Genomic DNA, 57,671 nt, shown 5'->3' on the forward strand with positions numbered 1-57,671 from the left:
CGCGGCGACTTCCGCACATACGGCGGCACAATCGAGGAATTGAACTTCACACCGGATCCTGATCGATCGCGAACCTTGGGGACCTTCACTGGAATCGGCCCGGCTGCCGTCAACACTTCTCGCTCCGGCAGATAGCCGTTGCGTACCACCGCGCGTTGTCCATGCAAGGTCTTGACGTTCTCGAATCGCTCCAGCAGCGCCGACAGCTCCGCTTCGATTGCCTGCTGAATCACTTGCCGCGCTCCGTGTCGCACCAATTCGTCCAGGCCCAGACCGACTTCCGATAGACCGACAACTGYTTTTTCCGTAAACTTGCTCATGGTGGATGGTTTGTTGTTTGCTGGTTTCCGACTTCGACAATCAGATTCTCAGCTGAAACCTCCACCGCCTTCAATCTCCCGCCTCAACTCCCCCGTACACCAGTTCCGACTTTAGCTCCAATCAGGTACCGGCATCGATGAGGCAGCTTCGGTCGCTTTCAGGACATCCGTCGTCAGGCACGTTCTGACATGACCATCGTCAGTAGCCAGATGTCTCGGTGTTCACGGGACCCTGCCTCGAGCGACACGGGCTTCCTGTGTCGCGCGATACTGATATTTTCCGGATACGGCGCGACAACGAGTGATCTCAGCAAAACGCTGAGGTCGGGTTCCTCAAGCCCCAAGACTGTCGAAGAACGTGTTTGAACACCGGGGACTAACTGCTCGTCAAGGTCATCAAAATGTCCGCATACGATGCGCTGTTGAGTCCGAGCGATTCATCGCTGTGCAGATCTCTGGCACCCGTGTCAATGGTTGACGAATGGATAACCAAAAGCATCCATGGCAAGGGCCGGGCAGGTGCTGCCGGACCAAATACACGAAAGCTCGCTCCCCGTGGTAAGGCCTCTCTGGCGATTCGATCACGGCCACGTCGAACCCGCCGCCATCATCCGAGCCCTGATGCCAAAGCGGGCAGTCTGCGGCGTATAGAGGAATGGTGAGCCATGTGCATGCGGCCAGGTTCTCGACGTCAACGTGAAGTTTCAATCTCCAGCCGGTCAGGGATATGCTGGCTCGGCACGTCGATCAGGACGTGGCGGCTTGTGACGAGAAATAGCCGCTCCCCGCGCCCGAAAAAGAAGCCGCTCGCGTTCGTCAGCAGCCGTTGATGATCATACGTCCGCAGACGGCTTCGGGCCAGCATCCGAATCACACGTTGGCCGCACTGGAGAAGAGGGGACGGTAACGATGCGGGCGACACGGGGGGACTCGACAGACGGGATCACTGATCGACGAACTCGAGCAGAACATCGTGCTCCGGCCCGGGGTCCGATGAGAGGAACTCGCCGACCGAGAGATCGGATACGGCTACCGCAGACGCCGCATTGGGCACATGACGAACGACTGGCACGCCGCGCTCGCTGCGGCACAGTCACCACTTGTCGCCGTTGGAACTGCAATAGCGTTCAAGCGAGTATTGTTTCATGCCAGTTACCTGCCCCAGCCAATTGTTGTGCGACGGGAATCCGTGCAAGCGGACGCTTCGTCAAGGTGCGATCGCCTGAATGGCAGAACAGGAGCACAGCGCGAGCCTGATGAGTCGGGCTAGCTCCTATTCGCTATGAGGAGGTCGATCGTTTGCCGGGATGAGTTCAATGCGCGTGATACGGCGTGCTCCTGACTCGTGGAATGGAGTTGCTTCGAGCCGAGCCAAGGTGTCCTGGAATTGTGCGCCTTTTCTTCCTCAGATCTCGCGGTAATGCGCGCGTCCACCATGAAGCGTCCAGAGGCCAGACGCTCGACCTGAATCGCTATTTCATAGCCACGATACTCATGCTTTTCCATATGGACCTCTGCGAAACGTTAGTCAGGCGAACTGGCTGATACAGAGATATCTCGGCGGATGGCCTCGGCAAACCTTTGCGCCGAATGTCGTTCGTTCAGCCATATCGTGCATCGAGCCACGCGACTGCCCATTCCTTCGCGAACCGGATGGCGTCGTCACGCGCGTCGAAAGCGGCCAGGTCGCCGCTCATATATACGTTGGATTCCTCACCGTCGGCGAGACAACTGATCCTCGCGTGGGCCATATATTCGCCGTCGGCCCGTCGGGGTGTGGGGTCGATACGAAAGGTCGTCGAATTAAAGCGCATGGAAACTCCTGCGCGAACGCTCTTGCGTTCATTGCGTTCCGGTATTCGCGGTAATGGTCCTGTTTTGTGGACGCGCGCCGCGTTCGCTTGCTTCGCTACTGTCGAAGCCTTTCCTGTTTCCGGTCCCAGATGGTGCGCTCAGGTCCGCCGCCGTCGATCAACAGTTCAGCGTAGACGGCAGACGCCCGTCGTGCATCGCCGGCGTTCGGGAACGGGCGCGTACCCGGCACACGGAAAACGCGGCTCCGGGGGCGGCTCGCCCCAGTGTCCGGCTCGCAGATGCGGACCGACGCGTCGAAGCCTTCGTCATAGTTATGGCCGAATCCCGTTTGGGTAGCGCGATGCGGATAAACGAGCAGATGAATTTCAAGGCCCCGATACAAGCGGGAAGTTGCCGTCATTGTGTACTCCTGTGACTGCGGCATGCAGCCGGTATTGATACGTGCCGTGCTATGTGCACGTCGATTCGATATTCAGACACGCTGGGTGACGGCTTTCGCGTCAAGGGACGCACGCATCATTAGAGAGGGAAGCCCAAAATGGAGAGCGTATGGGGGCAAATGCCGCGGTCAGGCAGATCACAGCAGCGTAGACATAATCCCATGGTACGCGCTCTGCTGCCGATGTATAGCTAAACCGTTTCCCGTCCGGTGGGCCGGGCTACTTCGCCCACAAAGCGATGGTCACGACGGGGGCTGCGAAGGCGCGTGCGGGGACAACTACGCGACCATTGAAGACTTCTGCGACAGAATGCCCTCGCAGATGAGCCTGGTTTCAAAAAAGCCGCCGGACTCCGCAGTGGCGATGCCCAAACCATAAAGGTCGATTTCCGCGAGTATCAGCGCGCGTACATGGACCAAGTCGCGAAACTCGTCGTCTGCTGAGTCTGCCGACTGCTGCTGCATAACGGCGAAGCCCGCGATCGTCGATCGCTGTATTCTCCCGTCGTCAATTCGACGCAAACATTTGTCTTACCGCGCTCAACGACGGCGGATTGACAGGCAGCAATCGAACGTCTTGAGCGATGCACAAACAAAATGCAGGGCCGTTCCTGAATTCACGTGTATAGTGAACTACCCCTTGTTGAGGAACGAGCATGTCAGCAGATCCGCTTTCTCTTTATAAGGGGTTCGAACTTCATCCCCTTGTTTTCGCGCGCACGTTCAGTCACTTCGACGGGCATTCGCGCTATGTCGAAGGTTATGACGTTGCGGTGCGTATTTGCCGTCCAGATACGGCGGGCGCCGGCGGCGTGTGCCGTGTCTTCAGGCTGGAACGGCCAGACGCGTTTTCGGACTTCGGCATGGCCCGACGCGCTGCTTGCAAGCAAGGCGAGGACATCGTCGACGGAAAGGTTGACGGTGCGTCGGTCGCCGACATGTAACCGATCATCCTCCAATCGCATCGGATGATGCGCACGCGAATGCGGCCTTTTTTCCTCAATCCACCTCAAGGAACGATCTGACCACTGTTATACCCAAACCCAATGAGCCCGTCGATGTTGCGCTCAGGCGTTTTCGCCGTTCCATCCAGAACACCGGATTGATCGCAGAACTGCGCGCACGCACGGCGTATGAGAAGCCAACCACCGAACGCAAGCGGAAGAAGGCGGCCGCGGTGGCGCGATTGCGCAAACAGATCCGACGCTCGCTTCCGCCAAAGAAGTTGTACTGATACGCGTCGTCAATCACCGGACGTCAGCTGACGCGTGCATTCGAGGGCCGGCCTGATCGATGCGATGGATCGTTTCCTGATCGTGTGTCCGATCAGGATCGGATCGGGTCATTGCACAGACGGCTTGCATCTGCGACAAACTGGTGGTAGTGTGGGTACGAAGTTCAAGAAGTTCGATTGCTGTTCATCAATAGTTCCGTTCCCATAGCGGTATTCGTTGTCCTCTCCCTCCTTGATGCTTCCTGCTCCGAACTGGAGCAATCCTCTGTTTACCTTCTTTGTCTCAAGGATTTTTCATGGATACCGGTACCGTCAAATGGTTTAACGACGCAAAAGGCTTTGGCTTCATCACCCCCGATAACGGCGGCGATGACCTCTTCGCACACTTCTCCGAGATTCGCGGCGACGGATTCAAGACGCTCGCGGAGGGGCAGAAGGTCAACTTCGAGACGAAGCGCGGTCCCAAAGGCCTGCAGGCGGCAAACATCACGCCCGTTTAAGGCATGATATCGCGGGGCCGTGCCGCGCGGCCCCGGTCTGTTTTTCCTCGCGGAGCGTCGCCTCCCAAACATTGGCATTTGCCAATCGCATCATTTCCATCCCGCGCAACGCCATGATGGCGGCTGCCAGCGCATCGTCACGCGCTTTTCAAACGTGACGAACGTCAGCTCACAACAGAGAAATAAAATGAAAAAAACACGAAGTCAGCAGTACGGAGAGTACATCGTGCATCCGACTGCCCATCGCTTGTCCGATGGCCTTTTTTCAGCCGATCTGATGCTCGAGGCAGCCGGCGAGCAAGTTTCCCCCAATCGGTACGAGTTTTTTTCGCTCGACTATTTTGTCAGCGAAGCGGACGCGGTCCGTTACGCCCGTCGCTGGGCATGCAACTGGATCGACACGCGCGGGTAATGGTCGTCGGTGTCCGCCGGCGGGATGCCGAGGCGGCGACTCGATCATGCCGACTTGAGCGCCGCACTACTATCTGATTCATCCGACTAGTTCTAAACGACTAAATGAGCTAAGTACAACCCGAATCCAGGTGTAAGGTGTGGGTGGGCGCGTACGGCGTCCCTGTAGCTTCGCTCCCCGGGTGGCCCGGGGCTTTTTTGCCGTCAGCACTTCCAGCGCCTGGCCCAATTTCAGTTAGCCATGCGCTTCATCCAGTGCATCGATGCATGGCGAGTTTCACCTGTGCGCCATATTGCTTGTTGCTTTGCGCTGCATTGTCGGAAGCGCAAAAGGGCGTGTACGGACGGCGGCAGGCGTGCTGCTACAACGCGTCGTGCTCTTCAGGAGCGAATGGAGCTGACTGTTGCTGCGGACAAACGATCTGATTGCGCGGAATAAGCGTCGAGCCGGGAGACCACCGTGGCGGATTTCTCCGAGGAGTACCGGGGCTACGTTATCTATGTGCAGGTGTTCAATACTCCCGATGGTATGGCGGATATCTGGTGTCGCATCTGCAATTCATCAGACGCCCCACTCTCGTTTCTGACGGGGGGTATGACCAGACTCGGCGGCGGTCCATTCGAACCCGCGACCGCGTACGATGTCGGAATGTATTACGGCATGGGCGTGATCGATGGGTATCTTGGCAAGGACGTCTCCTGACAACGCTCTTGTCGCAATCCGCTGTAACAGTACGGTGTGGCAGCTCTCCTCATCGCTTCGGTTGGCATATAAGCCGGACGGCCAATATCGCTTTCAAAGCCTGGTGAGCAGCTCAAGCTGATGCTGGGTTTCTCGTCCAGCGATCAGTGAGTACATGCACAACTGGCTGCGCTCCTCACCTGAAAATTCATGTATCCGCGAGAAGGCGTCCCACGCTGTTCCGTCCAGCGATTGGGCAATGCTGCGCCTTCGGGCAAATGTCCGCAGCATTGGACTCGCGCCTCGCCGGATCAGTTGGCGATCGCTATCGAGGACGTAGCATTCGTGACCAGCCCGCAAGACCAGGTAGCACGGAGTCGCCCGCACTTTTTCGGTTTCGTGCGCAGGCTGGGCTTCTGCTTGAACTGTCACGAGTCTTTGCGAGGTCATGCCTCCCACAATGCGCAAGACAGCCGGCGGGCGGCTCCACACCAGTCGCAGTGTTTTTCGAGTCATTTCATTGCCAGATTCGTGGGAAATGTGATGGCATGCTCGCGCACGTCGAACCAAGCCAGAACAACGGTGATATGGACGTCGTGCGCGCTACCGTTATCGCCGTTCCCGCATGAGCGACAAGTCCGGTATCGGCGTGGCGTGCCAGGTCGACGTGGAAAGTTGCCGGCTGAAAGTGCACCTGTTTCTCCTCGCCGGTCACCGCGGAGATGACTTGCGGTTCGGACAACCAGCCTGGAACTGTGTTGGATCTTTTGTCGGATTTCGCGAGGCGCTGTTTGATGATGTTGTCGGACAGTTTGTGGGCGCGCGTGACGCGCTATCGGTCAAGGGATTAGTGCGGATTCGGGCAATTGCGAGGCGCAGCCGTTCACGTCTCATCCTGCACCGACGCAATTGCGCCGCCAGGAATGCAAGCGCGTCATATTGTGGGGAACTTGTCGTGCCCGTTGCAACGCTCTCATCGATAAACAGCCGGCAGGTGTTCAGTTCTCGCTCCCGGAACGCAATCTCCGTCTCCAGGCCGCGATGCTGCGAGATCAGGTCATCAAGTTCAGCCATAGCTCATTATCGGGTCAGTAGCTGCAATGTTTTCGAACGGACCGTGATGAGATTCAACGGACAGGTAATGACAGACGGCCTTTCGACGCGGAGCAGACAGACGCGGCTGCGCGCTTCAAACCTCTCCCATCAGTCCTTGATGCGAACGGCGACATCAAAGCCTACGTTGTAGTCGCGAGCGAGTCCAGCCATCTGTGATCACGTGCAGCTAAGCAAGAGGTTGAACTTCCCGTCCTCCTGTACAAGCAGAATGCCATCTGCCATGAGTACCTTTCTGTCGCGCGCAATCGCGGCGGGATTTCGTGAGGGGAGCGGCAACCGGTCAATCGTTGCCACGCAGACATCGTCACGATGTGCGGACCGATCTCCACGGGACGTTCACGTCAAAAATTGAAGCGGCTCCCAAGGCGAGCACGGGCATGGCGCGACGAACTCATACTACGCGCAATCGTTGTTTTGTGTGGCGAAGCTTTCTGTTCGCGCTGACAACGTCGGCGGTGCTACGAGTTGGAAAGCAGTGCCCTTCTGAGTTCGTCCCAGCCGAAGAATCTCATCGAATGAGGGTTGTCCCGCAGAGCAAGAAAGAGGCGACCATAAAGCGCGGGCAGCGGCCCGCCCGCATGATGCTAGCGCCGATGTAAAAACTGCACCACCAGTTGACAGCATGAAACGCGGTCACGTTCCCAAGCCGGACGTCACATAGTCTCCCGGAAGCTGTCCTCCACCTTGCCTAACCTTGGCCGGCTGCTTCGGGTCGACTACGGCCGGCCGCTTCGGGTCGACTACGGCCGGCCGCCTCGGGACGTCGCCGGTGGCCGAGGATTACAAGGTCGAGCACAATTCCGGTCTAATGAGCGAGCGTCTCAAGCAGGCACAACAGAGGGCCGGGCGCGGCGCCTTTCTGGCAGTACGCATCGAAGCCCGACGCAACGCCGGATAGACGCGCGGTGGGTTCGTCCAGGGCAGTAAAAGCTACAATGATCGTGTGCTGCGTGAGAAATTCCCGTCGCAGGTGTTGCGCAACCGCGTATCCGTCCATGCCAGGCATGTTTATGTCTAGCAACGCGATCTCGGGCACCCACGCGCTGACAGTTTGCAGCGCCGCCAGACCATCGAGCACAAATCGCACCTCGTATCCCGCCACCGCGAGTGAGGCGGAGACGGCTTCGGCACCGGGGCGATAATCATCCACGACCAGAACCCGACGCTGGCTGTTGCTCGGGGGGGAGGTTACGCACTGTCCAGCGCGCGGTCTTGAGGTGCGGTGGCATTAAAAGCGGGTTGGTTGATGCATTGTTCTCAGCAGGGGCCGAAAGTGACGCTTCAGCTGGCCGCGTCGGGATTGTGACACGTAAGTAAGCAGTAGTAGCAAGCCGCGTACCCACGGGAGGTCAAATGATCCCGGCGGACTTCATTGAAGCCGATTTGCAGGGGTTGATAGACGACTGGGCCAAATACGCCCTTGCATCAGCCATGAGGACGCTCACCTCTCCGAGAGCCAGTTGCGTGATTCAGCCGCCCAAATCCTGGCAGGCATTGCGGCCGACATGCGCGGCATGCAAAGTGCGGCGCAGCAGGAAGCCAGGTCGCGTCGTAGTCGAGGCAGCTCGCAATCCGGGTTCGATCAGGTGGCCTATCTGCACGCGGAAGAGCGTCTTGCCCACGGATTCGGGATCAACGATGTGGCGGCGGAGTTCCGTGCCCTGCGCGCCACGGTGCTGCGCCCGTGGCAGAAGACTTCGCCCGGCGGTGCCGAGGCTTTTCAGGAAATGGATCCGGTTCAATGAGGCTATTGATCAGATGCTCTGCGAAGCGGTACGCCGGTATGCGCAGCAGACGAGGCGCATCGGGGATCTTTTTGCCGGCGTGCTTGCACACGACCTGCGCTCACCCCTTGGCGCGATCCTGAACTCAGCGCAACTTCTGTTGCATGACGAAGGATTGTCTTCAACCAGCCTGAGAGCCGCGGCGAACGTACAACGCGGCTCGATGCGCATGAAAGAGATGATTGACGACCTTCTCATTTTCACACGCGGCCGACTGGGTGACGTGTTGCCGGTCAGTTTCGCTTCACAGGATATGAAGCACACCTGCAGCGATGCGGTGGATAAGGTGCGCGCCTCCTACCCAAACGCGGTCATTCGGCTGCGTCTGGCGGGCGACCTGCGAGGCACGTGGGATGGAACCCGTATCGGGCAACTGGTCGTCAACCTGCCGGTGAACGGCGTTCGCTATGGTTCAGGTGAGGTGGCCCTCGAATCTGTCGGTCACGATGGACAGGTGACGATGGTTGTCTCAAGCGAAGGCAACCCGATACCGGAAAGAGCTCTGCCTACGCTGTTTGATCCCATGACAAGGGCGAGCCTTCCGAATCGGGAGGGGACTGCGGCGGGCATGGGCCTTGGCCTCTACATCTGCCGCTGCATTACCACGGCGCATCACGGAACAATAGGCGTTGAATCGACAGAACACGGGACGAGCGTCACCGTCCGCATCCCGAGTTCGCCGTCGATTTCCGATTGATCTGTTTGTCGCTAGTGAGATGATCATCGATCTTGACCGCATCGATTGACCAGTCGAATGCTATACGATCGGGAGGGAAGCGAACATGCGAATCCTGAACAGCTCGATACTTTTTGTGATAGGTGCGAGCCTTATTAACGCCTACGCGGAAGTCGATCAGCGCTGCGTTTCTGTCCAGACGAGCACGTGTAATTCCACATTGACGCGATGTCAATGCACTTCTTCCGGTCAGACGAACGAACCTGATAACGTGGCGGAGCGACAGAGAAGATGCACGCAAGACTGCCAGGAGGCGTATCAGAAATGCCTGGCTGACGCGACCCGGTCCTGTTACCGATAGGCGAGCGAAAGTCTCGCTGTTTGGCGGCAAGCGGCCCAAAAGGCGCCGCTCACACGCATGCGCTGTATGCGGAATGAACGTCTGCTTCGCGCAAACGGCGAATATGAGTCCGGGTCGACTGTGCATGCCTTGTTTTGTCGCGTGCTGTCGACCACCGATACTACGCCTCTCGTATCAGGCGCATGAGCTGGAGGCGCGAACGTCCGCGAATATCCTAGTTCACTCGGTAACTGGCGATCCAGCTATACAACTGCTCGACGTCGATGCTGTGTGGACGCTGGTCATTGCGCATGAGGAAGTAGCCGCGACCAGAGCGCACGCTCAATGAGGACAGGCGCGCCAGTCTTCCACTGCGAATTTCCGCGTCAAGAAGATGGCGAGTGCCCAACGTCACACCCCGTCCACGCGTGGCTGCGTCCACGAGCACGATGTAGTTGTTGCCATACTCGGTCGCCTTCACGCGGCTCGGGTCAATGCCCAGCGACTTGAACCAGATTGACCAGTTGATCCAGTTGGGCTGGACGCGTTCGTACTCGAGAAGCACCTGCGATAGCAATGCTTCGGGACCGTCACTGGCCAGCGGGTGACTTTCGATATAAGCCGGACTCGCCACAGGGAATATCTCTTCCTCGAACAACAACTGCGCCGTCCAGTGGATTCGCTGACCAGGGTCATACGCCACGACAAGGTCGACGCTGTCATTAAACAGATCAGACGGCTGATCGGACGTGATTGTGCGAATACTCGCCGCGAAGCTCGGATTACGGGCGCGGAAGTCCCTCATCACCTCACTCAGCCAGAAATGCGAGATCGCCGTGTTTGCGGCCACCGTCACCATACTCGCGTTCCGCTTGTCGCTGATCTCGTCCACGGCATCAGCGAGGTAATTGAACGCCGCGCTGACTTTGTTATGAAGCTGCGTTCCGCGCGACGACAGTTGTACCCGTCGACCGACCCGTTCGAAGAGTGCAAACCCAAGTCCTTCCTCAAGCTGGCGGATCTGCTTGCTGACTGCTGCCTGTGAAACGTGAAGCTCTTCGGCAGCCCGCGTGAAATTCAACGTCCGGGCCGCTGCCTCGAAAAACATCAGGCTCGTCAGCGGCGGAAGGCGATGGCGCAGACTCTTCATAACGCGGAGTTATCAACTGATATGAGATTTCATCTGTGTACAGGGAAATTGGCAACCCGTAAAGTCGTTTTCATGCGGCGTATTCGATGATTCCGAACGCGAGCTGCAGCCATCGGCTTCATAACTAGAGGTTGGTATTTTCCCCATCCGGACGTTCTTATGACTACGCTTAACTGGCATCGCGAGCGCCTCGATCTTTCCGATCTTCAGTCGCTCGATCGCTCCTCGCACGGCTCCGACATCGACCTCGTGTCGGTGCGAACGTATCGCCTTGGCAGAGTCCGGGCCGAAATGCGAAAGCGCGATATCGCGGCCCTGATCATCAGCGACCCGGTGAACATCCGGTACGCCACGGGCGCGCGCAACATGCAGATTTTTTGCGCCCGTAACACGCCTTCGCGCTACCTCATCGTCACCGAAAGCCGGACGATCCTGTTCGAGTTCACGGGTTGCGAGCACCTGGCCAACGGCCTTGAGACCATCGACGAGGTCCGTCCATCGTCAACCGCCAGTTTCGTCGCCGCGGGCCCGGCCATCGTGGCACGGGAAAAGGCATGGGCCGCCGACATGGCGGCCACGCTGACTGAACTCGTCGGACCGAAGCCCACGGTCGGTATCGAGCGCGTGAACGCCGGAGCGGCGATTGCGCTGGCGGGAGATGGCGTGCGTCTGGTGGACGCGCAGGAGCCGATCGAAATGGCGCGTGCGATCAAGTCGGCCGAGGAACTGAAGTGCGTCATCGCTTCACTGCGGGCGACAGAAGTTGCCGTCAGGAAGCTACGGGACGCAATTCGGCCCGGCATGTCGGAGAACGAGCTGTGGTCCGTGCTGCATCAATCAGTGATTGCTCAAGACGGAGACTACGTTGAGACGCGCTTGTTGAGCGCCGGGCGCCGTACCAACCCCTGGTTCCAGGAAACATCCAGTCATGTGATCGAACCGAACCAGCTGATCGCACTGGACACCGATGTCGTGGGCTGTCACGGCTACTACTCTGACTTTTCTCGCACCTTCCACGCCGGGCCGGATAAGCCGAGCGAGAACCAACGCACGATCTACAAGCTCGCTCACGAGCAGGTTCATCACAACATTGGGATCATTCGCCCAGGCATGACGTTCAGGGAATACAGCGACAAGGCCTGGAATATCCCGGACAAGTACCACGCTAATCGCTATTACCTGTCGGCACACGGCTGCGGTATGACGGGCGAATATCCGTACCTCTACCATCACGCGGACTTTCCCGCATCTGGCTACGACGGTGAGATCCAGCCGGGAATGACGCTGTGCGTCGAGAGCTACATCGGCGAGCACGCTGGACAGGAAGGCGTGAAGCTCGAGCAGCAATTGCTCGTGACGGAGACGGGAACGCGCCTGCTCTCACTTTTTCCGTTCGAAGAAACCTTGCTGCGATAAGCAAGGCGCCGCTGCATGTGCTGGACCGTTTCAACCCTCAAATGGAAGCGTAGAAAATGACCAAGTTGCTGGGATTGTTCAAGTGGCTACTGCCCGTAGTCTTTCTGCTAACCGGTGCCACAGCGCGTGCAGACGACAAGTCGATCACGATCGGCGTGAACAACTGGGCGGAGAATATCGCCGTCGCAAACATGTGGAAGGTCCTTCTCGACGAGAAAGGTTTCAAGGTCCAGTTACAGAACGCAGACAAGGCGCTTATTTACAACAGCGTCGCGCAGGGGAAAATCGACCTGACCTTCGAAGTCTGGCTTCCGGCAGGCGACAAGCCTGCGTTCGACAAGGTCAAAGACAGAGTGGTGCAGATTGGGCCGTGGTTCAAGGAGGCGAATCTGGGCCTCGTCGTTCCTGACTATGTTGCCGTCGACAGCATCGACCAGTTGAATGCGAACAAGAGCCTCTTTGCTTCCAGTGGCCGCCCGAAGATCGTCGGCATCGATTCCGGCAGCAGCCTCATGCAGTTGACGGAGAAGGCGAAGACGACCTATCAACTCGACTATGACGTTCAGTCATCGTCCGAGTCTGCGATGGTCCTGTCGCTTGAACGAGCGATCCAGCGCAAAGAGCCTATCGTCGTTACGCTCTGGAAACCTCACTGGATCTGGTCCAGATACAAGCTCAAGTATCTGAAGGACCCGAAAGGGGCCTACGGTTCGACAGACTCGATCTATGGAATCGAGACCCAGGCATTCAAGAAGCAGCATCCCGACGTCGAGCGGTGGTTGCAGCAATGGAAGATGGATGACAACTCGTTGGGCGGGCTGATGTCGGAAATCATCAAGCAAGGTGTGTCAAACCCTGAGAAAGGCGCGAAGGCCTGGATCGATGCGAACCGTCCGTTGGTTCAACAGTGGACGAAGTAAGCCCGCGTAACACGCGACGATGAATCCCGACGCCTTGCTCCTCAGTTTGCGTCAACCCCAGCTTTCACTCTTTATACCGACATGAACGCTTCCATCACGACTCCATCCATTTCCAGGCAACGAGCGCCGGACGACATCGAACAGACGACCGCCAGCTGGGACACGTGGCATTGCGACAGCAACACGTTCCAGCATCGCTATGTACCGGGCGCGACGTTTTACGTCGTTAATGGCCGGGCACGGCTGACCTTCGCACATGGCGTGCAACTCGACATCGAAGCCGGGGACTTCGTCTCGATCGGCGACGGTGCGGAGGCGGTGTGGGAGATCTTCGCGCCCATCGAAACGCGTTACACCTATCACGACGATCGCGGTCCAGCGAAAGAGGCGTGATCATGAGCGAGGCTGTGGAGTTCGACTATGTAATCGGCGGAGCGGGTTCGGCCGGCTGCGTGCTCGCGCGCCGGCTCGCTGATGCTGGTAATAAGGTACTGCTGATCGAAGCGGGTCCACGTGACAATTCGTGGGTGATCCGTATGCCTGCCGGCCTCAGATCGATTTTCAAGCCGAACTCGCGATACAACTACTGGTTCGAGACCGCGCCGCAGCGGAACCTGAACAACCGCCGCATCCAGCAGCCGCGCGGTCGCGTTCTCGGCGGCTCATCCTCCATCAACGGCATGACATGGCTTCGCGGACATCCGCTCGACTATGAGCGCTGGGAGCAGGAAGGAGCAACGGACTGGGGCTGGACGGATTGCCTGCCGTACTTCCGGAAGATCGAGCGGAGTGACGTCGTCAGCGCTTATCGTGGTACCGACGGGTTCATTCATGCCCAGCGTCAGGAGCATCTCTGTCCGCTCAACCAGGCCTTTCTCGACGCGGGTGTCGAAGCTGGCTTTCCGCTCACCGACGACGTCAACGGATCCCGGCAGGAAGGTGTGTCGCGCTTCGAGATGAGCGTCGATCATGGTATTCGCAACAGCGCCTCGTACGGCTACCTTCACTCGCGTCAGGACGACGGTAATCTGACGATCTGGACGCAGAGCACGATCAATCAGATCAACCTCATCGGCAACAGGGCGACCGGGTTCAAGGTGGTGCATGGCGACTCTGTCGTGAATGTCACTGCACGTAAGGAGACTCTGCTTTGCGCGGGTGTCTTCGGCTCCCCGCAACTGCTGATGTTGTCAGGAATCGGGCCGGTCGATCATCTCAAGGAAAAAGGCATTCTCCCGAGAGTGGAGCTGCCCGGAGTTGGAGAAAATCTGCAGGACCATCTTGAATGTCACATCCAGATCGAAACCAGGGAACCTGTCTCGCTCAACCGGGAGCTACAGCTTCACAGAATGCTGTGGGCGGGCGTGCAGTGGTTCGGTTTCAAGTCGGGCGTGGCGTCCGTCAACCAGTGCCATGTCGGCGCCTTTCTAAAGAGCGCCCCCCACATTCCTCATCCGGATATCCAGTTTCACTTCTTCCCGGTGTTCTTCAACAAGGACTGGATACCCACGCGGCAAACAAATGGATATCGCATCGGCGTAGGTCCGATGCGTCCGACCAGTCGTGGGCGTGTCCGACTGAAGTCGATGCACGCCGAAGACCCGCTTTCGATCGATCCGAACTACATGGACACCGAGGAAGACTGGCGCGTGATGCGCGAGTCGGTACGGCTCGGTTTGCTGTTTTCACGACAACCTGCCTTCCGCCGCTTTCATTACCGTGAAGACATGCCAGGCGTCGATGTAAGCGCGATCGCGGCCGTCGACGAGTTCATCAGGCGCGACGCGTCAAGCGCCTATCATCCCTGTGGAACCTGCAAGATGGGCGCGAAGCACGATTCGTCCGCAGTCGTAGGTCCAGATCTCAAGGTCAGAGGGGTAGAGCGACTGCGTGTCATCGATGCATCAGTCATGCCGTCTGTGCCAAGCGCGAACATCAATGCTGCGACCATCATGCTGGCCGAGCGGGCTAGTGATCTTGTGCTCGGGCGACCCACCATGCGCGCCGCCCCCCTGCAGTTCGTTGCCTGACCCGGATTTACCGAACGATGTCGGGACGGACATCTGCAGGTGTGGAGGTTCATGTACCCGCATGCCTTCGAATGACCGTTCCAGTTTTGTGAGCAGCCGGAGGCGGCTCGCTCGATCAAAGGGCACCTAGGGTCGACAAGCGCCTGTCGCGTCGCCCGAGCGCCCACAGGCGTGCATGGAAAACGCTGCCGTTGCGATAACCCCTGTTATCGCAATAGCTGCGTTCCCGGTCGTAACCGGCCTGAGGCAATTCGCGCTAAGGACCTTTGCTGGCCTCTCGGCTTTAACCGACACATATTCGGCCGCCAAATCAACGATATGGTGTGCGATCCGGCGTTTGCGATGCGAAGTCACAAATTCAATTCGGACTGAGGCGAATTGACGACTTTATTTCGTTCGGACTGTCAACAAAATTCGATAACGGGTTTGCGCAACGTGTCCAGAGCGCGTGGCGTGCCGTCCAACCGACGGCGCCGGCCTTATCGATGCGATGCGAGGAACCGCGCGCGCATCGGCTTGAGCACGACGATCGCGAGAAGCGCGGTGCAAATGTCGAATGCGATCGCCGTGCCGAACACGGGCACCCAGCTTTGCGCATTCTGATGCATCAGCGCGGCGAGCGGCCCGCCGAAGATCGAGCCGATGCCTTGCGAGATGTACAGCCAGCCGTAGTTTTCGGTGGCGTGGCGCGTGCCGAAGGTATCGGTCAACGTTGACGGGAACAGCGAGAAGATTTCGCCCCAACCGAAGAACACGACGCCCGACAGCAGCACGAAAAGCACAGCGTTCTCGCGCGTGAGCAGCCACAAGGCCATCGCGATGCCTTCGAGTGCGAACGCAACGAACATCGTATTCTCGCGGCCGAGCCGATCCGACACCCAGCCGAAAAGCGGCCTTGTGAGTCCGTTGGTGAAGCGGTCGATGGTCAACGCGAGCGGCAATGCGGCCATGCCGAACACGAGCACTTTGGTCACGCCGAAGTCCGCGGCGAAGGTCGCCATTTGCGACGTAACCATGAGACCCGACGTTGACATCATCGTCATCATCGCAAACATCAGCCAGAAGAGCGGCGTCTTGAGAACCTGTGAAGGACGCAGATCCGGCCCATTCACGTGCGCCGACGACGCGGCAATGGCAGACGACGCATCGCGCGGCGTACGCAGTCCCTGCGACGCAACCAGGCCGACTGCCGCGAACGCGATGCCGTAGATCCACAGCGTCGCGTCGATCCCGCGCGCCGCAAGCGACGACGAGACCGGAAACGTCGTCACGATCGCGCCCATTCCGTAACCGGCCGCGACTGCGCCTGCCGCAAAGCCTCGCTTGTCGGGAAACCAGCGCACCATCAGGCCCACCACGCCGACATAGACGATGCCTGTTCCCAATCCGCCGACGACACCGTACGTGAAATAAAGCATCGACGTGCTCGTCGCCTGCGACGCGAGCACCCAGCTGAGCCCCGACATCACCGTGCCGAGTGAGATCAGCAGACGCGGACCGAAGCGGTCGATCAGCTTGCCCTGAAACGGCGAGAAGAAGGTCTGCAGGATGATGAGCAGCGAGAAGGTCACCTGCAATTCGGGCAGCTGCACGCCGAGCTTCGCGGAAAGCGGCTTCGTCAACAGCGTCCAGACATACTGCGGGCTCGATATCGTCATCATGCAAATGAGACCGAGGCCGAGCTGCAGCCAGCGGCTATGCGTCGCGATGCCGACTGTGCCGGCCGTCGCGTTGTCATGCAGGGTCTGTGTGCGTGTGGTCATGTGTGTGCTCAGTGCGATGTGGTGAAAAGTGAATGGACGAGCGCTTTCATCCGGCTGCGATGTATCGCAGCCGGATGGCTTGTTTCAACGAGTCCAGAGGCAGCGATTCCGCGTCAGCGCACGGGGTTCAACGCGAGATCCATGCCAGTGATCGGTAACAACCCTGGGACGGCTTGCGGAGCAAGGCGTACAGCGAACCGGTCAGACCGCCTGCCACGCTGGTGCCGATGTCGTCGGATGGTGCGGCAAGGCCTCGCTGGTGCGCGAGCCATGCGCTTCGGCCCAAATGCAGTGCGCGCTCCAACGTCGCGTGGCGAGGCATGTCGCGCAAAACGACTCGGCCTGCTGCGTGTCACGGCAGTTCTGTTGTCGTCGATTGTTGCCGTCCGGACAACACGGTGAACGCATCCGCGGCGCTACTCGCGCTCGATGGCCAAACCTAGAATTCGTGTCGACGAGGGGCAAAAGCGATTGCACAAGCAATCGCACAAGCAATGTCTCCTATGACGATCATGCTCAGTCATTTCGAACTGTCGTCGACTTCGCAACTTTCTAACCGAAGGTAATGTCATGTCGCAAAAGATCTTGATTGTGGGTGCCGGCTTTGCCGGAGTGTGGGGCGCACTGGGCGCAGCACGCATGCTCGACGCAGCTGGCGTAACGAGCAGTGACGTTGAAGTCACGTTGATCTCGCCGAAGCCGGAGTTGCAAATCCGCCCGCGAATGTACGAAAGCGAGCCGCAGAAGATGGCTGCACCGCTGCTGCCTCTGCTCGATGCTATTGGCGTGAAATTTGTCGAGGGCAGCGTCGACGAGATTTCCGTAAAAGAGAAGACGGTGAGTGTCGTGTCGGCCAGCGGACAAAAACGTTCCCTCGCGTACGACCGGCTGCTGCTGACCAGCGGCAGCAAGCTGAACAGGCCGCCGATTCCTGGTCTCGCGGAGTACGCTTTTTCCGTCGATCGTATCGAGGACGCGGTAGCGCTCGACCACCACTTCGCGGAATTGGCGAAGCTGCCGGATTCACCCGCGCGCAATACCGTCGCGGTTGTCGGCTGCGGCTTTACGGGTGTCGAGGTCGCGACCGAATTGCCGAAGCGGCTGCGTGCATCGTTCGGTGACGCGGCGGTTCGCGTTGTCGTGATCGGCTCGCAGGACACGATTGGTCCTGATCTTGGGCCGAATCCGCGTCCGTTTATCGCTGAGGCGTTTCAATCGCTGGGCGTCGAAACGGTGCTCGGCTCGGGCGTGGTGTCGGTCGATGCGGACGGCGTTCGCACCGCATCGGGCACGCGCATCGAAGCGAAAACGGTGATCTGGGCAGGCGGCATGCGCGCAAGCTCGTTGGCCGCGCAAGTTTCGTCGCATGTCGATCCCCTCGGACGTGCCGAAGTGGCACCGGATCTGCGCGTGCCGGAAGCACCCGATGTATTCGTCGCGGGCGATGTTGCGCGGGCGCGGACCGACGATGACGGGCACTACGCGCTGATGTCGTGTCAGCACGCCATCGTGATGGGGCAATTCGGCGGACATAATGTTGCCGCGGATTTGATCGGTGTTCCGACTCTGGAATATCGACAGCCGTTCTACGCGACTTGCGTCGATCTTGGCGAGTGGGGCGCGATCTATTCGGAAGGTTGGGATCGACAGATCAAACTGACGCACGCCGAAGGCAAGGCGCGCAAACAGATGATCAACACGAAGTGGATCTATCCGCCGGCGCCGAATCGTGCAGAAGCCTTGGCAGCAGGTAATCCGCAAGCATCCTTCGGCTAGAAGAACTCCAGCAGTTTAACTGCGGGCGAAAGGCTTCGATTGAGGTCTTTACGCCCGCATAAACGCGTTTCCGTCGAATACCCTGATACTGCAATCGAGCTTGTCAATAGAATCACGTCCGCATTTTCCCAGTTCGACGATCATTCCAATTTCTCTGCCGTGAGCGGGCAAATCCAATTTGCCAGTCCGCTTCTTTACTTTTGCGTAAAGACTAATCTATAAAGGAGGCACTGTTGATTCCAGATCACATATGAAAGTCACGCTCGACGAACTGCAGACCTTTGCGACAGTAGTCGACACCGGCTCCATCACAGCCGCAGCCGAGCAGCTGAACCAGACCGTGTCGGGTGCGAGCCGGGCGCTGGGCAGACTCGAGGAAAAGCTGCAAACGACGCTGCTGCGCCGGACCACGCGGCGCCTCGAATTGACGGAAGAAGGAAAAGCCTTTCTTCAACATACGCGTGAGATCATCGGCGCGGTAGAAAACGCCGAAGAACAACTCGCCGCGCGCCGGGAGCGGCCTTCCGGACGTTTGCGCGTCGATGCCGCCACGCCTTTCATGCTTCACGTGATCGTGCCTCTCGTGGCGGGCTATCGGGCGCGTTATCCGCAAGTCGAGCTGGAGCTGAACAGCAATGAAGGCATTATCGATTTGCTCGAACGGCGCACCGACGTCGCGATCCGGATCGGCAAACTCAAAGATTCGACCTTGCACAGCCGTCCCGTCGGCAGCAGCCGGATACGGGTACTGGCCACGCCCGAGTATCTGAAAGCACATGGTCATCCGAAACGCGTGGACGACCTGGCGAAGCACTCGCTGCTCGGGTTCACGCTGCCCGAGTCGCTCAATGTATGGCCGTTGACCGGACCGGACAACGAGTCTTATCGAATCGAACCGACTATCGCGTCGTCCAGCGGCGAAACGTTGCGGCAGCTTGCGTTGGAGAGTGCGGGCATCGTTTGCCTGTCCGACTTCATGACGGGCCGCGATCGTCGAGAGGGCAGGCTCATTCAGCTTTTCCCGCGACAGACACAGGACGTTCGTCAACCGATCAATGCCGTCTACTATCGCAATACGGCGATATCGGCGCGGATCGCTTCCTTCGTCGATTATCTGGTCGATGCCGTCAAGGCGACGGAGTTCGCACGCTCGCCTGCGCATTGAAGAACGGGCACGCGTGAGGAAGCACGAGCATCATTCATAATCGCTCTGTTGCGATCTTGTCGAATCACCTCGCGCAATGATGAAGACCACGCCATTCATATTCGTCGAGTCCGATCCATCCGGAACTGACCCGTTGCAAGAAGAGCTCGCGCTGCTGGACCTGGCGGCGCAAGGTTGCCGGGCTGCACAGCTATGGGAAGCGCCCGTGTCGCTGGTGGTGCCGCGCAGCTATCTGCGCTATCCGGGGTTCGAGACGGCGCGCGCGACATTCGCTGGGCGCGGCTGTCCCGTCTGGCTGCGCATGTCGGGTGGAGGGCTGGTTCCGCAGGGACCCGGCATCCTCAATCTGAGCCTCGCGTATGCGGTGACGCGGCCGCCCGGAGCGTTGAGCGAGGCGGTCTATCTGCATCTGTGCGAGGTCGTCGCCAGTGCGCTGCGCTCTCTCGGCGTTGCTACCCATTGGCAGTCCGTGGACGGTTCGTTTTGCGACGGCCGTTTCAATCTGGCCTGGGGGCCGGCGGGACAGGCGCGCAAGATCGCAGGCACCGCCCAGTACTGGCGGCGCGCGCCAGCCAACATGCAAACGGACGACAATCAACGACACCTTGTTCTTGCACACGCGGTGCTATTGGTGAGCGCGGATATCGAGGAGATCAATCAGCGGGCCAATGCCTTCGAGAACGAAGCCGGCAGCGGCCGTCACTATGACGCGCGCAAGGTGGTCAGCGTGCAGGAAGCGATGGGGGATGTCGCGGTTGTCCGGGAAGGGTCGCTGATGTCGATGGTTTCGCGTGCGCTTAAGGCAAGCCTCGACGGCATCGCACTACCGCAATAGTCCGGAGACCGCGGGGGAATGGCGAAAAACGCGACATCTAACTCCGCCCGTGACTACTTGCTCGTTCCGGGCGTGACGGATATCGCAACCGCTTCGGTGTGCACAACCTCGACCTGATCACCCTTGCGAATGTCCTTCAGTTGCTCGGGGTCCACCAGCACATCCATTGCGCCCTGCGGTCCTCTTATCGTGACGTGATTCCGCATTGCATCCACCGCAACGACATCGCCCACCACCGTTGTCTCACGACTGATTATTCCGCCCGGTTTGGTCCCGGACGCTGCCGGCTGCAAGGTCTGCCGCTCGCTGGAAGACCGCGGGCCGCTTGTTTTTTTCAGGCTCAGAGACCGCGCCTCCTGGTACTCGGTGGTAACTACATCGCCGACCTTGAGCTGATCGAAGTTGCGCACTTGCTCGCCCGCCGCAAGTTCTTCGACGCGGCCGTTCTTGTCCTTGAGCGTGACGGTCCGGGTAGCGGGATCGATGGAGACGACCGTGGCAACGACCGTTGTCGTTCCTGTCACGGTGCTCTTGTCTGTTCCCTGTTTGATCTCCACAGACGGCTGTTGCTGGGCAAATGCCGGGCAGCCTGTCATGGCGACGGCGGCCGCCACAAGGAAATACTGGATCTTCATTGCCGTGCTCCTCGGGATGGCGGTGGGGCAGCACCGCTCAATGCGGAAGTAGCCTCACTATCGAATCGGCTCGGGTTCAATTGGACTTTCTCACATCCCGCCACGGCGTGCATGGGGACATGTTCCTCGCCTGAGTCCCTGGCCTGAACCTGGGTCCCGTTCGTCATCCGCTTTGCCCCGTCCCGTCGACAGCGACGGAGGCCGGCTGCGCGTGTATCCACCAATCGCCTCAACCCGGGATCCGGGCGAATTGCAGGTGCTCCCATCCAAGGTCCGAGAAACACGGACCTTGAGTCGCCTCGCCGAATTTGATGTCGTTATGCTCGGCGTTCCATTCGAGTACTTTCACGTTTTCATTGGCGTCGACTGTCACATCCCATCCGATGCAGCAGACGAATGGTACTTTCGCGTGAAGCTCCAGTACTTTGGCGACGCATTCGGAGAATGCGGGAAGCCTGACGCCCTCGAATTCTATTTTCGTGTCCGGATGTGCCCGTACGTCTGTCCAATCGCTCAGATAGCCGCGCGGGTCCAGTTCGCCCGTCAGGGGATTGATGGGTATGTTGACCTCGCTGCCCGTCTGCACGTGCGTTTCGCCGGCTCTGCCCAGGCGCAGGAAACACGCGCGAAGCGAGATCCCGCCTGCCGGCTCGACGACCGTGGTAAGGCGCAACGTCGCAACGGGACCATGGGTGAAAAGGTCAAATAGCTCGTGTTGCCGGATGAATGCCTGAAATACGCCATTTCCGCCTGACCGGATCGATTGCGGGTCGAATGACTGACTTTCGATCACGTATACGCCTTTCCCCTGGCCGGATTGGTCCAGTTTAAAAGCGACCTTATCTGTTTCGCTGAAAAGCGTATTGCGAAGATCCTGATCGGGTATGACCGCGTTTTCCATTGTATAGAAAAAGCCATTGGCGAAATATCCGAGATCAGGAAACGCCTTGTCGCGGAATATCAGCTGTGATGCCGATTTCAAGGTCGAGATCTTTCCGTACCAGCCTTTTGTGCGCGGCACGACGACGGCTCCATAATAATTGTCCGGTATCCAGCCTTCCTTGAATGAGCCGTTCACGGCCGCATAGACGCGCAACCACGGCGCGTAGATCGCGTCGCCGAAGACGTCCCGTGCATAGCTGTCGGTTTGCCTGACCACCGTGTGGCTGATCTTCCCGTGCAGCTTTTCGATCGTTCGAAGGATCTCTCTGGCCTGGATCGCGTGGTCCCGATGGAATTTGTATTTCGCCAGCTTTTTCACTGACGTTTTAGCGAGCTGTTCGAAATCGACTGGCATTCAACATAATCCATCTGATCGATAAGGAGAAGAACAAGCGGCTCGCATTTGCGCAGACATTAAACGAATCCTATGGACATTCACATAAGCCATTCAAACCTGTGCATACGAAAGAGATGCGCGGGCCACATGCATTCGGCATGATCTAAATGAAAGCTTAGTGATAAATCGCCAATAAAGAAAATTTAGTCCCTAAACGTTGTGGCTTTGACCGATACGGCGGAATTCAGTACGTCTGCCTTTCGATGTGACATCCGTTCGCAGAAGGCTCTCGGCCATACGTATCGGGCGGCTTGCGGCGCTGCAATATGTCGAGGTACAGACTCGACGTCCCGGCCGCTCGCGCGAAGTTCAGATGACGCGCGACGGCCGCGAATACGCGAAGCTGCCGAAGCGTGACCCCCATCATTAAGCAACGCTTAATCGAGACCAAAGAAGAAATGAATTCCTAACGATTACCAGGCCGCATAACCTTGTTTTCCATGAGGTCAGCCAACGAGGAGCGAGACGATGACCATTCCCGTGGAAAGCAGCGTGATCACCGATGCCAGAGAGCGTTATGCGGCGGGTGTACTCAAGTACAGGCAGATGGGGTACTGGCAGCCGGACTATCAACCGAAGGATACGGACGTCATCGCATTGTTCCGCATCACGCCGCAGCCCGGCGTGGAGCCCGACGAGGCGGCGGCGGCCGTGGCGGGCGAGTCGTCGACGGCGACGTGGACGGTGGTCTGGACCGACCGGCTCACCGCCTGCGAGAAGTATCGCGCGAAGGCGTACCGCGTGGACCCCGTGCCGAACACCGGGCCGGGCACGCCGACTGAGCAGCAGTACTTCGCGTACATCGCATACGAACTCGATCTGTTCGAGGAAGGGTCGATCGCGAACCTGACTGCATCGGTCATCGGCAACGTGTTCGGTTTCAAACCTTTGAAGGCGCTGCGTCTCGAGGACATGCGCATTCCCGTTGCGTACGTGAAGACGTTCAAGGGCCCGCCGACGGGCATCGTCGTCGAGCGCGAACGTCTCGACAAATTCGGCCGTGCGCTGCTCGGCGCGACGATGAAGCCGAAGCTCGGCCTGTCCGGGAAGAACTATGGGCGCGTCGTGTACGAAGCGCTCAAGGGCGGCCTCGACTTCACGAAGGATGACGAGAACATCAATTCGCAGCCTTTCATGCACTGGCGAGACCGCTTTTTGTTCTGCATGGAGGCGGTCAAGCGCGGGGAAGCGTCGAGTGGCGAAATCAAGGGGCACTACCTGAACGTCACCGCCGCGACGATGGAAGACATGTACGAGCGCGCCGAATTCGCGAAGGAGCTGGGCTCGTGCATCGTGATGGTCGATCTCGTCATCGGCTGGACCGCGATCCAGTCGATGTCGAACTGGGCGCGCAAGAACGACATGATCCTGCACATGCACCGTGCCGGCCATAGCACCTATACGCGACAGAAGAACCACGGCGTATCGTTCCGCGTGATCGCGAAGTGGCTGCGCCTCGCGGGCGTCGATCACGCGCACGCGGGCACTGCCGTCGGCAAGCTCGAAGGCGATCCGCACACGGTGCAGGGCTTCTACAACGTGTGCCGCGAATCGCGCAACGAGGTCGATCTGCAGCGCGGTCTGTTCTTCGAGCAGGACTGGGCTGGGCTGAAGAAGGTGATGCCCGTCGCGTCCGGCGGCATCCATGCGGGCCAGATGCATCAGCTGCTTGCGCTGTTCGGCGACGACGTCGTGCTGCAGTTCGGCGGCGGCACGATCGGTCATCCGATGGGCATCGCTTCCGGCGCGACCGCGAACCGCGTCGCGCTCGAAGCGATGACGAAGGCGCGCAACGAAGGGCACGACATCGCGAACGAAGGACCAGCGATTCTCGAAGCCGCAGCGCGCTGGTGCACGCCGCTCAAGCAGGCGCTCGACACGTGGCGCGACGTGACCTTCAACTACACGTCGACCGATACGCCCGACTTCGTGCCGACAGCAACGGCATCGTAAAGATGGAGGACGACATGCGACTCACTCAGGGGACGTTTTCTTTCTTGCCCGACCTGACCGACGACGAGATTCGCGGACAGATCGAATACGCACTGCGCCAGGGATGGGCCTGTTCCGTCGAATTCACCGACGATCCACATCCGCGCAATTCGTTCTGGGACATGTGGGGCCTGCCGATGTTCGACCTCAGGGACGCGGCGGGCGTGATGCTCGAAGTCGATGCGTGCCGCAAGGCAAAGCCGCGCTACTACGTGAAGGTCAATGCGTTCGATTCGACGCCCGGCGTCGAGACGATGCGGCTGTCGTTCATCGTGGCCCGCCCTGACGACGAGCGTGGCTTCTGCCTCGTGCGCGACGAAGGCGAGGCGCGCACGATCCGCTACCGGCTGCGTCCTTATGCAGACGACCGGCCGGAGGGCGAGCGCTACGAGTAGTGCGCGGCCCAACCCGATCGCACCGCATAGTCCAACCCGTTGACGAGACTCGACGCCATGAGCACCGAAAACGCCATCGACCTGCAAGCGATAGTGCGCGACGCGCAAATCCACGATGTGCTGGAACGGCTCGACCGCGAGCTGGTCGGGCTCGTGCCCGTCAAGACGCGCATCGGCGAGATCGCCGCGTTCCTCGTCGTCGAGCGCGCGCGCAAGGAACTCGGTATGGCGACCGCGGCCCCGTCGCTGCACATGTGCTTCACCGGGAATCCCGGCACCGGCAAGACCACGGTGGCAATGCGCATGGCGGAAATCCTGCATCGCCTCGGCTATGTGCGGAAGGGTCACGTCGTGGCCGTCACGCGCGACGATCTCGTCGGCCAGTACATCGGCCACACGGCGCCGAAGACGAAGGAGGTGATCAAGCGGGCGATGGGCGGCGTGCTATTCATCGACGAGGCGTATTACCTGTACCGCCCGGAGAACGAGCGCGATTACGGCCAGGAAGCGATCGAGATCCTGCTGCAGATCATGGAGAACCAGCGCGACGATCTTGTCGTGATTCTCGCGGGCTACAAGGACCGGATGGATACGTTCTTCAGGAGCAATCCGGGCATGACGTCGCGCATCGCGCATCACATCGACTTTCCGGACTATACGGACGAGGAGCTGTTCGATATCGCGGAGCTGATGCTGCGCGACATGCACTACAGGCTCGATGCCGACGCGAAGATCGCGCTGCGCCAATACATCGGGCGACGCAAGAGCCAACCCAACTTCGCGAATGCGCGCTCGATTCGCAACGCACTCGATCGTGCGCGGCTGCGTCAGGCCAACCGCGTGTTCTCGTCGACAGGAACGGTGACGCGCGACGCGCTCGAAACGATCGTCGATGCCGATATTCGCGCAAGCCGCGTGTTCCGCAATAAACCGTAGAAGGAGGCAGACATGCAGCACGGCCGAACGACGCTCTCGAAGTTCATCATCGAAGAGCACCGCCGTCATCCGGCGCAGGACGAGCAGCTGACGGCGCTCATCAACGACATCCAGACCGCGTGCAAGTACATCGGCACGCGCGTCGCGCGCGGCGCACTGGACGGTGCGATCGGCGCTGCCGGCGCGAAGAACGTGCAGGGCGAGACGCAGCAGAAGCTCGACGTGATCTCGAATGAAATCATGCTGTCGTGCTGCGAGTGGGGTGGGCAGCTCGCGGGGATGGTCTCGGAGGAACTGGAGCACGCGTACGAGATTTCCGCCGAGTATCCGCGCGGACGCTATCTGCTGCTGTTCGACCCGCTCGACGGCTCATCGAACATCGACGTCAATCTGACTGTCGGCACGATCTTCTCGGTGCTCGAAGCGCCGCCGGGCATCACCGATCCGCGCGTCGAAGATTTTTTGCAGCCAGGCAGCGCGCAGGTCTGCGCCGGCTACGCGCTGTTCGGTCCCGCCGACATGATCGTGCTGACGCTCGGCCGCGGCGTGCACGGCTTCACGCTCGATCCGCAGATCGGCGCATACATCCTGACGCATCCCGATCTGCACATCGGCGAAGACACGCAGGAGTTCGCGATCAACGCGTCGAACAGGCGCTTCTGGGAGCCGCCCGTGCAGCGCTACATCGACGAGTGCGTGAAGGGTCAGGCCGGTCCCCGGCAGAAGGACTTCAACATGCGCTGGATCGCGTCGCTCGTCGCGGAGGTGCATCGCATCCTGATGCGCGGCGGCGTGTTCATGTACCCGAAGGACTACAAGGACCCGGCGAAGCCCGGACGCTTGCGGCTGCTCTACGAAGCGAACCCGATGGCGATGATCGTCGAGCAGGCGGGCGGGCGCGCATCGACGGGACGCGGCCGCATTCTCGACGTCATGCCGGAGGCGCTGCATCAGCGCGTGCCCGTGATCCTCGGCTCGCGTCGAGAAGTCGAGCGGCTCGAGCGTTATCACGTCGAGTTCGACAGCGGCACTGACGAGCGCTTCGAGTCGCCGTTGTTCAACACGCGCTCGCTGTTCCGCGCAACGCAGTGACGCGCGTCGCCCTCACGATATCGAACACAAGGAAGAGACATGTCGACTAAACATCCGATCGTCGCGATAACGGGTTCGTCGGGTGCGGGCACGACGACGATTACGCGATCGTTTCAGCACATCTTCCGGCGCGAGAAGGTCAAGGCGGCGATCATCGAAGGCGATTCGTTCCATGCGTTCGATCGTCAGCAGATGCGGCAGAAGCTGAAAGAAGCCGAAGAGACGGGCGATCAGCACTTCAGCCATTTCGGGCCGGAGGGAAATCTGTTCGAGGAACTCGAGCAGTTGTTCTCCACTTACGGCGCGACGGGCACGGGCAAAAGCCGCAAGTATCTGCACGACGAGGCCGAAGGCGCCGAGCACGGCCAGCCGCCGGGCACATTCACCGCGTGGACCGACGTGGCAGAAGGCACCGACCTGCTGTTCTACGAAGGACTGCATGGCGCGGTCGTCACGAATCGCGTCAACGTCGCGCGGCATGCGGACCTGCTGGTTGGCGTGGTGCCGATCATCAACCTCGAATGGATTCAGAAGCTGCATCGCGACAAGAACATGCGCGGCTATTCGCAGGAGGCCGTCGTCGACACGATCTTGCGCCGGATGCCTGATTACGTGAGCTACATCTGCCCGCAGTTCTCGCGCACGCATGTGAATTTCCAGCGCGTGCCTGTCGTCGACACATCGAATCCGTTCACGTCGCGCGATATCCCGTCGCTCGACGAAAGCATGCTCGTGATCCGCTTCGCCAATCCCAAAGGCATCGACTTTCCGTATCTGCTGTCGATGCTGCACGACTCGTACATGTCGCGTCCCAACACGATCGTGTGCCCGGGCGGCAAGATGGGCCTCGCGATCCAGCTGATCTTCACGCCGATGATCCTGCGCCTGATGGGCAACCGCGAACAGGCAACGATGTGAAGGCGCGTGCCGATGTCAAAGGAGGACTCCCGCAATGAATGATTCCGCTCACATGCGTCTGGAGGCAGCGGCGCCGCAAAGCCGGCGCCGTCTCGCGAACGCGCTTCGCTTCCTCGCAATCGATGCCGTCGAGGCCGCGAAATCGGGCCATCCGGGCATGCCGATGGGCATGGCCGATATCGCCGAAGTGCTATGGCGCGATCATCTCAGGCACAGCCCCGCCGATCCGTCGTGGCCCGATCGCGACCGCTTCGTGTTGTCGAACGGGCATGGCTCGATGTTGCTCTACGCGGCGCTGCATCTGTCGGGCTACGATCTGCCGCTCGACGAACTGAAACGCTTTCGGCAATTGCACGCGAAAACGCCCGGACATCCGGAGGTCGGCCTCACGCCAGGCGTCGAGACGACAACGGGCCCGCTCGGGCAGGGACTCGCGAACGGCGTCGGCATGGCGTTCGCGGAGAAGCTGCTTGCCGCGCGCTTCAACCGCCCGGGGTTCCCCATCGTCGATCACCACACGTATGTGTTTCTCGGCGATGGTTGCCTGATGGAAGGGGTCAGCCATGAGGCCGGTTCCCTCGCGGGCACGCTCGGACTCGGCAAGCTGATCTGCTTCTATGACGACAACGGCATCTCGATCGACGGTCACGTGAGCAACTGGTTTACCGACGATACGGCGGCGCGCTTTCGCGCATACGGCTGGAACGTGATCGGTCCGATCGACGGCCACGACGCAACTGCCGTCGATGCGGCGATACGCGATGCGCAAGAGAACGCGAAGGCGAGCGGCGCGCGTCCGAGCCTGATCGTGTGTCGCACGACAATCGGCTGGGGCTCGCCGAACAAGGCCGATACTCACGACGTGCACGGCGCGCCGCTCGGCGCTGCTGAAATCGAGGCGACGCGCCGGGCGCTCGACTGGGACCATCCGCCGTTCGAGATCCCCGATGACGTTCGCGCGAACTGGAGCCAGCGCGAGCGCGGCGCGGCACGCGTGCGCGAATGGAACGCGATGCTCGAAGCGTATCGCGTCGAATATCCGGACGAGGCCGCGGAGTTCGAGCGCCGGATGCGCGGCGAACTGCCGGCGGACTGGCCGCGCATCACGCAGCAGCTTGTCGAGGTCGCGCGCCACGTCGCCGGGCCGACCGCGACGCGCAAATCGTCGCAGATCGCACTCGATGTGCTGGTGCCCGAACTGCCCGAGCTGTTCGGCGGCTCCGCGGATTTGACGGGCTCGAACCTGACGGCCGTCGAGGCGTCGCGCAGATTCGTGCCGGGGCAGGCGATCGATCCGCACGCGAACTACCTGTCGTACGGCGTGCGCGAATTCGGGATGATGGCGATGATGAACGGGATGGCGCTGCACGGCGGCTTCATTCCATACGGTGGCACGTTCCTCGTGTTCTCCGACTACGCGCGCAACGCGATACGTATGAGCGCGTTGATGAAGCGGCGTGTCGTCCATGTGCTCACGCACGATTCGATCGGCCTCGGTGAAGATGGTCCGACGCATCAGCCGATCGAACATCTGGCGAGCTTGCGCCTGATTCCGGGCCTCGACGTGTGGCGTCCATGCGATACCGTCGAGACCGCGATCGCGTGGCAGATGGCGATCGAGCGTGCGAACGGCCCGACGTCGCTCGTCGCATCGCGCCAGAATCTGCCGCAGGCGATACGCGACGATACACAGGTCGCGCTCGTGCGCAGAGGCGGCTACGTGCTGAGCGAAGCGACGGGCGGATCGCCCGACGTCGTGATCATCGCGACGGGGTCCGAAGTCGCGCTCGCACTTGCCGCACAGCGCCAGCTCGACGAGCAGGGCGTGCGTGCGCGCGTCGTGTCGATGCCGTCAACATCCGTGTTCGACCGGCAGGACGCCGCGTATCGCGCGCACGTGTTGCCGCAGGACGTGCGCCGTGTCGCCGTCGAAGCCGCGCACAGCGACTTCTGGCACAAGTATGTCGGACCCGATGGATGTGTGATCGGCCTTGCGTCGTTCGGCGAATCGGCTCCGGCGGGCGAGTTGTATGCGCACTTCGGCGTGACGGTCGAACGCGTCGTGGAGGCATGCGTGTGAAAAACGCGGCTCGTCACGTTCGACCTCGACGGAACGCTGATCGACACGGCACCTGAACTCGACATGAACTCACGATAAAGGAGACGACATGCCCATCAACGTGGCGATCAACGGTTATGGCCGCATCGGCCGCAACATCCTGCGTGCGCTGTACGAATCGAAGCGGACGGATGAAATCCGCATTGTCGCGATCAACGATCTCGGCGACGCGCGGATCAACGCACATCTGACGCGCTTCGATACCGTGCATGGTCCGTTTGTCGGCACCGTCGACGTGGATGGCGATGCATTGGTCGTCAACGGCGACCGTATCAAGGTACTGTCCGTGCGCAATCCTGCGGAGCTGCCGTGGCGCGCACTCGCCGTCGACGTCGTGCTCGAATGCACGGGCCTCTTTACGAGCAAGGAGAAAGCTTCTGCCCATCTTGAAGCGGGCGCGCGCAAGGTGATGATTTCCGCGCCGGGCGGCAAAGACGTCGATGCGACGATCGTCTACGGCGTCAACGACGGGCTGCTCAGACAGTCGTTCACGGTCGTCTCGAACGCATCGTGCACGACCAATTGCCTCGCGCCCCTCGTCAAGCCGCTCCATGCGGCGATCGGCATCGAGCACGGTTTGATGACGACGATTCATTCGTACACGAACGATCAGGTGCTGACCGACGTGTATCACACGGACCTGCGCCGCGCGCGTGCCGCCACGCAGTCGATGATTCCGACGAAGACGGGAGCGGCCGCCGCCGTGGGTCTCGTGATCCCCGAACTGAACGGGCGGCTCGACGGCTTCGCGATTCGCGTGCCGACGATCAACGTGTCGGTCGTCGATCTGACTTTCACGTCGATGCGGCCGACGAACGTCGACGAAGTCAACGCGATCGTCAAGGAGGCCGCGCAAGGCGAGCTGAAAGGCATCGTCGGCTACAACGACGCTCCGCTCGTCTCCGTCGATTTCAACCACGACGCGCGCTCGTCGATCTTCGACGCGACGCAGACGCGCGTGACAGGCGGCACGCTCGTCAAGGTGCTGAGCTGGTACGACAACGAGTGGGGCTTCAGCAACCGCATGCTGGACACCACGGTCGCGTGGATGAAGGCGGCGCAATGAATGCGCCGTGGCCGAACGATTCGCCGTCAAGCGCGTTGTTGCGCTCGACGGTCTCGCAAGCAATCGCGTCATCATCAGGAGACTTGTCATGGCACTCATCTCGCTGCGCCAACTGCTTGACCATGCCGCCGAGCACGGCTACGGCGTGCCGGCTTTCAACGTCAACAACCTCGAACAGATCCAGGCAATCATGGAGGCCGCCGAGGACACGCAAAGCCCCGTGATCCTGCAGGCCTCCGCCGGCGCGCGGAAGTATGCGGGCGAGCCTTACCTGCGTCACATGGTGCTCGCCGCGACGGAATCGCATCCCGACATCCCCGTCGTGCTGCATCAGGATCATGGCGGGAGTCCGTCCGTGTGCCAGATGTCGATCCGCTCAGGTTTTTCGAGCGTGATGATGGACGGCTCGCTGGAAGAGGACATGAAAACTCCTTCTAGCTACGAGTACAACGTGCGCGTCACGCGCACCGTGTGCGAGATGGCGCATGCCGTCGGCGTGTCCGTCGAAGGCGAGCTTGGCTGTCTAGGCTCGCTCGAGACGGGCGACGCCGGCGAGGAGGACGGCGTCGGCGCGCAGGGCAAGCTGTCGCACGACATGCTGCTGACGGACCCTGCGCAAGCGCGCGATTTCGTCGAGCGTACGGGTGTCGATGCGCTGGCGATCGCGATCGGCACGTCGCATGGCGCGTACAAGTTCACCCGCAAGCCGAGCGTCGACATTCTCGCGATCGACCGCATCGCGCAGATTCACGCGCAGATTCCGGACACGCATCTGGTGATGCACGGATCGTCTTCAGTGCCGCAAGAATGGCTGGCGATCATCCGCAAGTTCGGCGGCGAGATCAAGGAGACATACGGCGTGCCCGTCGAGGAAATTCAGCGCGGGATTCGCAGCGGCGTGCGCAAGGTCAACATCGACACCGACATCCGCCTCGCGATGACGGGGGCGATGCGGCAGATCTTCGCGGAGCAGCCGGCGGAATTCGATCCGCGCAAGGCATTCGCGGCTGCAAGAAAGGCTGCGCGCGGCATGTGCGCCGCGCGCTTCGAAGCGTTCGGCAGCGCAGGGCAGGCGCCGCGAATCAAGCCGGTTCCGCTCGAGCAGATGGCCGAGCGCTATGCGGTGACGGCCTGACGTCAGAAAGCACTCGATTGAATGGAAGCGTGCGCCCGTCCTGCTGCATTAGCAGCGGGGAAGGGCGCACTTGTGTCATGCGTCAATGTTCAGCCGTGCTCTTGCATCAGATCTTCGGCGGCCGCTCGACCTGCACACCCGTCGTCGGGTCGAGGAAGAGCTTGCGTTGATAGCGACCTTCGCCGCGGCGGTTGAAGTCGAACATGCCCATGATGCTGCCCGCCTTCGCATCGAACGATCCGCCACCGATGCGCTGTCCATCAAGCCAGTTGTCTTCGATGAAACGCACAACCGACGACTGATCGATCAGCGTATGGTCGACGAAGTTCTCCTTTGCCCACGGCGAGATCACGACAAACGGGATACGCGTGCCCGGACCGCAGCGGCCGTTCACGGGTTTGCCATTCACGCCATTGTCCGCCGAGCCCGTGCCGCAGATTCCAGCACCATTCAACTGGTCGGCGACGGAGTCGTACGATGCACTCGTCGGCATCGCATAAGCGTGGTCGTACCAGCCGTCGGAGTCATCCCATGCCACGATGACGGCTGTGTCTTTCCAGTCCTTTTGCTGCTGCAGGAAGTTGATGACCTTCGTGACGAAAGCCTGTTCGTCGAGCGGATCAGAATAGCCAGCGTGTCCATCCTGGAAGGCCGGGGCCTTGAGGAAGCTCACTGCCGGGAAATTGCCCGCGTTCACCGCGTTGAAGAAGTCGTCGGTATCGTACTGGTGATTGGCGGGGTCCGCGCTGTGGCTATCGTTCTGCATGCTGTGCCCGATCGCCTGGATCGAGCTCGGGCGCAAGTGTTTCGGATTGGCCGTCGACGCGTAGTACTGGAACCAGTTGTGGTGGGGAATATAGTCGGCCGTGGCGGAGCCGACGACCGCCGACAGCGTGCTGCGCTTGCATCCCGTCGTGCCATTGCTGTTGACCGTCGCGAGGTTGAAGCCGCCCATGAAGCCGCCCCACGTGATGTTGCGCGCGTTCAGCAGGTCGCCGATATTTTTGCCGGTCATCATCGCCGCATCGGTCGTGCTCGAACAGACGTCGTAGCCAGGATCGACGTCATTGATCATCGTGAACCCGCCTTGCCCGTCGTTCACATAGTACGAGCCTGAGGCGGAAGGCTGCTTCGTCGTCAGCACAACCTTCATGCCGTTGGTCTGCCCTGACACCACTTCGAGCGCGCCCGGCGTCGACGGTCCGTAGGTCGACGTATAGGCGTTGTCGCTCATCGCGAACCGTTGCGCGTAGTTCCACAGAGCCGTGACCGTATTGCCGTCGAAATAGCCCATCACCTGGCCATTCGTGGCGAATGCGCCGGCACCGCCGCTCGAACCTTTACCCGTGTACTTCGGAAAGAGATCGGCAGCACCGTTGTCGTACGCTTGCTGCTCGGCCGTATAGGCGTGATTCTGGTCTGCGGTGGACGCTTGCGTGCGGTCGAGACGGAACGGATTGGCCGCGCCTGTTCCGTTGGCTGTATTCGTGAAGTTCGGGTTGTTCGTGAGCAGGGTGCCCGAGAGACCGTTCACTTGAGGCGTGCCGGGCAGCGCGTTGAATGCAGGCTCACCAGACGGGTTAGTCGCATGCGGATAGGTCGCGAAGTAATGATCGAACGAAATGTTCTCACCGTAGATCACGACCAGATGCTTGATCGGAGTAGCCGTATGAACTTCGTCCGGCCGGTTTTTGTCATGCTCGTCGGAGGCGCTCCACGCTACTGTCGATGCGAATGCTGCTGCTGTGAGCGAACCAAGTGCTATCTGACGCCATTGCATATCAGGCTCCTGTTTGGATTCGTATTGGCGGGGATGACCGCGCGCCCGGGCGCAGAGAGAATCAGATACGCATTACATCGCTGACGCCGTTCAGAGGGGGAGGCTACGCGGCAGTGGGGTACAGCAAAGCGAAGTCATTAAAGCATCGACGTATGAATACTGAGCGTCAGAGTCCTTACGGAATATTTTCGCTTCTGAAAATCAGGTGTCGGATTGCGGGTGCTCTTTGAGAGCGCATCGCAAAAGAAGGCCCATTAGTCGTTCTTTGACGCTGTGCGATAGCTGAGTGCCAGGGGTGAATAGATGCCTGGGACAGTCACCTATGCGATGAGGCGACTGGTGGGCAGCGGATGCGGGAGCAGTTCTGAATTGATGAGGACGATCCGCTATACGGCGTTATATACGTCGCGTCGTTCGCTGGCGTCGTTTCGAATACGCGGAACGAAAACGACATCTGCCCATTTGGATCGCCAGTTGCGCTAGCGGAGAATGGTCATGGGTCTCCACTCGGTTTTATCCTTCGGGGGAGTCCACGTTGCATCGGCGGAGTCGGGGATGGGTTGATACGCGCCGTTGGCTGTCCGTTCCATAAAGCGGCACCAGTTTTCGGGCATGTCGGGCCAATCGATCTGAAGACAAAAGTGGCCGTCCTCGGTCACGCTCCACTTGCCGCTGGCGCTGTGTGGCTGGAGAAAACCGCCACCCGCCCAGTAAACCGTCAGCGTACCGTCGGGGCCATTGACCCATTGTCTCAGGGCGCCCGACGTGTTCGTCCTCAGGATAGTGGCGCCCCGCATCAACGGAATCAGTTGATCCCTGGTCAGCCGCGAAGGTAGGCTGCCGCCCGAGTGCGACGCAATACCCGGCTCGACAGGGTTAAGTGCCGCTGCTGTAGCCGCATTTGTCGATGTACCCTGATTCCTCTCATGCGGCGATATCTGCGCGGGCGCGCTCGCGATAGTGGGAGAAGATGCAGCGGATGACGCGGGCACGAGTTTCGCAGCAGGCGTCGCGGATGCGTCGCCCTGTGATGGCGCGGGTTCGGACGCGGCTGATTGCGCCCCATGTTCCGTCCGCGTGGCGGCGGCAGAGCTGGCGGACGCCTGTGGTTGGCTCGCTGCTGGCCGCGCGATCGACGCTGCAGCGGCGGAAGCAGCCTTTGGACTGGGCTTCGGCCTGGCCGTTGCGGCGCGATGCTGCTGCTCGGCCTTGTGTTTCTTTTGTGCGTCTTCTTCCTTCGTCTGGGCATCCTGGTCCAGAAAAAAATTCACACGCTCGATCAGGACGCCCTCACTGGTTGGCGCAGCGCGGACGCGCCCAGCTGCCAGTTGCCATTGCGTCGACCACCGCACGCGATCGTGCTTCGCGACGACCGTCGAGTCGGCGCAAAGCAGCGCGAGCAGCCCGGATAGCATGCCCGCACAAGTTCGACGAGTGAACTTCATTTGTATCCACCCTCCCGGTCGGCATGGGACGCACGAATTGCCTGCCCGTTGTCGAAAAATATCGCAGGAGGGAGGATAACGCCAAATGTTGCTTTTGCCCTTACGGTGTAATGGGGCTCAGATCGGATACGCGGTCTGCAAGCCATCGCGGTCCGTTCACCCGAATGCACTCGTCAATTCAGCCCAAAGCGTCGGGCGAACCATCTTTTAGTCAAATGGGTCAACGCGGCGTAGCTGAGCAGGATCAGCGCGAGAGCAGGCCAATACGTCCACGGCAACGGAGTAAATCCGAGAACGTCGCCAAGGGATGTAAAAGGCAGTATCACGCCAGCAGTGGCAATGATCAGACTTGTCGCCATAAGCGCCGGACTGGCCCGGCTCTCGAGAAACGGCACCTTTGCCGTGCGGATGATGTGGATGATCAGCGTCTGCGTCAGCAAGGACTCGACGAACCACCCGGTTTGAAAGAGAGCGGGCTTGTCCCATGCATCGAAGACGCGGAGCATCATGAAATAGGTCACGTAGTCGAATACGGAACTGACTGGACCTATCAGAAGCATGAACTTGACGATGTTCCCGAGATCCCAGCGACGCGGCATGCTGAGATATTCCGCGTCGACGTTATCGGTCGGAATGGCCGTTTGCGAGAAGTCGTAAAGCAGATTGTTGGTGAGTACCTGAATCGGCGCCATCGGCAGAAACGGCAGAATGATGCTGGCTCCAAGCACGCTGAACATATTGCCGAAATTCGAGCTTGCTCCCATCTTGATGTACTTGGTGATGTTGCCGAATACCTTGCGTCCTTCCAGCACGCCGTCGTTCAGCACGGCAAGGCTCTTCTCGAGCAGAATGATGTCGGCGGAATCCTTGGCGATGTCGACGGCGCTATCGACCGACACACCGACATCCGAAGCCTTGAGCGCAGGCCCATCGTTGATGCCGTCTCCAAGAAAGCCGACAACGTGCCCTTTGCTATGCAACGCGTCGACGATAGAAGCCTTCTGCGACGGAGACAGCTTCGCAAAAACGGATGCCTTCTCCGCCAGATCCTCGAGTTCAGCCTGCGAGAGCGACTCCAGTTCCTTGCCGAGCACGATGCGATCGACGGCGATTCCAACTTCGTGACAGATCTTCCGGGTGACAATGTCGTTGTCGCCGGTGAGAATCTTTACCTGAACACCGCTCGCCTTCAATGCTGCAATTGCTGCTGCGGCCGTTTCTTTGGGCGGATCGAGAAACGCAATGAAGCCGAGGAGTGTCAGATCGGTCTCGTCGGCAACTGAATAGGCCGTTTGATCCGGCGGCATGGCCTTGTAGGCGACGGCGACCACGCGAAAGCCATCCGAATTGAGCTCGTCGGTGATCTGCTTTGTCGCGGCGTAGTGGCTCTCGTCGAGCGTGTCTGTATCGCCGTCAATCGCGTAGCGTGAACAAACGGAGAAGATCTCCTCCACGGCGCCCTTGCAGATCATGATGTGCACGCCATCGTCCCGGGCAAGTACCACGGACATGCGGCGGCGCTCGAAATCGAACGGCATCTCATCGATCTTGACGAACTGCTCATGAACCTTGAGCTGTTCATGGGGCTCGACATGATTCAACACGGCAACGTCGAGAAGGTTTTTCAGGCCCGACTGATGCACGCTGTTCAGGTATGCATACTCCAGTACCTGATCGGATTCGTTGCCGTGAATGTCGAGATGGCGCTTCAGAATGATGTGATCTTGCGTGAGCGTGCCTGTCTTGTCCGTGCAAAGCACATCCAATGCGCCGAAGTTCTGGATCGCATTTAATCGCTTGACGATGACTTTTTTCCGCGACATGTCGATCGCCCCTTTGGCGAGATTGACAGTGACGATCATCGGAAGCATCTCGGGCGTGAGTCCCACAGCTACGGCGACCGCGAAAAGCAGCGCGTCAAACCAGTTTCCTTTGGTCAGCCCGTTGATCACGAACACGAGCGGCACCATGACCAGAATGAAGCGAAGCATCAGCCAGGTGAATCGCGTCACGCCCTTGTCGAAGCTGGTCTCTGTTCGCTGTGCTGCAACTACATCGGCAATGCGACCGAACATGGTCGTCTTTCCCGTCAGCACCACGACCCCGCAGCCAACACCGCTGACGATTGCGCTGCCCATAAAGCAGATAGTGGGCAATTCGAAATGGGAATCGACGGGCGCAGAATGAGCATGCGGTGCTTTTTCGAGCGGCATGGCTTCGCCCGTCAACGCAGATTGATTGACGAACAGATCGCGGGCGGAAATCAGCCGGAGGTCTGCGGGCACGAGATCTCCGGCCGATAGCCGAACGATGTCGCCCGGAACGAGCTGCTCGATCGGTATGTCGACATGAGACGAGCCGGTTTCCTTCGATTGCCTGATGACGGTGGCTGTCGTGCGCACCATTTTGCGCAGCGAATCGGCGGCTTTGTTCGAGCGGTGCTCCTGCACAAAACCCAGTGAGATGCTGAGCATGACCATTGCCGCGATCATGATCGCGGCGTGTGGGTCGCCGAGCGCGTAAGACGCTGCAGCGAGCGATAAAAGCAGCAGGTTAAGCGGATTGATTGTTCTACTGGTGAGTTCGCCGATGATCGTATGGCGCGCTTCGTGGACGACCTGGTTTGGGCCATACATGCGCAGCAGCCGTTGCGCTTCCTCGGCGTCGAGACCCGATGCGGTGCTGTGCAGCTTTGTCAACGCTTCATCGGGCGACGACTGCGCGAATTCAGCGAGTGTTTCCGCGCTTGCCGTCGAAGGGTGGACAACAGTACGGGACGACCGGCCCCACCAGTTCAAGAATGGAGCGATGGTATGCAAGCCACGTTTTCCGGCTGTCAGCGTCATGATCACATTGGGTTCTGATCGGACGGGATTCCCGGCGATCAATCAACAGTCGAATAGAGGAGCGTGCTGTCTCGCACGACGCCGGCGCGTACGTAATGGCTTAATGGCTTGTACCTAATAGCTTGTATGTAATAGCCAGCCTCACGATTAGTAGCCGAGGGGATCGACGAACGGTTGACGTAGGTCAATCGCGCCGGGGAATCGGCCGTCGTTGTCAGAGAAACGTCATCATGGCCGTCGAGACTGGACACGTTCATCTACCCCGGGTTGTCATGATGCAAAAGACCGAGGCTATCTCTGTGTTGGGAGAGCGCAGCTTGCTGCTGCCAGGCTGGATCAAGGCGGCACTCTCTGCAAACGACCGTCTGAAGCTTTATCTGAGCGTGCTTCAGGCTGCATTGGCGCACGCCGACCATCCCAATACGGGCGCGCTCGATCTGAGTGCCGAACTGACGGCTGCACACGTCGACGCGCCCTGGCTTCTCGACATGCCAGGTGGTTCCGCGCTCGTCGATGGCGAACTGCTCGTGCCCGGTTTGCATCATCTCGTAGAGCGGCTGTCCGAAGATCTCGCGGCAATGGCGAAACCGCTGCTCGAATCGGATCACGACGCTGTTTCTTTGCGAGAGCGTATCCAGCACTGGCTGGCTATGCTGGACTCGCTGGAGGGCGCGCGTATCAGCCGCGCGCAGTTGCAGGCGCTGACGCGCGGTCGGAACGCCGATAGTGAAGACAGCTTTCACGTGCTGGTGATGGACCTTCATCGCGCGTTGAACCAGTTGGCCAGTTCACTTTCGAGCGAGGAAATCGACGGCGCGCATGTCTGGCAATTGCAGCCAGCCGACCGCTCACTCGTTGTCGCCTTCATGCGCGGCTTGAACCGCACTGCACGGCTGAAGTTCGAGCACCCTGGACTCGAAACCGCTGTGACGCGCGACGGTAATCGAGTGCTGCTGCAGAACGATATCGGCACCAACGACGCGCATGTGCTGGTCATTCAGATCGAGAGCATGACGGTCACGCTGAGCTATTCCGATCTGCACCGGCAGCGCTTCGAATTTCTCCAGACGCTTCTCGCACCGCTTGGAGCGCAGTGGACTGGCGTGCAGTCGAAAGTCGCGGCCACGCTCAACGAAGGCGCCGCATACACATTCGGTACTGCGCGCTTCGAGTGCGCGGACGAACATGCTCTCGACGCGACGCTGGAAGGCATCGGCTCGCGCATCGTCTTTCTGATCGACTGGAACAGGGCGCGCAAGCGCTTGCTGTCTTTCGTCGACAAGAAGGCGGCAATCGCCGTGCTGGTCGATGCCGCGCAAAGCGAGGCGGGGCACATGGCGTGGCTGAAGGCGGGCGGCGAAGCGCTGATCTACGCAGCCATGCAGGATGTGGGGCAAGGGGTGTTTCGCATCGGCGACCGGCTCGACGCAATACTCGGAACCGCCGACGCGAAAGAGTTTCTGATCGATGTTCTCCTCGCTTTCCTTGCGCGTCATCGCAACGCGATGACCCGTCGCACAAGGTAGCACCGCTTCGAATCGATACGCGTTCCCGGCCGGGAAGGAATGCACGCGATTGGGCCGATTGACCCAGGTCAACGACGACAGTCCGCGTCACGCGATGATGCGATGAAGGCCTGCATGTTTCGCAAGCCACGTCCAACATCGATATCGAACGGAGACGAAGATGGGCATTGGTATGCAGATTGTCTATCTCGGCTTCTGTGGGACGAAGCAGCTGGAATCGGAAGCCGCCGCACAGCTAGTGAGGCTCGATCGCTATAGCGCGCTCGTGTCGAACTGTCATCTGGCGATCGAAGCAATACGCTCGCAATCGGGGAAGCCCACCTACGATGTTCGCCTCGACCTCATCACGCCCACGCACGATCTCAAACCCATCGCGCACTACTCGGGTGAGAACGCGGAGGAAGCGATTCGCTGTGCGTTCGACGTCGCAGAGAAGGAGCTCCATACGGCCGCCGATGCGGCGGCACAACGGCGGCATTGAAGTCAGGCATCGATCGAGGCCGCGAACACGCACGCGATTGATCTGCATCAGACAACGCATCTCGTTGCGGACGGAAGCTTTTCTCATGGTGGTTCATGCCACGATTCGCTTCGAGGAGATGCGCGATGAAAACAGACCGTGAGTTGAAGAAAGAAGTCGAGGCGGAACTCGATTGGGACCCGGCCGTCACGGCAACCGACATCGGCGTGGAGGTAACGGATCGCGTCGTCATACTTTCGGGGCATCCGCCGAGCTTTGCGGAGAAGCTCGCGGCGGAAAAGGCCGCGCATCGGGTGGCGGGCGTGAAGGCAGTCGTGGTGGAAATGCAGGTTCGCTTGCCGCAAAAAGACGAGCGCACCGATGAAGACATTGCCAATGCCGTACACGCGATTCTGCACTGGACGGTCGGCCTGCCTGACGATTCGGTGAAGGTTCAGGTGGAGAAAGGGTGGATCACGCTGAGGGGCACGGTGGATTGGGCGTACCAGAGCCATGTCGCCGCGCGCGCTGTCAGTCATATGCGCGGCGTGCGCGGTGTGTTGAACCGCATCGAAGTGCGCGGCAAGATCGCGTCCGAGGACATCGGCGAAAAGATCGCGCAGGCGATGCAGCGGCATGCCGAGCGCGAAGTCAAACACATCAGCATCGATGTCAAGGATGGAATGGTGACGTTGACGGGCAAAGTGGGTTCTTACGCGGAACGTGCCGTCGCGAGAGGGGCCGCGTGGAGTGCGCCCGGCGTGCATGCCGTAGTGGACGATCTCGTTGTCGAGTGAGATGCAGCGCTGTCGCAGTCGCAATCGGGCAGCCGATCAATCGGTGTTCTTCCAGATGAGGATGCCGTTCTCGCTCATCACAGCGTTAGCCGGAGATTGAACTCAATATGAAATCCCTCGAACCTATATTGATTCGATTGTGCGTTGCCTTTGCATTGGGCGTCGCGAGCATGGCGGCGTCGGCGCAGTCGTTGCCGGAGGCGGTCAGCCGAAACGGCGTGCTGTACATGACGGGTGGGATCGGCGAAGACGAGGCAAAGACGTTTCTTGCGCTTGCGCCCCGCTACAGTCTGCGGTTGATGTTGACATCGGGAAAAGGCAATTACCTCGCGGATGTCGACGTGAAAATCGCAACCATGGATGGCAAGACCGTTCTCGACACGCGCACCGACGGTCCGTTCCTCTACGTGATGCTGCCGGCCGGACGCTATCGCATTGTCGCGAATGCGGGGCGCGCGGACGTGATCAGGCTGGTGGACGTGCCGCGTCGCGGAGGCGTCGATCTGCACGTTTCGCTGCAGGAATCCGTCACGCCCGATGCGGCCGCGAGTTGCCCGGGGTGTCGCCCGTCGGCCAAACTCTAGCGGAGGGATCGTCGATGGCGGCTGAGGACACTCCATCGCAAGCATTGGCGGGAACCGAGGCACCTCAGTCCGCGCACGGCACGCATCCGTCCGTCGGGCTGACGGCCGCTGAGGTGAAGGCGTTGCAGGCTGTGCATGGCCGCAACCTGATCGTATCGGGCGCCGATAGCCTGTGGTTGCGCACTGTGCGCGACGTGCTCGCCGAGCCGATGTTTGTTCTGCTGCTCGTCGCAGCCGCGCTGTACGGTCTGCTGGGCGATACGCCGGAGGCGCTGACGCTGCTCGCGTTCGTCGTGGCCGTCGTCATGCTCACGATCTTTCAGAGTCATCGCACGGCGAGCGTGCTGCGCGCGCTACGTGACCTGTCCGCGCCACGCGCGCAGGTACTGCGCGACGGAAAGCGGGAGTATGTGTCGGCCGCGGAACTCGTCCCCGGCGACGTCGTGTTCGTCGAAGAGGGCGCGAAAGTCCCTGCCGATGGCACGATAACCGAAGCACACGAACTGAGCGTGGACGAATCGCTGCTCACGGGCGAATCCGTTGCCGTGATGAAATCGCCGGGCTCGCCTAACGGCTCGCTGGCGGACCCATCGTCGAACCGGTTGTTTTCAGGGTCGATGGTCGTGCGCGGCCAGGGTTGCATGACGGTCACGGCAATCGGTTCGCAGACTCAGCTTGGCCGGATCGGCACGCGCCTTGCCGATGTGAAAGAGCCGCCTTCGCCACTTCAGATCGAGATTCGCGGCTTTGTGACGCGTTTCGCAACGCTTGCGCTTCTGATCTGCGCGTTGCTCGTGCTTGCTTACCGCTGGCGCATGGGCGAATGGATACCGGGGCTGCTCGCGGGCATCACGCTCGCGATCAGCCTCCTTCCGGAAGAGCTTCCCGCGATACTGACCATCTTCATGGCGTTGGGCGCGCGCCGTATCGTCAACGAAGGGGTTCTGACGCGACGCCTGAGCGCAATCGAAACGCTCGGGCAAACGTCGGTGCTGTGCGTCGACAAGACGGGCACGCTGACACAGAACCGCATGTCGGTGCGCGCGCTCTATGCGAACGGCGAGGAAGCATCGGTACAACATGGTACGGCGGAGATCGGCACAGCGTTTCATGAATTGCTCGAGTACCTCGTGCTGGCAAGCGAGATAGAGCCGCTCGATCCGATGGAGCGCGCATTTCACGAGACGGGCAACGCATGCCTCGCGAACACGGACCGCTTGCACGCGCACTGGTCTCTCGTGCAGGAGTACGCGCTGACGCCCGAATTCCCCGCGATGTCGCATGTGTGGGAGACGCCCGAACGAGATCATCGCACCGTGGCCTGCAAGGGCGCGCCCGAAGCGATCTGTGCGTTGTGCGATCTCGATCCCGCCGTCGAACAGGCGTTGCTCGAACGCGCGACGCGCATGGCTGAAAGCGGGCTGCGCGTGCTTGGCGTCGCGAGAGCCCGTTATGACGGAGACGGATGGCCGCAACAGCAGCACGACTTCGATTTTCAATTCGTGGGGCTCGTCGGGCTGCTCGATCCTGTTCGTCCGGACGTGGCGGGCGCGATTGCCGAGTGCAAGGCGGCGGGTGTGCGGGTCGTGATGATTACGGGCGACTACCCGTCGACGGCGCGTGCGATTGCAACGGAAGTCGGCATCGACGGCACGCGCGTCGTGACAGGCGCGGAACTGGAGGCAATCGACGACACGGTGTTGCAGCGTGTCATTCGCGACGCGTGTGTCTTTGCGCGCGTCACACCGGACCAGAAGCTGCGGCTCGTCGAGGCATTCCGGCACGCGGGCGAGGTCGTGGCGATGACGGGCGACGGCGTCAACGACGCGCCGGCGCTCAAGGCCGCGCACATCGGTATCGCGATGGGCCGGCGTGGCGCGGAAGTGGCGCGCGAGGTCGCATCGCTGGTGCTGTTGCGCGACGACTTCACGCCGATCGTATCGGCAGTCCGGCTGGGGCGGCGCATCTACGGCAACCTGAAGCAGGCGATCTGCTTCTCGGTCGCGGCGCATATTCCGATGATCGCCGCGGCGACGATTCCCGTTCTGGCGGGATGGCGGCCCATGCTGGGGCCTGTTCACATCGTCGCGCTCGAACTGATCATCACGCCCGTTTGCTCGATCGTGTTCGAGAACGAGCGGGAGCAGCCTTCCGTAATGCGGCAGCCGCCTCGACGCGTCGGCGAGCGGTTGATGACCGACCGCGCGCTTGCGATCAGCATTGCGCTCGGATGCGCGGTTGGCTTTGTCGTCGTGAGCGCGTATGCGTCGATGCTGTCGCGTGGATTCGATGCCGTTGCCGCGCGCACCGTGGCCTTTCCGCTGCTGGTCGCGGGCAACGTCGCCATCATGTTCGCGGTGCGCCTGCTGGCGCGGGGCAAAGCATCGCGCCGTCTGCAAGGTGCGAATCCATATGGATGGGCGGTCGCAGGGTTTGCCGCGCTGGCGCTATCGGCTCTGTTGACCGTCCCCCCGATCGCGAGGCTATTCGGCATGCGTGCCGTTCTCGCCGGATTGATGTGAGTCTTCGCGGCGACGCACGAGCAGCACGGGGGTATCGGCTAGCCGCACCGTGCGCGCGGCGACGCTGCCGAGAAACCATCGCGCAAGGCCGCGTCTGCCGTGAGTACCGAGAACCAGCAGGTCGCCGTTCCACTGTTCGAAGTCTCGCATGATCGCGTGCGGGACATCGTCGCGGGTTTCGTGCGTTTTGATCAATGCTGTTTCCGCATAGCGGCCCTGTTCGGCACACATGCGCGCCGCGCGTTCGAGGGTCGAGCAACCCTCGTCGAGAAATGCGCGCTCCAGTTGGTTGTCGGGCGTGCTGTCCGTGAGATGCGCCGCGCGATCCACCACGTAGATCGCGCGCAATCGGGTGTCGGGCGTTGCCATCTGGAGACCTGTCCGCAATGCAAAGAGCGAGCAGGCGCTGCCATCCAGTGCAAAGGCGATACGCTCGGGCGGCCTGTCGGTGGGGACGCGGCTGTTCTCGGGCACGACCAGCAACGAGCAGCCTGCGCGTCGCACGACGGGTTCCGATACGGTGCCTTCGATCCAGCGCAGCAGCCCATGATGGTGCCGCGCGCCCATCATGATCAGGTCCGCCTGCCAGTGCGATGCCGCGTCGAGCAATGCATCGACCGTATTTCCGTTATGAACGGAAAGATCGACGAGCCCGAATTCGACATCAGTCCCGGGAAACATCGCTTCGATCTTGCCCAGCACCGCGCGGGCATCGCCCACGATCTCTTCTCTCGCGGCGGCCAGAAAGCCTTGCGTAGTCGCACCGAGCGGAAACAGCGTGCGCGGGTTCTGCGCGACCGTCACGATCCTGATCTTCGCGCGATCGCCGAACAGGGCTCTTGCATACTCGGCCGCGCGTATCGTCGCGTCGGAATCGTCGACGGCCAACATGACACGCGTGAACGCGCTACCGGCCGCGGGCGTGACATTCGATGCTTGCACCATGATGGTCCTCCGCTTTGAGGGACATGTTTGATGTTTTATTTTCCTTGCGAAGAGGTGCTTTCGATTGACCGTAGTCAACGTCCGGTGCAACGTGTCGATGTGCTTGCCCACGAGGGGCTCGCGCGGCCGACGAGTGGACGGTCGCGCGAACCACCTGATTGCGTTATTGCGTTAGCGTGTCATTGCGTCCGCGCGCCGGGCACGAGATGAATGCGCTTTTCGGTCGCCTTTTCGACGGAGGCGCGGGTATAGAGCAACGGGAAATATTCACCGTTCAGCCACATCTGCGCAAGGTCGCGATAATGCGGGCTGTCCGGGTCCCCCGATTCTCCAGGCAGGTTCACTGCACGCGAGTTGTCCCAGTTGCCCACGTCGACGATCACGCGAAACGACGGCCCATTGGTCTGCCGGAAATCGTTCGCGCGATACGTCGACTGGTTCGGCGTGTACGCGCTGCCGCCTTTTCCAATGGGGCCGACGTTGAGCTTCGCGCGCATGTCGCTGTCGACGAGATCGGCGAACGGATGCGCATTGAGGTTGGTCTGCAGCTTGCCCCATTGCCATGCGCTCGCATCCGCGCCTTGCAGACGCACCATTTCGCCATACGCGTCGTGCAGGCTCGCGAGCAGCACGGCATCGCGTTTCGCCTGCGCGTTATCGCCGAAACGCGTCTCAGGGTGTTCGAGCGTGTCGAGCATGACGGCTGTGTCGGGCGAGCCGAACGAATCGGTGGCTTCCTTCGGCAAGACCGCCTGCTTGAACGCGCGTCCGAGATGATGGCTCAGCCACACCTCTTCGAGCGCTGCCTGCGGGGAATCCGCTCGCATGTGCGCATCCCAGCCCTTGAGCATCGAGAGCGCGGCACGCGTATCGGCGTCGTCGCTCGCAGGAGGTGCAAGCGGCGCGAGCAGCGCGACGAGCCGGCGCGCGGGAATCGACACGTCGTCGTTCTGCAAGCGCTCGCTGTCCTCGATCGATACCTTCGGCGATGCCTTCAGCACTTCGTCGATGCGCTGATGCCGCGACCCGTTGGTCCATTCGAAACCGAGCTTGCGCTCCTTGTACGGATAGTCGGCGGGCAGGTTCATCTCGTTGGATGTCGTGAAGTAGCCGTCGCGCGGATCGAAAGCGGATGGCATGTCGTCGCGCGGCCAGAATCCCGCCCACTCGTAGCGGCCATCGCCGGGCACAGGCATCAGGCCATCCCAGTTCGGACGCCTTGGAGAGAGACCGCTCGGCACCCAGCCGATGTCGCCATGCGTGTCCGCATAGACCTGATTCACGGTCGGCGCGCCCCATGTCGAAAGATCGCGCTTGAATTGCGTGAAGTTCTTCGCGCGCATGTAGCGCATCGAATCGAAGTACGGCGACATGCCGGGTGCGAGCCATGCCGTGCGCACGGCAAACGCGCGATGCTTCGCGCTTTCGGTATAGATCACAGGACCGTGCCGCGTGAAGGCGAGGTCCGCCTTGACGGGCGGGCCGCCGCGCACGGCGATCGTCTCGTGCACGATGCGCATCGGTTCCCAGCGGCCTCTATAGCGATACGCATGCGGGTTCGCCGGATTCAGCTCATAGACGTACAGGTCTTCCTGATCGATGTTGAAGATCGTGAGACCGAACGCGATCGTGCCGTTGTGTCCGATCGACACGCCAGGCGCCGACGGCTCGCCGCCACCGATGATATCGAGTGTCGGCGCGCTGATTTGCTGAATGTAGCGCAGGCTCGGCGCGGCGTATGCGCGATGCGGATCGTTGGCCATGATCGCGCGGCCCGTCGCCGATTTGCCCGGCGCGATCACCCAGTTGTTGCTGCCTTCCGTCACCTCTTCGGGATTGTCGGCGGCTGCGATCACGGTCGTCGATGCATCCGCGCTGTTGAGCGAATCGCGGGTCACGTGCACGCTTTGCGTGGCGAGCGTGAAGACCTTGAGCACATCGTCGGGCAGACACGGATCGAGTCCTTCGGGCATCTGCGGCTGCCAAGGCGGCTGCAAACCGAAGCGCACCGAATCGGCGGCAAGCGAGCTCTTGCACGCGACCTTTGCGCGCGCCACTTCGCTGGTCAGATTGCGCGTGAGACCGTGACTGCGGATGCGCACGACGTCGTCGGCCGACCACTTCGCGGGCCAGTAGCCGACCTTGCGGAACTCGTAGGGCAGCCGGTCCGGATGCGCAGCGAGCCAGTCGATATACGCGTTCACGCCCGCGGCGAAACGCGTGGCGACGGGTTTCGCATCGGGACCATAGCGTTTCCATTCCGTCGACATGTCGCCGCGATAGAGAAAGAGCCGCGTCGCCTTGTCCTGCTCGACATACGCAGGGCCGAATACTTCGGCCAATTGTCCAAGACCGCGACGACGCCACAAGTCGATTTGAAACATGCGGTCGCGCGCCGCGTTGAAACCCTGCACGAAGAACGCATCGTGCTCGTTATCCGCGAAGATATGCGGTACGCCCCATGTGTCGATGAGGATGTCTGTCGGATGCGTCAGCCCTTCGACAGTGATCGTTTCTTCGGGCGCGGTGTCGGCGCGCGCATGTTGCGAGGAGAGTGCGCCGAGCGCCGCGCATGTAAAAATGACTGCGAGAGTGTGTCTTGCCTTCACTTGTTTCCTCCTTATGGTTGGAATGCAATGTCTACTCGAGCGTATCGAATGTACCGGAGATCTTCGTATTTGCGCTAATGGCGTTTGACGTATGCGCGATCGACGTTCGTTTGCGGGCGCAACATTCCGTGCGCGTAGAGGCGCGATCAGCAGCAAGCGGATAGAAAGTCACAAGGACGCGATGAGCGCTTCGCCGGCCGCAAGCCGATTGGCACCTTCGACAAGCGCTTCACCGTCACGGGCCGCAAGCGTCGATAACAACACCACGCCCGCGTGCGTTTGCACGGTGGCATCCCCGACGCCCATGTTCAGCGCGATGAAAACCCGTTGATTGTGGTAGCGTCGCTCGTAAGTCAGCACGTCGCCGTATGCGGCGACATTGTCGATGGTGCCTTGCACGAGCGCGGCGTTGTTGCGCCGCAAGGTCAGCAGGCGGCGATAGAGCGACAACATGCTCGACGCGTCGCTGTTCTGGTCGCGCACGCTCGTGGTCGTTGCGATGGGTAGCCACGGTTTGCCGCTTGTAAAAGCCGCATTCGGCAGCGAGCTATCCCACTGCATCGGCGTGCGCTCGGGGTCGCGTCCCTGGCCGATGCCGGGTTGCCGGCGTTCTGCCGGGTCCTGAATCCGATCGGGCGCAATGGCGCCGTCCGTCATGCCGATTTCGTCGCCGTAGTAAAGCGTCGGCGTACCGCGCAGCGTCAGCAGCAGCACGGCGGCTACGCGCGCCTGCGCGGGGCCCACGCGCGACGCGACCCGCGGATTGTCGTGATTGCCGAGCACCCAGTTGGGCCATGCGTGCTCGGGCAACGCGCCGTCGTAATCGCGGATCATGCGGGCGATTTCGCCCGCGTTCCAGGTTGCGCTGAGCAACTGGAAATTGAACGGCATGTCCGCGCCATCGCCGTTCGTGCCGTAGTACTTCACCAGTTGCGGGACAGGCAGGTAGATCTCGCCGATCAGCACGCGCTCGCCGTACTCACTGAGCGTCGCGCGCATCGAGCGCACGATTTCATGCACTTCCGGCTGATCCTCGGTGTAAGTCTGCAATAGCCGATGATGATCCGGCTCGCGAGGCCCGTACGCGAGATTCGGCGGATTGTCACGAAACTGCGCGTCCTTGATCAGCAGCCACAGCACGTCGACGCGAAACCCGTCGACACCGCGATCCAGCCAGAAGCGCAGCACGTCTTCCATCGCGCGGCGCATTTCCTGGTTGCGCCAGTTCAGGTCGGGTTGTTCGCGCAGGAACGCGTGATAGTAGTACTGACCCGTGTGCTCGTCCCACTCCCACGCGGAGCCGCCCATGCGGCTCAGCCAGTTGTTCGGCGGCCCGCCATCGGGCGCGGGATCGCGCCACAGGTACCAGTCGCGCTTCGGATTGTCGCGTGACGAGCGGCTTTCCTCGAACCACGGATGACGGTCCGACGAATGATTCGGCACGAAGTCGAGCAGCACCTTGAGCCCGACTCGATGCGCGTGGTCCACCAATTGCTTGAAGTCGGTGAGAGCGCCGAACATCGGATCGATGTTGCAGTAGTCTGCAACGTCGTAGCCGAAGTCGGCCATGGGCGACGGGTAGATCGGCGAGATCCAGACTGCATCGACGCCCAGCGAGACGAGGTAGTCCAGGCGTGCGTCGATGCCGGGCAGATCGCCGATGCCGTCGCCGTCGATGTCCTGAAACGAGCGCGGATAAATCTGGTAGATCACGCCGCGTTGCCACCACGCCAGCTTCGACATTGCAATTCCTCTCAACGATTGACTGTTCTGGCGACACGCCGAAGCCCATGCTCAACGACCTCTGGTACAAGAACGCCATCGTCTATTGCCTGTCGGTAGGCACGTTCATGGACGCGAATGGCGACGGCGTCGGCGACTTTCAGGGTCTCATGCGCCGGCTCGACTATTTGCAGGGGCTTGGCGTGACGACGATCTGGCTGATGCCGTTTCAGCCGTCGCCGGGGCGCGATAACGGCTACGACGTTTCCGACTACTACAACGTCGACCCGAAATACGGCACGCTCGGCGACTTCGCAGAATTCACGCACGCATGCGACGAGCGGGGCTTGCGCGTGATCATCGACCTCGTGGTGAATCACACGTCTGACCAGCATCCGTGGTTCAAGGAAGCACGTAGCGATCCCGGTTCGAAATATCGCGACTGGTACGTCTGGTCCGACGGTCAGCCGTCCAATGCGAAAACCGGCGTGGTGTTTCCGGGTGTGCAAAAGTCGACATGGAGTTTCGACAAGCGGGCAAAGCGCTGGTATTTCCATCGCTTCTATGATTTTCAACCGGACCTGAACACCTCCAATCCTCACGTGCAGGCCGAGTTGCTGAAGATCATGGGCTTCTGGATCCAGCTTGGCGTGTCGGGGTTTCGCATGGATGCCGTGCCGTTCGTGATTGCGACGAAGGGCCCGAAGGTGCGCCGACCCGTCGAGCAATACGACATGCTGCGGACCTTTCGCGAGTTCTTGCAGTGGCGTGAAGGCGACGCGATCATTCTCGCGGAAGCCAACGTGATGCCCGACACCGACCTCGACTATTTCGGCGACGAGGGCGAGCGCCTGCCGATGATGTTCAACTTCCAGCTCAACCAGAACACGTTTTATACGCTCGCGACGGGCGACACGAAGCCGTTGAAGAAAGCGCTGCTCGCGACGAAGCCACGCCCGCCGACTGCGCAATGGGGCGTGTTCCTGCGCAATCACGACGAACTCGATCTGGGGCGCCTCACGCCGGAGCAGCGAGCCGCCGTGTTCGCGGCGTTCGCTCCGGAGCCCGACATGCAGCTCTATGAGCGCGGCATTCGCCGCAGGCTTGCGCCGATGCTGGCAGGTGACAGACGCCGCCTCGAACTCGCGTATAGCCTGATGCTGACTTTGCCTGGCACGCCCGTGTTCCGTTACGGCGATGAGATCGGCATGGGCGACGACCTGCGCCTGCCCGAACGCGAAAGCACGCGCACGCCGATGCAATGGTCGGCGGAACCGGAGGGCGGCTTCACGAAGCATCCAAAGCCGCCCGTCCGCGTGATTTCGGGCGGGGCGTATGGCTTCGAGCGGGTCAACGTGGCGAGCCAGCGGCGCGATCCGAATTCGTTTCTGAACTGGACGGAGCGAATGATCCGTATGCGCCGCGAAGTGCCGGAAATCAGTTGGGGCGATTTCGCAGTGCTGCGCACGTCGCGAAACGATGTGCTCGCACTGCGTTACGACTGGCGCAACAACTCGGTGCTGTGCGTGCATAACTTCGGTGACGAGGCGTGCACCGTGAAATTCCGCTCCGGCTACAACGAAACGGGTGACGACCGGCTGATCAATCTGCTGTCCGACGATCACAGCCACGCGGGCGATGACGGCCGGCATGCCGTCGTGTTCGAGCCTTATGGATACAGGTGGTATCGCGTCGGCGGACTCGATTATCTGCTGAGGCGCACCGAGGTTTAGACACTCAGCCCGAGATCAGCCCGAAATCAAGCGCTCAAAGACATCCGTCCCGCCCATCTGCCCGCCCTTGAACATGATCTCGGTGCCGTCGAGCGAAGGCTCGTCGGCATGCAGGCGGCACACCGTGACGCCCGTCGTCAGCGGCGCGCGATAGGAAAGGCCCCATGCGTCGAGCGCCTGTGCCGCGTGGCTCGACGTATCGCCGCCCGCAATGCCGATGCGCCGGGGGCGAGCGGCCCGGACCACGTCGCGCAGCAGTGCCGCCGTCGCATGCGTGGTCTGTGCGCGGCTTGCATCGTTTTCATTTTGCGCACGTCGCGTGAAGGCGAGCACATGCCGGCCTTCGCGCAACATATCGACGATGGGTGCCGCGTCGAATCGCAACACGTCGCCGTCGCGCCCACGCGGATAGAGTTCGATCTTCCAGTACGAGTGAGCGGCTTCGATCTGCGCGGCTGTCAACGGTGACAGGCTGCCCGCGAGCGCAAATACAGGACCTTGCGCGCGGCCGAGCGCTTGCGATCGGGCGCTCGCTTGCAGCGTATCCGAAGTCGCCACATCCGAAGCCGCCGCAGCACACCATGCCTGCGCGACGCTGCTTGCGCCGACGGCGAGCATCGGCGCGTGGCGAGAGCGTTCATTGATCAGCCGGCCGATCATCGCGAGGTCGTCGTCACACAGCACGTCGAACAGTATCGCGGACGATCCCGCCGACAGCCTCGCATCGACCATCGCATCGACTTCAGCAAACGGCAATGCGTATGCACGCCAGTCGACCAACGTCACGTCGCGCATGCCTTGCCGTTCGAGATGCACGCGCAGATCGGATTCGTTCATCGGCGTGACGGGATGGCGGCTCATCGTCGGATGGCGGTCGATCCGATGGACTTCGCGCGTGCCGCTTCCCGCTGCCGCAAACAGTTGCCCGAACGCGCAGTAGCGCAGCAGTCCAGGCTGACCGCCGACGATGGGCACGAACGGATTCGCGAAATGGCGGCGCAGCGTGGCGATGGCCGTCGCGATGTTGCCGGTGTCCGGCGCGCTGTCGAATGTCGAGCAGACCTTGTAGTGCATCACGCGCACACCGAGCGCGGCGAAGCATGCGCCGACACGCGCGAGTTCGCCGGCCATCGCAGCGGGCGGCATCGCGCGTGCCGCGCCCGCCATGCCGATCGCGTCGAGCGGACCGACGCTGTCGAGGCGCGCGCGGGTCGGCGGCGAGAGGAAGAGCAGCGTTCGCAGACCGGCGCGGGCGAGATGCGCCAGCGTGTCGGTCGCGCCCGTGAAATCGTCGCCGTAGAAGCCGTACGGCGCGACGCTCGATGCGCTCATGTGCGCGCGCCGAAGAACGCGAGCGCGGTGCGCAGTTCCGGCGCATGGGCCGCATAGTCGTGCAGCGGCGTGCCGGACTGCGCCGCGTCCCATGCCTGGCGAACGCTGCGTACGCCGGCCGCAGGTCCATCCGGATGCGCAAGAATGCCGCCGCCCGACATGAAAAGCAGATCCGCGCTGCCGGTTGCATCGAACGTCGCGGGGACCGTGCCCGCCCATTGGCCCGACGAGAACGCGGGCAGCACGCAATCGCCGAGGCCTTCGGCGAGAGCCGTCGCGCAATCGCGCGCCGACCCGGCCACTTCCGCATCGCTTTGCGCGAACTTGCCGGCGAGCCCATGCACGTGCATATGATCGACGCCCGCGAGCCGCCACAACGTCTGATACGCCTGAAAGCCGATACCGAGCGCCGCATCGCGCGACATCATGCCGAAGCCGTTGCGATGCGCGTGCAGAACGAGCGGCGTCGAGCGGCGCAGCGTCTGGATTGCCGAGAACCCGCACCAGTTGATGCTCGCCATCACGCAGTCGCCTTGCTCGCGTTCGACGAGCTCCGCGTGACGCCGCATCGCATCCGTATCGTCGGTGATGTTGAACGCGACCATCACGCGCTTGCCCGTGCGTTCGCGGAACGCGCGGACTTCACGCATCACGGCGCGCACCCGTTGATCGAGTGGCGCATGTGATGGATTCGCGCAGACTTCATCGTCCTTGATGAAATCGATGCCCGCTTCACATAGCGTGCGCACGAGCTGCGCGGTCTCTTCCGCCGACAGCCCGACGTTCGGCTTGATGATCGTGCCGACCATCGGCTCTTGCTGGACGCCCGTCAGCCGCCGCGTGCCGGCGACGCCGTGCGCGGGCAGATCGAAGCGTTCGCGATAAGCGCGCGGCACGCGCAGCGACACAAGCCGCATGCCCGTCACTTCGCCGAGATCGTACAGATTGCCGGCGACCGTCGCGGCGAGCGTCGGCAGATTGGCGCCGATGTTCGCAACGGGAAACGACAGCGTCACGCGGGCGCGCCTGAATGGCCCGTTCACGCGTTGCCGCATGAGCCATGCGCTCGGCAGCGCCGGCGAGTCAGCCGCCTGGAGTTCGTCGATGCGCAGCACGCTTGCGCGGCTGCGCGCGCGCAGTTCGTCGCTTTCGCCGGCGACGCGCACGAACGTGCCGCTCGACTGCTCGCCCGCCATCGTGTCCGCGACCTTCGCGAGATCGAGCGGCGTCTCGACGAGGTAATCGGCTTCTATGCTGTCGTCGCGTGATGAAGGCGCGCTCATAGCGTGCTCAGATCGGGAAACGGACGCACCGCGTCGCGGCCATCCCAGTTCAGCGACGCCTCGCGAATCATGTCGAACAGCTTGCCTTTAGGTCCCGCGATCTCCGACAGCTCGATCACCGTTCCCGGATGCTGTTCCGTGTCGAAGTACACGAAGCGTCCGTTCTTGCCGACGTTGCCGCTCATCGCCACCGTGAAGCCCTGTGTCAGCAGACGTTCGAGATCGGCGTCGAACGAAGTCGTCCAGTAAGCGTTGTGCTGCAATCCCGTATGGCCCGCGGCGAGAAAGTCGCGATACATCGACGGCGCGTCGTTGCGCATCTGGATCAGCTCGACCTGCAAGTCCCCGGAGTTTGCGAGTGCAACCGAGTTGTGGACCTCGTAGCGCTCGCCGCGATAGCGATAATCCTCGATGGGCACGCGTTCGTTATAGAACCACGGACCGACGCCGAGCACGCGGCTCCAGTGGTCCATCGCCGCCTCGATGTCGCGCACGACATAACCGGCCTGACGGATCTCGCCGAAAAAACGACTCATGAATACACTCCCAATGCCAGAGAAGGGATTGCGATGAAACTGCGAAACAGTGATGCGAACGGCTGGGAAACGACGGGCGCTCAGAGAAAGCCAGTCGATATCCACGGCACGAACGCGACGAGAATCAGCCCGAGCACGAGCGCGCTCATATAGCCGACGATGGGCCGCATGCCGGCATCGGGATTGATGCGGCTCACCGCGCACGCCGAGTAGTAGCCGACGCCGAAAGGCGGCGAGAACAGCCCGACGCCCATCGAGAGAATCACGACGATCGCGTAATGCACTTCATCGACGCCGGCGGCGCGCGCAATCGGAAAGAGCAGGGGGCCGAACAGCACGATCGCGGGGATGCCTTCGAGCACACTGCCGAGCACGATGAACACGATGATCGACAGCGCGAGAAAACTCCACGACCCGCCGGGCAGCGACGTCATCAACGACGCGAGATCCTGCGAGAAGCCCGACTGCGTGAGCGCCCACGCCATCGCGGTCGCACAGCCGATGATGAAGATGATCGCGCCCGACAGCGTGGCCGCGTCGATCAGCATGCGCGGCAGACGCGACCACGCGAAGCGCCGATAAACGAAGAGGCCGATCAGCACCGAGTACGCAATGCCGATCGTCGATACTTCCGTCGCCGTCGCGACGCCTTCGACGACCGCGCCGCGAATCACGAACGGCAGCGCGAGCGCGGGGAACGCGACGACGAACATGCGGCCAATCTCGCGCCGGTTGAAGCCCTGCGCGCGGCTCAGGTCTTCCTTGCGATAGCGCAGCCACACGACGAAGCACAGCATCAGCGCGAGCACCAGCGCGGGCAGCATGCCCGCCGTGAAGAGCGCGGAGATCGACAGCCCCGTGACCGAGCCGATCGTGATCAGCACGATGCTGGGCGGCACGGTTTCCGTTTGCGCGCCCGCCGTCGACAGCAGCGCGACGAGGTCGCCTTCGTCCGCGCCGCGCCGCTTCATTTCGGGGAACAGCACGGGCGCGATCGCGGCCATGTCGGCGACCTTCGAGCCCGAGATGCCCGACACCAGATACATCGTGCCGATCAGCACATACGACAGTCCGCCGCGCACATGACCGACGAGGCTCGCGAGAAACTGGATCATCGCGCGCGCCATGCCCGTCATCTCGATCATCAGCCCGAGGAACACGAACAGCGGCACCGCGAGCAGCACAAGATGCGACATGCCTTCGTCCATGCGGCCGACGATCACTTCGAGCGGCGTATCGGTCGTGAGGCTCAGATAGCCGAACGTCGCGAGCGCGAACGAAAAGCAGATCGGCACGCCGGAGAAGATGCCGATTGCGACCACACCGACGAAGAAGATCAGCAGGTTCGCCTTGCCGAGATCGGGCAGCGCGGGCGCGGCCCACGTGATGACGCCCGCCACGACGGCGACGAACGCGAGCGCAATCGCGACGTCACGCATGCGGCCCAGCTGCGCGAGCCGGATCAGTCCGACGAGCAGCATCAGCGCCGCGCCGACGGGCAGCGCGAACGCGCGCCATGCATCGCTGATCTGCAAGGCAGGCGTGAGGATCACGGTCTCGGCGGCGGCGAAGTCATACGCGGGCCACAGCACGAGCGCGAGCAGCGCAATCGACAGCACGATCGCGAGCGTATCGACGAGCGCGCGCCGCTGCGGCGACAGGCGGCTGACGAAGGCCGTCATCCGCATGTGCTCGCCGCGCCGCAGCGCCAACACTGCGCCGAGCATCGACATCCACAGGAACAGCATGCCCGCCAGTTCGTCCGACCACACGAGCGGCTGATGCAGCGCGTAGCGGAACACGACGCCCGCCAGCAACACGACGATTTCGACGGCGAGCAGCAGCGCACACGCGCATTCGACGAGCGCGATCAACGCGCGGTCGAAGCGGCGCAGCCAGCGCCTCGGACCGCTTGCGGCGAGCGCTGTGTCGAACGATGAAGCGGCCGTGGCATCGGCGATGGCTGCATGCGGCAGCACCTGATCCGTCATATCGATCTCCCCAGTCCGCGATGCGCGCGGCACGTTACGCTCCTGCACGTGCCGCGCGGCATCGCGCGCGAAGTTGCGCGAGCTCGTGTGAATTCAAGCGAGCTTGCCCGTGTAGCTTTCCAGCAGCGACCACGCTTCGTTGCCGAAGCGGCCCTTCCAGTCGGAATAGAAGTTCGCTTGCCGCAGCGCCGTGCGGAACGTGTCGGGCGAAGGCCGGTTGATCGACAGCCCCTTGCCTTGCAGATCGGCGACGGCGGCATCGTTGAGCTTGCGCACGTCGTCGCGCTGGCGCAGTGCCGCCTGATTGAACGCATCGGACGTGATGCCTTGCAGGTCTTTCGGCAGCTTCTGCCACGCGCGCTGGTTCAGCACGAACCAGAAGCCGTCCCAGATGTGATTCGTCAGCGAGCAGTACTTCTGCACTTCGTACAGCTTCGCCACCTGCACGATGGGCAGCGGATTTTCCTGCGCATCGACGATATGCGTCTGCAGCGACGAATAGACCTCGCTGAACTGAAGGCTCGTCGGCGCGGCGCCCAGGCCCTTGAACATGTCGATGCTCAGCGGGCTGACGGGCACGCGAATCTTGAGGCCGCGCATGTCCGACGCGTTCGCGATTGCGCGCGAGCTGGACGTGGTTTCGCGAAAGCCGTTGTCCCACATCTTCTCGAACGACTCGAGACCGGCTTTCGACATCGCCGCGCGCACGTACGCGCCGACCTTGCCATCCATCGCGCTCCACACCTGTGAGTAGTCGCTGAACGCGAAGCCAATTGCGTTGATCGCGGCAACGGGCGCGAGCGTCGACACGACGAGCGCGGACGGCGTGAACATTTCGATGCCGCCGCTGCGCACCTGCGCGAGCATGTCGGTATCGCCGCCTAGCTGGTTGTTCGGGAAGATGCGGATTTCCATTCGCCCTTTGGACTGCTCCTTCACCTGGTCCGCCGCTTCCTTCGCGCGAACGTTGAGCGGATGCGTGAGCGGCAGGTTGTTGCCGTACTTGAACACGTACTGCGGCGCGGCGGCACGAACGATGGCGGGAAAGCCGAGCGCACCGGCGACGGGCACGGCCGCCGCAGCGCGCAGGAGCGAGCGCCTGACAAGGTTGGTCATTCGAGAGTCTCCTTAATTTTGTTAGGTGTGTGCCGCTGTGGCATCATGCTCAATCAAAAACCATCAAGATCCGGACAGGCGCCGATGCATCTTTTTCGTTACGCTCTGTGCTGTCTGCATGATGTTGCTGCAAGACTAGGGACGGCCACTCGCCGTGTCAAACCGCAATCGTGATTGTTTTTGATGGACTACGCCCTCAGAAATCAGCATGGCTGACGCGCCCATTCCTCTTTTTCCGCCGCGTGCGCGAATCGCGGACATCGCCGCTGCGGCAGGTGTTTCGACGGCGACCGTCGATCGCGTATTGAACGGCCGCGAAGGCGTGCGGCCGATGACGGCGCGTCGCGTGATGCGGGCCGCCGCGCAGGCGGGCTATGTGGTCGACGCGCCGGCGCCCGAGACCAAAACCGCGCGGCCCTTGAAGATCGAGTTTCTGGTGCCGGCC

51 protein-coding genes (1 of these 51 running past the window's edge) are annotated in these 57,671 nt (G+C 61.1%); 29 read left to right on the forward strand and 22 right to left on the reverse strand.

The annotated features are described in order from the left end of the window. From GCT13_RS33005 to GCT13_RS33025, 5 genes are all read right to left on the reverse strand, one after another. Nucleotides 1–320 (reverse strand): transposase (locus GCT13_RS33005; RefSeq protein ID WP_193727817.1); only part of this gene is annotated, 320 nt, incomplete at its 3' end. A 943-nt stretch (nucleotides 321–1,263) separates the two neighbouring features. Beyond that, entirely contained in the window at nucleotides 1,264–1,392 is a 129-nt protein-coding gene (locus GCT13_RS50635; RefSeq protein ID WP_265335316.1) for a hypothetical protein, read from the reverse strand. A 529-nt stretch (nucleotides 1,393–1,921) separates the two neighbouring features. After that, a complete protein-coding gene (locus tag GCT13_RS33015) occupies nucleotides 1,922–2,134 on the reverse strand; it encodes a hypothetical protein (protein WP_152765447.1) in 213 nt (70 codons plus the stop codon). A 95-nt stretch (nucleotides 2,135–2,229) separates the two neighbouring features. Next, nucleotides 2,230–2,535: a hypothetical protein gene (locus GCT13_RS33020; RefSeq protein WP_152765452.1), complete on the reverse strand. Its 306-nt coding sequence runs from the start codon at nucleotides 2,533–2,535 to the stop codon at nucleotides 2,230–2,232. A gap of 318 nt (nucleotides 2,536–2,853) precedes the next feature. Beyond that, nucleotides 2,854–3,096: a hypothetical protein gene (locus GCT13_RS33025; RefSeq protein ID WP_152765455.1), complete on the reverse strand. Its 243-nt coding sequence runs from the start codon at nucleotides 3,094–3,096 to the stop codon at nucleotides 2,854–2,856. Between the two features lie 134 nt (nucleotides 3,097–3,230). Here GCT13_RS33025 and GCT13_RS49710 point away from each other — a divergent pair, with 134 nt between their 5' ends. The 5 genes from GCT13_RS49710 to GCT13_RS33050 all read left to right on the forward strand — a co-directional run bounded on the left by GCT13_RS49710 (nucleotide 3,231) and on the right by GCT13_RS33050 (nucleotide 5,422). Next, complete coding sequence (locus GCT13_RS49710) at nucleotides 3,231–3,518, forward strand: hypothetical protein (protein ID WP_152765458.1); 288 nt, start codon at nucleotides 3,231–3,233, stop codon at nucleotides 3,516–3,518. Nucleotides 3,519–3,595: 77 nt separating this feature from the next. Continuing rightward, nucleotides 3,596–3,808 carry a 30S ribosomal protein S21 gene (gene rpsU / locus GCT13_RS33035; protein WP_152765573.1) on the forward strand — a complete coding sequence of 71 codons (213 nt, stop codon included), beginning with the start codon at nucleotides 3,596–3,598 and terminating at the stop codon, nucleotides 3,806–3,808. Between the two features lie 296 nt (nucleotides 3,809–4,104). Beyond that, nucleotides 4,105–4,308, forward strand: coding sequence for a cold-shock protein (locus tag GCT13_RS33040; RefSeq protein ID WP_152765461.1), 204 nt, complete (start codon nucleotides 4,105–4,107; stop codon nucleotides 4,306–4,308). 19 nt (nucleotides 4,309–4,327) lie between these two features. Then, nucleotides 4,328–4,720, forward strand: coding sequence for a hypothetical protein (locus GCT13_RS51365; RefSeq protein ID WP_407670899.1), 393 nt, complete (start codon nucleotides 4,328–4,330; stop codon nucleotides 4,718–4,720). A 459-nt stretch (nucleotides 4,721–5,179) separates the two neighbouring features. Beyond that, nucleotides 5,180–5,422 carry a hypothetical protein gene (locus GCT13_RS33050; protein ID WP_152765464.1) on the forward strand — a complete coding sequence of 81 codons (243 nt, stop codon included), beginning with the start codon at nucleotides 5,180–5,182 and terminating at the stop codon, nucleotides 5,420–5,422. 690 nt (nucleotides 5,423–6,112) lie between these two features. On the opposite strand, the gene GCT13_RS33060 is transcribed toward GCT13_RS33050, so the two are convergent. Together GCT13_RS33060 and GCT13_RS33065 are read right to left on the reverse strand one after the other, a co-directional pair. Then, nucleotides 6,113–6,475: a hypothetical protein gene (locus GCT13_RS33060; RefSeq protein ID WP_152765467.1), complete on the reverse strand. Its 363-nt coding sequence runs from the start codon at nucleotides 6,473–6,475 to the stop codon at nucleotides 6,113–6,115. Nucleotides 6,476–7,322: 847 nt separating this feature from the next. Then, a complete protein-coding gene (locus GCT13_RS33065) occupies nucleotides 7,323–7,667 on the reverse strand; it encodes a response regulator (RefSeq protein WP_321574784.1) in 345 nt (114 codons plus the stop codon). Nucleotides 7,668–7,977: 310 nt separating this feature from the next. On the opposite strand from GCT13_RS33065, the gene GCT13_RS49715 reads away from it, so the two are divergent. Next, entirely contained in the window at nucleotides 7,978–8,262 is a 285-nt protein-coding gene (locus GCT13_RS49715; protein WP_227747129.1) for a hypothetical protein, read from the forward strand. A gap of 13 nt (nucleotides 8,263–8,275) precedes the next feature. Next, nucleotides 8,276–8,998, forward strand: a complete 723-nt coding sequence (locus tag GCT13_RS49720) for a sensor histidine kinase (protein WP_227747130.1) — start codon at nucleotides 8,276–8,278, stop codon at nucleotides 8,996–8,998. Between the two features lie 554 nt (nucleotides 8,999–9,552). On the opposite strand, the gene GCT13_RS33075 is transcribed toward GCT13_RS49720, so the two are convergent. Then, nucleotides 9,553–10,467, reverse strand: a complete 915-nt coding sequence (locus GCT13_RS33075; RefSeq protein WP_152765473.1) for a LysR substrate-binding domain-containing protein — start codon at nucleotides 10,465–10,467, stop codon at nucleotides 9,553–9,555. A 159-nt stretch (nucleotides 10,468–10,626) separates the two neighbouring features. Between GCT13_RS33075 and GCT13_RS33080 the strand changes: the two genes are divergently transcribed. The 4 genes from GCT13_RS33080 (at nucleotide 10,627) to GCT13_RS33095 (ending at nucleotide 14,833) form a co-directional block, all read left to right on the forward strand. After that, the gene (locus GCT13_RS33080) at nucleotides 10,627–11,883 is read left to right on the forward strand and encodes a M24 family metallopeptidase (RefSeq protein ID WP_152765476.1); all 1,257 of its coding nucleotides are present in this window, start codon (nucleotides 10,627–10,629) and stop codon (nucleotides 11,881–11,883) included. Nucleotides 11,884–11,939: 56 nt separating this feature from the next. Next, nucleotides 11,940–12,803 carry a glycine betaine ABC transporter substrate-binding protein gene (locus GCT13_RS33085; RefSeq protein ID WP_152765480.1) on the forward strand — a complete coding sequence of 288 codons (864 nt, stop codon included), beginning with the start codon at nucleotides 11,940–11,942 and terminating at the stop codon, nucleotides 12,801–12,803. Between the two features lie 81 nt (nucleotides 12,804–12,884). Further along, the gene (locus GCT13_RS33090; protein ID WP_152765483.1) at nucleotides 12,885–13,196 is read left to right on the forward strand and encodes a cupin domain-containing protein; all 312 of its coding nucleotides are present in this window, start codon (nucleotides 12,885–12,887) and stop codon (nucleotides 13,194–13,196) included. Between the two features lie 2 nt (nucleotides 13,197–13,198). Next, a complete protein-coding gene (locus tag GCT13_RS33095) occupies nucleotides 13,199–14,833 on the forward strand; it encodes a choline dehydrogenase (protein ID WP_152765487.1) in 1,635 nt (544 codons plus the stop codon). 479 nt (nucleotides 14,834–15,312) lie between these two features. On the opposite strand, the gene oxlT is transcribed toward GCT13_RS33095, so the two are convergent. Then, nucleotides 15,313–16,596 (reverse strand): oxalate/formate MFS antiporter, encoded by a 1,284-nt coding sequence (gene oxlT / locus GCT13_RS33100; protein WP_152765489.1) that lies wholly within the window; start codon nucleotides 16,594–16,596, stop codon nucleotides 15,313–15,315. 570 nt (nucleotides 16,597–17,166) lie between these two features. On the opposite strand from oxlT, the gene GCT13_RS33105 reads away from it, so the two are divergent. The 3 genes from GCT13_RS33105 to GCT13_RS33115 all read left to right on the forward strand — a co-directional run bounded on the left by GCT13_RS33105 (nucleotide 17,167) and on the right by GCT13_RS33115 (nucleotide 20,372). Next, a complete protein-coding gene (locus GCT13_RS33105; protein ID WP_152765491.1) occupies nucleotides 17,167–18,372 on the forward strand; it encodes an NAD(P)/FAD-dependent oxidoreductase in 1,206 nt (401 codons plus the stop codon). A gap of 250 nt (nucleotides 18,373–18,622) precedes the next feature. After that, entirely contained in the window at nucleotides 18,623–19,537 is a 915-nt protein-coding gene (locus GCT13_RS33110; RefSeq protein WP_152765493.1) for a LysR family transcriptional regulator, read from the forward strand. A 79-nt stretch (nucleotides 19,538–19,616) separates the two neighbouring features. Beyond that, a complete protein-coding gene (locus GCT13_RS33115) occupies nucleotides 19,617–20,372 on the forward strand; it encodes a lipoyl protein ligase domain-containing protein (RefSeq protein ID WP_152765581.1) in 756 nt (251 codons plus the stop codon). A gap of 53 nt (nucleotides 20,373–20,425) precedes the next feature. Here the strand turns inward: GCT13_RS33115 and GCT13_RS33120 are convergent, their stop codons facing one another. Together GCT13_RS33120 and GCT13_RS33125 are read right to left on the reverse strand one after the other, a co-directional pair. Beyond that, a complete protein-coding gene (locus GCT13_RS33120) occupies nucleotides 20,426–21,007 on the reverse strand; it encodes a hypothetical protein (RefSeq protein ID WP_152765496.1) in 582 nt (193 codons plus the stop codon). Between the two features lie 229 nt (nucleotides 21,008–21,236). Continuing rightward, nucleotides 21,237–22,304: a sugar-transfer associated ATP-grasp domain-containing protein gene (locus tag GCT13_RS33125; RefSeq protein ID WP_152765499.1), complete on the reverse strand. Its 1,068-nt coding sequence runs from the start codon at nucleotides 22,302–22,304 to the stop codon at nucleotides 21,237–21,239. Nucleotides 22,305–22,814: 510 nt separating this feature from the next. Between GCT13_RS33125 and GCT13_RS33130 the strand changes: the two genes are divergently transcribed. The 8 genes from GCT13_RS33130 to fba all read left to right on the forward strand — a co-directional run bounded on the left by GCT13_RS33130 (nucleotide 22,815) and on the right by fba (nucleotide 31,999). Continuing rightward, nucleotides 22,815–24,299 (forward strand): form I ribulose bisphosphate carboxylase large subunit, encoded by a 1,485-nt coding sequence (locus GCT13_RS33130; RefSeq protein ID WP_152765502.1) that lies wholly within the window; start codon nucleotides 22,815–22,817, stop codon nucleotides 24,297–24,299. A gap of 14 nt (nucleotides 24,300–24,313) precedes the next feature. Further along, nucleotides 24,314–24,733, forward strand: a complete 420-nt coding sequence (locus GCT13_RS33135) for a ribulose bisphosphate carboxylase small subunit (protein ID WP_152765505.1) — start codon at nucleotides 24,314–24,316, stop codon at nucleotides 24,731–24,733. A 57-nt stretch (nucleotides 24,734–24,790) separates the two neighbouring features. After that, nucleotides 24,791–25,669 (forward strand): CbbX protein, encoded by an 879-nt coding sequence (gene cbbX, locus GCT13_RS33140; RefSeq protein WP_152765510.1) that lies wholly within the window; start codon nucleotides 24,791–24,793, stop codon nucleotides 25,667–25,669. Nucleotides 25,670–25,681: 12 nt separating this feature from the next. Then, the gene (locus GCT13_RS33145; protein WP_152765512.1) at nucleotides 25,682–26,761 is read left to right on the forward strand and encodes a class 1 fructose-bisphosphatase; all 1,080 of its coding nucleotides are present in this window, start codon (nucleotides 25,682–25,684) and stop codon (nucleotides 26,759–26,761) included. A gap of 39 nt (nucleotides 26,762–26,800) precedes the next feature. Beyond that, nucleotides 26,801–27,679 (forward strand): phosphoribulokinase, encoded by an 879-nt coding sequence (locus GCT13_RS33150; protein ID WP_152765515.1) that lies wholly within the window; start codon nucleotides 26,801–26,803, stop codon nucleotides 27,677–27,679. A gap of 34 nt (nucleotides 27,680–27,713) precedes the next feature. Beyond that, nucleotides 27,714–29,759, forward strand: coding sequence for a transketolase (gene tkt / locus GCT13_RS33155; protein WP_227747131.1), 2,046 nt, complete (start codon nucleotides 27,714–27,716; stop codon nucleotides 29,757–29,759). An 88-nt stretch (nucleotides 29,760–29,847) separates the two neighbouring features. Continuing rightward, nucleotides 29,848–30,864, forward strand: coding sequence for a type I glyceraldehyde-3-phosphate dehydrogenase (gene gap, locus GCT13_RS33160; protein WP_152765518.1), 1,017 nt, complete (start codon nucleotides 29,848–29,850; stop codon nucleotides 30,862–30,864). Nucleotides 30,865–30,952: 88 nt separating this feature from the next. Beyond that, nucleotides 30,953–31,999: a class II fructose-bisphosphate aldolase gene (gene fba, locus GCT13_RS33165; protein WP_152765522.1), complete on the forward strand. Its 1,047-nt coding sequence runs from the start codon at nucleotides 30,953–30,955 to the stop codon at nucleotides 31,997–31,999. A gap of 106 nt (nucleotides 32,000–32,105) precedes the next feature. Here the strand turns inward: fba and GCT13_RS33170 are convergent, their stop codons facing one another. The 3 genes from GCT13_RS33170 to mgtA all read right to left on the reverse strand — a co-directional run bounded on the left by GCT13_RS33170 (nucleotide 32,106) and on the right by mgtA (nucleotide 38,070). Beyond that, complete coding sequence (locus tag GCT13_RS33170) at nucleotides 32,106–33,779, reverse strand: phospholipase C (RefSeq protein ID WP_152765525.1); 1,674 nt, start codon at nucleotides 33,777–33,779, stop codon at nucleotides 32,106–32,108. Between the two features lie 479 nt (nucleotides 33,780–34,258). After that, complete coding sequence (locus GCT13_RS33175) at nucleotides 34,259–35,224, reverse strand: hypothetical protein (protein WP_152765528.1); 966 nt, start codon at nucleotides 35,222–35,224, stop codon at nucleotides 34,259–34,261. 173 nt (nucleotides 35,225–35,397) lie between these two features. Then, a complete protein-coding gene (gene mgtA / locus GCT13_RS33180) occupies nucleotides 35,398–38,070 on the reverse strand; it encodes a magnesium-translocating P-type ATPase (RefSeq protein WP_152765531.1) in 2,673 nt (890 codons plus the stop codon). A 317-nt stretch (nucleotides 38,071–38,387) separates the two neighbouring features. On the opposite strand from mgtA, the gene GCT13_RS33185 reads away from it, so the two are divergent. The 5 genes from GCT13_RS33185 (at nucleotide 38,388) to GCT13_RS33205 (ending at nucleotide 43,959) form a co-directional block, all read left to right on the forward strand. Beyond that, a complete protein-coding gene (locus GCT13_RS33185; RefSeq protein ID WP_193727819.1) occupies nucleotides 38,388–39,596 on the forward strand; it encodes a hypothetical protein in 1,209 nt (402 codons plus the stop codon). 160 nt (nucleotides 39,597–39,756) lie between these two features. Next, complete coding sequence (locus tag GCT13_RS33190; protein ID WP_152765534.1) at nucleotides 39,757–40,077, forward strand: HPF/RaiA family ribosome-associated protein; 321 nt, start codon at nucleotides 39,757–39,759, stop codon at nucleotides 40,075–40,077. 125 nt (nucleotides 40,078–40,202) lie between these two features. Next, nucleotides 40,203–40,853 carry a BON domain-containing protein gene (locus GCT13_RS33195; RefSeq protein WP_152765537.1) on the forward strand — a complete coding sequence of 217 codons (651 nt, stop codon included), beginning with the start codon at nucleotides 40,203–40,205 and terminating at the stop codon, nucleotides 40,851–40,853. 107 nt (nucleotides 40,854–40,960) lie between these two features. Further along, complete coding sequence (locus tag GCT13_RS33200; RefSeq protein ID WP_152765539.1) at nucleotides 40,961–41,437, forward strand: carboxypeptidase regulatory-like domain-containing protein; 477 nt, start codon at nucleotides 40,961–40,963, stop codon at nucleotides 41,435–41,437. A 14-nt stretch (nucleotides 41,438–41,451) separates the two neighbouring features. Next, nucleotides 41,452–43,959 carry a cation-translocating P-type ATPase gene (locus GCT13_RS33205; RefSeq protein WP_152765542.1) on the forward strand — a complete coding sequence of 836 codons (2,508 nt, stop codon included), beginning with the start codon at nucleotides 41,452–41,454 and terminating at the stop codon, nucleotides 43,957–43,959. On the opposite strand, the gene GCT13_RS33210 is transcribed toward GCT13_RS33205, so the two are convergent. The 3 genes from GCT13_RS33210 to GCT13_RS33220 form a co-directional block, all read right to left on the reverse strand. After that, nucleotides 43,921–44,904, reverse strand: a complete 984-nt coding sequence (locus GCT13_RS33210) for a universal stress protein (protein WP_152765544.1) — start codon at nucleotides 44,902–44,904, stop codon at nucleotides 43,921–43,923. The two genes, GCT13_RS33205 and GCT13_RS33210, sit on opposite strands and share 39 nt — an antisense overlap. Before the next feature lie 179 nt (nucleotides 44,905–45,083). Next, nucleotides 45,084–47,513 carry a penicillin acylase family protein gene (locus GCT13_RS33215; RefSeq protein ID WP_321574787.1) on the reverse strand — a complete coding sequence of 810 codons (2,430 nt, stop codon included), beginning with the start codon at nucleotides 47,511–47,513 and terminating at the stop codon, nucleotides 45,084–45,086. A 168-nt stretch (nucleotides 47,514–47,681) separates the two neighbouring features. Continuing rightward, on the reverse strand, nucleotides 47,682–49,256 hold the full coding sequence (locus GCT13_RS33220) for an alpha-amylase family glycosyl hydrolase (protein WP_152765547.1): 1,575 nt from the start codon (nucleotides 49,254–49,256) through the stop codon (nucleotides 47,682–47,684). A gap of 47 nt (nucleotides 49,257–49,303) precedes the next feature. On the opposite strand from GCT13_RS33220, the gene GCT13_RS33225 reads away from it, so the two are divergent. Continuing rightward, a complete protein-coding gene (locus GCT13_RS33225) occupies nucleotides 49,304–50,968 on the forward strand; it encodes an alpha-amylase family protein (protein WP_152765550.1) in 1,665 nt (554 codons plus the stop codon). Nucleotides 50,969–50,983: 15 nt separating this feature from the next. Here the strand turns inward: GCT13_RS33225 and GCT13_RS33230 are convergent, their stop codons facing one another. The 5 genes from GCT13_RS33230 to GCT13_RS33250 form a co-directional block, all read right to left on the reverse strand. Further along, a complete protein-coding gene (locus tag GCT13_RS33230) occupies nucleotides 50,984–52,300 on the reverse strand; it encodes a four-carbon acid sugar kinase family protein (protein WP_152765552.1) in 1,317 nt (438 codons plus the stop codon). Beyond that, entirely contained in the window at nucleotides 52,297–53,583 is a 1,287-nt protein-coding gene (locus GCT13_RS33235) for a ribulose-bisphosphate carboxylase large subunit family protein (protein ID WP_152765555.1), read from the reverse strand. The genes GCT13_RS33230 and GCT13_RS33235 overlap by 4 nt, the downstream gene beginning before the upstream one ends. Further along, entirely contained in the window at nucleotides 53,580–54,119 is a 540-nt protein-coding gene (locus GCT13_RS33240) for a VOC family protein (RefSeq protein WP_152765558.1), read from the reverse strand. The genes GCT13_RS33235 and GCT13_RS33240 overlap by 4 nt, the downstream gene beginning before the upstream one ends. An 80-nt stretch (nucleotides 54,120–54,199) precedes the next feature. Next, on the reverse strand, nucleotides 54,200–56,110 hold the full coding sequence (locus GCT13_RS33245; RefSeq protein WP_152765561.1) for a TRAP transporter large permease: 1,911 nt from the start codon (nucleotides 56,108–56,110) through the stop codon (nucleotides 54,200–54,202). 93 nt (nucleotides 56,111–56,203) lie between these two features. Continuing rightward, complete coding sequence (locus GCT13_RS33250) at nucleotides 56,204–57,226, reverse strand: TRAP transporter substrate-binding protein (RefSeq protein ID WP_152765564.1); 1,023 nt, start codon at nucleotides 57,224–57,226, stop codon at nucleotides 56,204–56,206. Nucleotides 57,227–57,434: 208 nt separating this feature from the next. On the opposite strand from GCT13_RS33250, the gene GCT13_RS33255 reads away from it, so the two are divergent. Beyond that, nucleotides 57,435–57,671, forward strand: the beginning of a protein-coding gene (locus GCT13_RS33255) for a LacI family DNA-binding transcriptional regulator (RefSeq protein ID WP_152765568.1). 819 nt of this gene lie beyond the right edge of the window; 237 of the gene's 1,056 nt are visible here — the first part of the coding sequence; it begins with the start codon at nucleotides 57,435–57,437; its stop codon lies beyond the right edge, outside the window.

The sequence above is a fragment of the Paraburkholderia franconis genome, assembly GCF_009362735.1.
GTDB lineage: Bacteria > Pseudomonadota > Gammaproteobacteria > Burkholderiales > Burkholderiaceae > Paraburkholderia > Paraburkholderia franconis.

Bases quoted from the DNA above. Each gene is read 5' to 3' on its own strand.
- GCT13_RS33145 (WP_152765512.1), top strand. From the start codon at position 25,682: ATGCAGCACGGCCGAACGACGCTCTCGAAGTTCATCATCGAAGAGCAC.
- GCT13_RS33190 (WP_152765534.1), top strand. From the start codon at position 39,757: ATGGGCATTGGTATGCAGATTGTCTATCTCGGCTTCTGTGGGACGAAG.
- GCT13_RS33150 (WP_152765515.1), top strand. From the start codon at position 26,801: ATGTCGACTAAACATCCGATCGTCGCGATAACGGGTTCGTCGGGTGCG.
- GCT13_RS33195 (WP_152765537.1), top strand. From the start codon at position 40,203: ATGAAAACAGACCGTGAGTTGAAGAAAGAAGTCGAGGCGGAACTCGAT.
- GCT13_RS33120 (WP_152765496.1), bottom strand. From the start codon at position 21,007: ATGAAGATCCAGTATTTCCTTGTGGCGGCCGCCGTCGCCATGACAGGC.
- GCT13_RS33115 (WP_152765581.1), top strand. From the start codon at position 19,617: ATGAAGACCACGCCATTCATATTCGTCGAGTCCGATCCATCCGGAACT.
- GCT13_RS33110 (WP_152765493.1), top strand. From the start codon at position 18,623: ATGAAAGTCACGCTCGACGAACTGCAGACCTTTGCGACAGTAGTCGAC.
- GCT13_RS33235 (WP_152765555.1), bottom strand. From the start codon at position 53,583: ATGAGCGCGCCTTCATCACGCGACGACAGCATAGAAGCCGATTACCTC.
- tkt (WP_227747131.1), top strand. From the start codon at position 27,714: ATGAATGATTCCGCTCACATGCGTCTGGAGGCAGCGGCGCCGCAAAGC.
- GCT13_RS49710 (WP_152765458.1), top strand. From the start codon at position 3,231: ATGTCAGCAGATCCGCTTTCTCTTTATAAGGGGTTCGAACTTCATCCC.
- mgtA (WP_152765531.1), bottom strand. From the start codon at position 38,070: ATGACGCTGACAGCCGGAAAACGTGGCTTGCATACCATCGCTCCATTC.
- GCT13_RS33090 (WP_152765483.1), top strand. From the start codon at position 12,885: ATGAACGCTTCCATCACGACTCCATCCATTTCCAGGCAACGAGCGCCG.
- GCT13_RS33040 (WP_152765461.1), top strand. From the start codon at position 4,105: ATGGATACCGGTACCGTCAAATGGTTTAACGACGCAAAAGGCTTTGGC.
- GCT13_RS33020 (WP_152765452.1), bottom strand. From the start codon at position 2,535: ATGACGGCAACTTCCCGCTTGTATCGGGGCCTTGAAATTCATCTGCTC.
- GCT13_RS33060 (WP_152765467.1), bottom strand. From the start codon at position 6,475: ATGGCTGAACTTGATGACCTGATCTCGCAGCATCGCGGCCTGGAGACG.
- GCT13_RS33220 (WP_152765547.1), bottom strand. From the start codon at position 49,256: ATGTCGAAGCTGGCGTGGTGGCAACGCGGCGTGATCTACCAGATTTAT.
- GCT13_RS33240 (WP_152765558.1), bottom strand. From the start codon at position 54,119: ATGAGTCGTTTTTTCGGCGAGATCCGTCAGGCCGGTTATGTCGTGCGC.
- GCT13_RS33130 (WP_152765502.1), top strand. From the start codon at position 22,815: ATGACCATTCCCGTGGAAAGCAGCGTGATCACCGATGCCAGAGAGCGT.
- GCT13_RS33105 (WP_152765491.1), top strand. From the start codon at position 17,167: ATGTCGCAAAAGATCTTGATTGTGGGTGCCGGCTTTGCCGGAGTGTGG.
- GCT13_RS33135 (WP_152765505.1), top strand. From the start codon at position 24,314: ATGCGACTCACTCAGGGGACGTTTTCTTTCTTGCCCGACCTGACCGAC.
- GCT13_RS33175 (WP_152765528.1), bottom strand. From the start codon at position 35,224: ATGAAGTTCACTCGTCGAACTTGTGCGGGCATGCTATCCGGGCTGCTC.
- gap (WP_152765518.1), top strand. From the start codon at position 29,848: ATGCCCATCAACGTGGCGATCAACGGTTATGGCCGCATCGGCCGCAAC.
- GCT13_RS33205 (WP_152765542.1), top strand. From the start codon at position 41,452: ATGGCGGCTGAGGACACTCCATCGCAAGCATTGGCGGGAACCGAGGCA.
- oxlT (WP_152765489.1), bottom strand. From the start codon at position 16,596: ATGACCACACGCACACAGACCCTGCATGACAACGCGACGGCCGGCACA.
- GCT13_RS33125 (WP_152765499.1), bottom strand. From the start codon at position 22,304: ATGCCAGTCGATTTCGAACAGCTCGCTAAAACGTCAGTGAAAAAGCTG.
- GCT13_RS33095 (WP_152765487.1), top strand. From the start codon at position 13,199: ATGAGCGAGGCTGTGGAGTTCGACTATGTAATCGGCGGAGCGGGTTCG.
- GCT13_RS33075 (WP_152765473.1), bottom strand. From the start codon at position 10,467: ATGAAGAGTCTGCGCCATCGCCTTCCGCCGCTGACGAGCCTGATGTTT.
- GCT13_RS33210 (WP_152765544.1), bottom strand. From the start codon at position 44,904: ATGGTGCAAGCATCGAATGTCACGCCCGCGGCCGGTAGCGCGTTCACG.
- GCT13_RS33085 (WP_152765480.1), top strand. From the start codon at position 11,940: ATGACCAAGTTGCTGGGATTGTTCAAGTGGCTACTGCCCGTAGTCTTT.
- GCT13_RS33250 (WP_152765564.1), bottom strand. From the start codon at position 57,226: ATGACCAACCTTGTCAGGCGCTCGCTCCTGCGCGCTGCGGCGGCCGTG.
- GCT13_RS33170 (WP_152765525.1), bottom strand. From the start codon at position 33,779: ATGCAATGGCGTCAGATAGCACTTGGTTCGCTCACAGCAGCAGCATTC.
- cbbX (WP_152765510.1), top strand. From the start codon at position 24,791: ATGAGCACCGAAAACGCCATCGACCTGCAAGCGATAGTGCGCGACGCG.
- GCT13_RS33200 (WP_152765539.1), top strand. From the start codon at position 40,961: ATGAAATCCCTCGAACCTATATTGATTCGATTGTGCGTTGCCTTTGCA.
- GCT13_RS33225 (WP_152765550.1), top strand. From the start codon at position 49,304: ATGCTCAACGACCTCTGGTACAAGAACGCCATCGTCTATTGCCTGTCG.
- GCT13_RS33230 (WP_152765552.1), bottom strand. From the start codon at position 52,300: ATGAGCGCATCGAGCGTCGCGCCGTACGGCTTCTACGGCGACGATTTC.
- fba (WP_152765522.1), top strand. From the start codon at position 30,953: ATGGCACTCATCTCGCTGCGCCAACTGCTTGACCATGCCGCCGAGCAC.
- GCT13_RS49720 (WP_227747130.1), top strand. From the start codon at position 8,276: ATGCTCTGCGAAGCGGTACGCCGGTATGCGCAGCAGACGAGGCGCATC.
- GCT13_RS33080 (WP_152765476.1), top strand. From the start codon at position 10,627: ATGACTACGCTTAACTGGCATCGCGAGCGCCTCGATCTTTCCGATCTT.
- GCT13_RS33015 (WP_152765447.1), bottom strand. From the start codon at position 2,134: ATGCGCTTTAATTCGACGACCTTTCGTATCGACCCCACACCCCGACGG.
- GCT13_RS33245 (WP_152765561.1), bottom strand. From the start codon at position 56,110: ATGACGGATCAGGTGCTGCCGCATGCAGCCATCGCCGATGCCACGGCC.